This window comes from Nocardia sp. (genome assembly GCF_025465275.1).
GTDB lineage: Bacteria > Actinomycetota > Actinomycetes > Mycobacteriales > Mycobacteriaceae > Nocardia.
Window position 1 is genome coordinate 112,814 of sequence record NZ_JAODNK010000025.1, and the last position, 57,671, is coordinate 170,484.

At 67.1% G+C, this 57,671-nt stretch carries 50 protein-coding genes and 1 tRNA gene (2 of these 51 running past the window's edge); 17 read left to right on the forward strand and 34 right to left on the reverse strand.

Annotated elements, in window-relative coordinates; all coding sequences use genetic code 11:
• From JWN03_RS06180 to JWN03_RS06200, 5 genes are all read right to left on the reverse strand, one after another.
• Positions 1-41, reverse strand: partial view of a peptidoglycan D,D-transpeptidase FtsI family protein gene (locus tag JWN03_RS06180; protein WP_297610969.1) — the 5' portion only. 1,429 nt of this gene lie to the left of the window's left edge; the window shows 41 of its 1,470 coding nt (coding positions 1-41); its start codon is at positions 39-41; its stop codon lies off the left edge, out of view.
• Positions 38-1,507, reverse strand: coding sequence for an FtsW/RodA/SpoVE family cell cycle protein (locus tag JWN03_RS06185; protein ID WP_297610972.1), 1,470 nt, complete (start codon positions 1,505-1,507; stop codon positions 38-40). The genes JWN03_RS06180 and JWN03_RS06185 overlap by 4 nt, the downstream gene beginning before the upstream one ends.
• Positions 1,507-2,982 carry a PP2C family protein-serine/threonine phosphatase gene (locus JWN03_RS06190; RefSeq protein ID WP_297610975.1) on the reverse strand — a complete coding sequence of 492 codons (1,476 nt, stop codon included), beginning with the start codon at positions 2,980-2,982 and terminating at the stop codon, positions 1,507-1,509. The genes JWN03_RS06185 and JWN03_RS06190 overlap by 1 nt, the downstream gene beginning before the upstream one ends.
• A complete protein-coding gene (locus JWN03_RS06195; RefSeq protein ID WP_297610978.1) occupies positions 2,979-3,446 on the reverse strand; it encodes an FHA domain-containing protein FhaB/FipA in 468 nt (155 codons plus the stop codon). Before JWN03_RS06195 ends, JWN03_RS06190 begins: the two co-directional genes overlap by 4 nt.
• A 205-nt stretch (positions 3,447-3,651) precedes the next feature.
• Positions 3,652-5,121: a DUF3662 and FHA domain-containing protein gene (locus tag JWN03_RS06200; protein WP_297610982.1), complete on the reverse strand. Its 1,470-nt coding sequence runs from the start codon at positions 5,119-5,121 to the stop codon at positions 3,652-3,654.
• Positions 5,122-5,391: 270 nt separating this feature from the next.
• Between JWN03_RS06200 and JWN03_RS06205 the strand changes: the two genes are divergently transcribed.
• Positions 5,392-5,474, forward strand: a tRNA-Leu gene (locus JWN03_RS06205).
• Between the two features lie 746 nt (positions 5,475-6,220).
• Here JWN03_RS06205 and JWN03_RS06210 read toward each other — a convergent pair.
• On the reverse strand, positions 6,221-7,318 hold the full coding sequence (locus JWN03_RS06210) for a stage II sporulation protein M (protein ID WP_297610985.1): 1,098 nt from the start codon (positions 7,316-7,318) through the stop codon (positions 6,221-6,223).
• Positions 7,319-7,377: 59 nt separating this feature from the next.
• Between JWN03_RS06210 and JWN03_RS06215 the strand changes: the two genes are divergently transcribed.
• On the forward strand, positions 7,378-8,169 hold the full coding sequence (locus tag JWN03_RS06215) for an RDD family protein (RefSeq protein ID WP_297610988.1): 792 nt from the start codon (positions 7,378-7,380) through the stop codon (positions 8,167-8,169).
• A gap of 189 nt (positions 8,170-8,358) precedes the next feature.
• On the opposite strand, the gene JWN03_RS06220 is transcribed toward JWN03_RS06215, so the two are convergent.
• From JWN03_RS06220 to JWN03_RS06240, 5 genes are read right to left on the reverse strand one after another with little or no spacing between them, the layout of a single operon-like run.
• Positions 8,359-9,654, reverse strand: a complete 1,296-nt coding sequence (locus tag JWN03_RS06220) for a DUF58 domain-containing protein (protein ID WP_297610991.1) — start codon at positions 9,652-9,654, stop codon at positions 8,359-8,361.
• Between the two features lie 3 nt (positions 9,655-9,657).
• The gene (locus JWN03_RS06225) at positions 9,658-10,683 is read right to left on the reverse strand and encodes an AAA family ATPase (RefSeq protein ID WP_441342940.1); all 1,026 of its coding nucleotides are present in this window, start codon (positions 10,681-10,683) and stop codon (positions 9,658-9,660) included.
• Entirely contained in the window at positions 10,659-11,729 is a 1,071-nt protein-coding gene (locus tag JWN03_RS06230) for a DUF4129 domain-containing protein (RefSeq protein WP_297610995.1), read from the reverse strand. Before JWN03_RS06230 ends, JWN03_RS06225 begins: the two co-directional genes overlap by 25 nt.
• Positions 11,726-12,598 carry a hypothetical protein gene (locus tag JWN03_RS06235; RefSeq protein WP_297610998.1) on the reverse strand — a complete coding sequence of 291 codons (873 nt, stop codon included), beginning with the start codon at positions 12,596-12,598 and terminating at the stop codon, positions 11,726-11,728. Before JWN03_RS06235 ends, JWN03_RS06230 begins: the two co-directional genes overlap by 4 nt.
• A gap of 37 nt (positions 12,599-12,635) precedes the next feature.
• The gene (locus tag JWN03_RS06240; protein WP_297611000.1) at positions 12,636-13,220 is read right to left on the reverse strand and encodes a TetR/AcrR family transcriptional regulator; all 585 of its coding nucleotides are present in this window, start codon (positions 13,218-13,220) and stop codon (positions 12,636-12,638) included.
• A 61-nt stretch (positions 13,221-13,281) separates the two neighbouring features.
• On the opposite strand from JWN03_RS06240, the gene JWN03_RS06245 reads away from it, so the two are divergent.
• Positions 13,282-15,033, forward strand: a complete 1,752-nt coding sequence (locus tag JWN03_RS06245; protein WP_297611003.1) for an MFS transporter — start codon at positions 13,282-13,284, stop codon at positions 15,031-15,033.
• Between the two features lie 213 nt (positions 15,034-15,246).
• Here JWN03_RS06245 and JWN03_RS06250 read toward each other — a convergent pair whose 3' ends face one another.
• On the reverse strand, positions 15,247-17,046 hold the full coding sequence (locus tag JWN03_RS06250) for a DUF4407 domain-containing protein (protein ID WP_297611006.1): 1,800 nt from the start codon (positions 17,044-17,046) through the stop codon (positions 15,247-15,249).
• A gap of 902 nt (positions 17,047-17,948) precedes the next feature.
• Here JWN03_RS06250 and gltB point away from each other — a divergent pair.
• Both gltB and JWN03_RS06260 read left to right on the forward strand, forming a co-directional pair.
• Positions 17,949-22,622, forward strand: a complete 4,674-nt coding sequence (gltB, locus tag JWN03_RS06255) for a glutamate synthase large subunit (RefSeq protein ID WP_297611008.1) — start codon at positions 17,949-17,951, stop codon at positions 22,620-22,622.
• Between the two features lie 185 nt (positions 22,623-22,807).
• Positions 22,808-24,277 (forward strand): glutamate synthase subunit beta, encoded by a 1,470-nt coding sequence (locus JWN03_RS06260; protein WP_297611011.1) that lies wholly within the window; start codon positions 22,808-22,810, stop codon positions 24,275-24,277.
• Between the two features lie 172 nt (positions 24,278-24,449).
• Here JWN03_RS06260 and JWN03_RS06265 read toward each other — a convergent pair whose 3' ends face one another.
• Complete coding sequence (locus JWN03_RS06265; protein WP_297611013.1) at positions 24,450-26,030, reverse strand: glycoside hydrolase family 5 protein; 1,581 nt, start codon at positions 26,028-26,030, stop codon at positions 24,450-24,452.
• Positions 26,031-26,296: 266 nt separating this feature from the next.
• Here JWN03_RS06265 and JWN03_RS06270 point away from each other — a divergent pair, with 266 nt between their 5' ends.
• Entirely contained in the window at positions 26,297-27,193 is an 897-nt protein-coding gene (locus JWN03_RS06270; RefSeq protein WP_297611016.1) for a cutinase family protein, read from the forward strand.
• 143 nt (positions 27,194-27,336) lie between these two features.
• Here JWN03_RS06270 and JWN03_RS06275 read toward each other — a convergent pair whose 3' ends face one another.
• The 3 genes from JWN03_RS06275 to lysX all read right to left on the reverse strand — a co-directional run bounded on the left by JWN03_RS06275 (position 27,337) and on the right by lysX (position 31,844).
• Positions 27,337-27,657 (reverse strand): hypothetical protein, encoded by a 321-nt coding sequence (locus JWN03_RS06275; protein ID WP_297611019.1) that lies wholly within the window; start codon positions 27,655-27,657, stop codon positions 27,337-27,339.
• A gap of 112 nt (positions 27,658-27,769) precedes the next feature.
• Positions 27,770-28,387: a histidine phosphatase family protein gene (locus JWN03_RS06280; RefSeq protein ID WP_297611022.1), complete on the reverse strand. Its 618-nt coding sequence runs from the start codon at positions 28,385-28,387 to the stop codon at positions 27,770-27,772.
• 127 nt (positions 28,388-28,514) lie between these two features.
• Positions 28,515-31,844: a bifunctional lysylphosphatidylglycerol synthetase/lysine--tRNA ligase LysX gene (gene lysX, locus JWN03_RS06285; RefSeq protein WP_441342941.1), complete on the reverse strand. Its 3,330-nt coding sequence runs from the start codon at positions 31,842-31,844 to the stop codon at positions 28,515-28,517.
• 130 nt (positions 31,845-31,974) lie between these two features.
• Between lysX and JWN03_RS06290 the strand changes: the two genes are divergently transcribed.
• On the forward strand, positions 31,975-32,202 hold the full coding sequence (locus tag JWN03_RS06290; protein ID WP_297611025.1) for an RNA-binding S4 domain-containing protein: 228 nt from the start codon (positions 31,975-31,977) through the stop codon (positions 32,200-32,202).
• Positions 32,203-32,298: 96 nt separating this feature from the next.
• On the opposite strand, the gene rraA is transcribed toward JWN03_RS06290, so the two are convergent.
• Positions 32,299-32,805, reverse strand: a complete 507-nt coding sequence (rraA, locus tag JWN03_RS06295; protein WP_297611028.1) for a ribonuclease E activity regulator RraA — start codon at positions 32,803-32,805, stop codon at positions 32,299-32,301.
• A 4-nt stretch (positions 32,806-32,809) separates the two neighbouring features.
• A complete protein-coding gene (locus JWN03_RS06300) occupies positions 32,810-33,316 on the reverse strand; it encodes a nitroreductase/quinone reductase family protein (RefSeq protein WP_297611031.1) in 507 nt (168 codons plus the stop codon).
• 69 nt (positions 33,317-33,385) lie between these two features.
• Here JWN03_RS06300 and JWN03_RS06305 point away from each other — a divergent pair, with 69 nt between their 5' ends.
• On the forward strand, positions 33,386-35,644 hold the full coding sequence (locus JWN03_RS06305; protein WP_297611034.1) for a serine/threonine-protein kinase: 2,259 nt from the start codon (positions 33,386-33,388) through the stop codon (positions 35,642-35,644).
• 6 nt (positions 35,645-35,650) lie between these two features.
• Here JWN03_RS06305 and JWN03_RS06310 read toward each other — a convergent pair whose 3' ends face one another.
• From JWN03_RS06310 to JWN03_RS06345, 8 genes are all read right to left on the reverse strand, one after another.
• Positions 35,651-36,130, reverse strand: coding sequence for a DUF1707 SHOCT-like domain-containing protein (locus JWN03_RS06310; protein WP_297611037.1), 480 nt, complete (start codon positions 36,128-36,130; stop codon positions 35,651-35,653).
• Positions 36,131-36,232: 102 nt separating this feature from the next.
• A complete protein-coding gene (locus tag JWN03_RS06315) occupies positions 36,233-36,613 on the reverse strand; it encodes a DUF5313 family protein (protein WP_297611040.1) in 381 nt (126 codons plus the stop codon).
• A gap of 88 nt (positions 36,614-36,701) precedes the next feature.
• Positions 36,702-37,163, reverse strand: a complete 462-nt coding sequence (locus tag JWN03_RS06320; RefSeq protein WP_297611042.1) for an SRPBCC family protein — start codon at positions 37,161-37,163, stop codon at positions 36,702-36,704.
• 78 nt (positions 37,164-37,241) lie between these two features.
• A complete protein-coding gene (locus JWN03_RS06325; protein ID WP_297611045.1) occupies positions 37,242-38,210 on the reverse strand; it encodes a copper resistance D family protein in 969 nt (322 codons plus the stop codon).
• Positions 38,207-38,743 (reverse strand): copper resistance CopC family protein, encoded by a 537-nt coding sequence (locus tag JWN03_RS06330; protein WP_297611047.1) that lies wholly within the window; start codon positions 38,741-38,743, stop codon positions 38,207-38,209. Before JWN03_RS06330 ends, JWN03_RS06325 begins: the two co-directional genes overlap by 4 nt.
• On the reverse strand, positions 38,740-39,390 hold the full coding sequence (locus JWN03_RS06335; RefSeq protein ID WP_297611050.1) for a YcnI family copper-binding membrane protein: 651 nt from the start codon (positions 39,388-39,390) through the stop codon (positions 38,740-38,742). The genes JWN03_RS06330 and JWN03_RS06335 overlap by 4 nt, the downstream gene beginning before the upstream one ends.
• A gap of 48 nt (positions 39,391-39,438) precedes the next feature.
• The gene (locus tag JWN03_RS06340) at positions 39,439-39,957 is read right to left on the reverse strand and encodes a hypothetical protein (RefSeq protein ID WP_297611053.1); all 519 of its coding nucleotides are present in this window, start codon (positions 39,955-39,957) and stop codon (positions 39,439-39,441) included.
• Positions 39,958-39,967: 10 nt separating this feature from the next.
• Positions 39,968-40,609, reverse strand: a complete 642-nt coding sequence (locus JWN03_RS06345; RefSeq protein WP_297611056.1) for a DUF6474 family protein — start codon at positions 40,607-40,609, stop codon at positions 39,968-39,970.
• Between the two features lie 364 nt (positions 40,610-40,973).
• Here JWN03_RS06345 and JWN03_RS06350 point away from each other — a divergent pair, with 364 nt between their 5' ends.
• The 3 genes from JWN03_RS06350 to JWN03_RS06360 all read left to right on the forward strand — a co-directional run bounded on the left by JWN03_RS06350 (position 40,974) and on the right by JWN03_RS06360 (position 45,156).
• Positions 40,974-42,623 (forward strand): TM0106 family RecB-like putative nuclease, encoded by a 1,650-nt coding sequence (locus tag JWN03_RS06350; protein WP_297611059.1) that lies wholly within the window; start codon positions 40,974-40,976, stop codon positions 42,621-42,623.
• Positions 42,620-44,572: a molecular chaperone HtpG gene (gene htpG / locus JWN03_RS06355; RefSeq protein WP_297611062.1), complete on the forward strand. Its 1,953-nt coding sequence runs from the start codon at positions 42,620-42,622 to the stop codon at positions 44,570-44,572. The genes JWN03_RS06350 and htpG overlap by 4 nt, the downstream gene beginning before the upstream one ends.
• 383 nt (positions 44,573-44,955) lie before the next feature.
• Positions 44,956-45,156 carry a cold-shock protein gene (locus JWN03_RS06360; protein ID WP_033085228.1) on the forward strand — a complete coding sequence of 67 codons (201 nt, stop codon included), beginning with the start codon at positions 44,956-44,958 and terminating at the stop codon, positions 45,154-45,156.
• Positions 45,157-45,386: 230 nt separating this feature from the next.
• Here JWN03_RS06360 and JWN03_RS06365 read toward each other — a convergent pair whose 3' ends face one another.
• Positions 45,387-46,154, reverse strand: coding sequence for an SDR family NAD(P)-dependent oxidoreductase (locus tag JWN03_RS06365; protein WP_297611074.1), 768 nt, complete (start codon positions 46,152-46,154; stop codon positions 45,387-45,389).
• Between the two features lie 340 nt (positions 46,155-46,494).
• On the opposite strand from JWN03_RS06365, the gene JWN03_RS06370 reads away from it, so the two are divergent.
• Positions 46,495-47,406, forward strand: a complete 912-nt coding sequence (locus JWN03_RS06370; protein ID WP_297611078.1) for an SDR family NAD(P)-dependent oxidoreductase — start codon at positions 46,495-46,497, stop codon at positions 47,404-47,406.
• Positions 47,407-47,434: 28 nt separating this feature from the next.
• Positions 47,435-48,085, forward strand: coding sequence for a TetR/AcrR family transcriptional regulator (locus tag JWN03_RS06375; protein ID WP_297611081.1), 651 nt, complete (start codon positions 47,435-47,437; stop codon positions 48,083-48,085).
• A gap of 1 nt (position 48,086) precedes the next feature.
• Here the strand turns inward: JWN03_RS06375 and JWN03_RS06380 are convergent, their stop codons facing one another.
• The 4 genes from JWN03_RS06380 to JWN03_RS06395 form a co-directional block, all read right to left on the reverse strand.
• Complete coding sequence (locus JWN03_RS06380) at positions 48,087-48,827, reverse strand: TMEM165/GDT1 family protein (protein ID WP_297611085.1); 741 nt, start codon at positions 48,825-48,827, stop codon at positions 48,087-48,089.
• 329 nt (positions 48,828-49,156) lie between these two features.
• The gene (locus tag JWN03_RS06385) at positions 49,157-49,678 is read right to left on the reverse strand and encodes a peptidase (protein WP_297611088.1); all 522 of its coding nucleotides are present in this window, start codon (positions 49,676-49,678) and stop codon (positions 49,157-49,159) included.
• A gap of 331 nt (positions 49,679-50,009) precedes the next feature.
• Entirely contained in the window at positions 50,010-50,633 is a 624-nt protein-coding gene (locus JWN03_RS06390; RefSeq protein ID WP_297611090.1) for a superoxide dismutase, read from the reverse strand.
• A gap of 274 nt (positions 50,634-50,907) precedes the next feature.
• Entirely contained in the window at positions 50,908-51,519 is a 612-nt protein-coding gene (locus tag JWN03_RS06395; protein ID WP_297611093.1) for a hypothetical protein, read from the reverse strand.
• A 368-nt stretch (positions 51,520-51,887) separates the two neighbouring features.
• Between JWN03_RS06395 and JWN03_RS06400 the strand changes: the two genes are divergently transcribed.
• From JWN03_RS06400 to JWN03_RS06415, 4 genes are all read left to right on the forward strand, one after another.
• Positions 51,888-52,259, forward strand: coding sequence for a rhodanese-like domain-containing protein (locus tag JWN03_RS06400; RefSeq protein WP_297611095.1), 372 nt, complete (start codon positions 51,888-51,890; stop codon positions 52,257-52,259).
• 32 nt (positions 52,260-52,291) lie between these two features.
• Positions 52,292-53,410 carry a DUF4328 domain-containing protein gene (locus tag JWN03_RS06405; protein WP_297611097.1) on the forward strand — a complete coding sequence of 373 codons (1,119 nt, stop codon included), beginning with the start codon at positions 52,292-52,294 and terminating at the stop codon, positions 53,408-53,410.
• Positions 53,407-54,174 (forward strand): glycerophosphodiester phosphodiesterase, encoded by a 768-nt coding sequence (locus JWN03_RS06410; RefSeq protein WP_297611100.1) that lies wholly within the window; start codon positions 53,407-53,409, stop codon positions 54,172-54,174. Before JWN03_RS06405 ends, JWN03_RS06410 begins: the two co-directional genes overlap by 4 nt.
• A gap of 195 nt (positions 54,175-54,369) precedes the next feature.
• Complete coding sequence (locus tag JWN03_RS06415; protein ID WP_297611103.1) at positions 54,370-55,284, forward strand: DUF5926 family protein; 915 nt, start codon at positions 54,370-54,372, stop codon at positions 55,282-55,284.
• A gap of 144 nt (positions 55,285-55,428) precedes the next feature.
• On the opposite strand, the gene JWN03_RS06420 is transcribed toward JWN03_RS06415, so the two are convergent.
• The 3 genes from JWN03_RS06420 to JWN03_RS06430 all read right to left on the reverse strand — a co-directional run.
• On the reverse strand, positions 55,429-55,977 hold the full coding sequence (locus JWN03_RS06420; protein WP_297611106.1) for a ferritin: 549 nt from the start codon (positions 55,975-55,977) through the stop codon (positions 55,429-55,431).
• Positions 55,978-56,069: 92 nt separating this feature from the next.
• Entirely contained in the window at positions 56,070-57,431 is a 1,362-nt protein-coding gene (locus JWN03_RS06425; protein WP_297611109.1) for an LCP family protein, read from the reverse strand.
• 49 nt (positions 57,432-57,480) lie between these two features.
• Positions 57,481-57,671 carry the 3' end of a CPBP family intramembrane glutamic endopeptidase gene (locus JWN03_RS06430; RefSeq protein WP_297611112.1) on the reverse strand. The gene runs 604 nt beyond the window's last position, so the window shows 191 of its 795 coding nt (coding positions 605-795); the start codon falls outside the window, past its right edge; its stop codon occupies positions 57,481-57,483.

The following is a 57,671-nucleotide window of genomic DNA, read 5'->3' on the forward strand; positions in this document are numbered from 1 at the left end:
AGCATGACCGCCATGGCCACGCGGCGCAGAGGCGTGTTCACGCGACACCCCCCTTCGGTCGCCGCAGCAGTTCGGTGGGCGCGTCGGTGATCGATTCCTGCGGCTTCTTCCGGACCGGGGCGGGCGCCCGCGCCGCGTCGGACACCTTGATCAGCAGCGCCACCAGCGCGTAGTTGGCCAGCAGCGAAGAGCCACCGTAGGACATGAACGGTGTGGTGAGGCCGGTCAGCGGAATCAGTTTGGTGACGCCGCCGACCACCACGAAGACCTGGATGGCGATGGTGAAGGCCAGCCCCGCCGCGAGCAGCTTGCCGAAGCTGTCGCGCACGGCGAGCGCGGTGCGGATGCCGCGAATCACGAAGACGCAGAACAGCATCAGCACGGCGGAGAGCCCGATCAGGCCCAGCTCCTCGCCGATCGCGGAAATAATGAAGTCGGTCTTGGCGAACGGCACTTGCGAGGGTCGCCCGCTACCCAGCCCGGTCCCGGCGAGACCGCCGGTGGCCAGCCCGAACAGCGACTGCGAAATCTGGTAGCCGGTGTCGTTGTAGTCGGCGAAGGGGTGCAGCCAGGTCTCGACGCGCACCCGCACATGCCCGAAGGCGTTGTAGGCGAAGACGAATCCGATGGCGAGCAGCACCGTACCGACCGCCACCCAGCCGACCCGCTCGGTCGCGATGTAGAGCATGCACAGCACCGTGCAGAAGATGAGCAGCGACGTGCCGAGGTCCTTCTCCACCACCAGCACGCCGACGCAGACGATCCAGACCAGCAGGATCGGGCCCATGTCCCGGGCGCGCGGCAGTTCCAGCCGGAACACGTGCTTGCCCGCGGCGGTGAACAGGTCACGCTTGGCGACCAGCACCCCCGCGAAGAAAATGATGAGCAGGATCTTCGCGAACTCGCCGGGCTGAACACTGAAGCCGGGCAGCCGAATCCAGATCTTGGCGCCGTTCACCTGAGAGAACCGGTCCGGCAGCACAGCCGGGAGGGCGAGCGCCGCCAGCCCGACCAGACCGAGCGTGTAGGCGTAGCGGGCCAGCGTGCGGTAGTCGCGCAGCAGAATCAACAGGCCCGTGAAAACCACCATCCCCAACCCCGTCCACAGCACCTGCTGGTTGGCATCGGGGGAGGGGATGGGCTGCGAAGCGAGGAAGGCGTCCTGCTTCTCGGCCAGGTCGAGGCGATGGATCAGCACCAGCCCGAGCCCGTTCAGCAGGGCCACGATCGGTAGTAGGAGTGGGTCCGCGAAGGGCGCGTACCGCCGCACCGCCAAATGCGCCACCCCGAACAGGGCCAGGTAGGCGGCGCCGAGTTTGGCGATCTCCCACGTGATTTCCTGTTCCTGACTGGCCTCGACCAGCACCAGCGACACCGTCGTCACCACTGCCGCGAGACCGAGCAGCAGTAGTTCCACATTCCGCCGGGTGGACGGCGGAGGCGCGGGAGCGAATCCGCCCGGTGGACTGGGAAAGGCCCCAGCGGACGGTGGTGCCGGTGCGGACATCAGTCCGCCACCCTGCAGTTCTGCCCCGGCGTCTGCGGCGCGATCGTGGTGGACGGAACCGGTGAACGCGGTTCCAGCTGATGACCGTCACCGGTGCCGGCCGGAGCGCCCGCAGCGGTGGTGGTGGTCGGCGGGGCCGGAGTGGTGCTGCCCCCGTTGGCATTCGGATCGACCGGCGGGGTGACGACCGGCGGCACCACCGGCTGCTGCTTCTCGCACGGCGGCAGCAGATCGTTGCGGGTCAGGCTCTGCAACTGCTTGACGGCGTCGTCGCGGGACCCCGGCGGCAGACCCTTGTCGACCGAATCACGCCCGGTCGGCTTCAGATCGGTGAGCTGCAGACTGCGGCAGCCCGACGGGAAATCCGCACCGGGCGAAGTCAACTGGAGATCGCCGCTGCGAGTCACGCAGGCGGACTGATCCACATCGCGAATCGAATAGCCCAGCACCGAACCCGGCAGCCCGCGCAGCACCACGACCTTGTCGTGATCGGCGCCGACATAGTAGTTGCCGCGAATCATGTTGTAGCCCACCGTGAGCCCGGCGCCGATAGCGACGAGCAGGGCGAGCGACAGTGCGATCCAGCGGAGTTTGTGGCTTTTCTTGGGCGGTTCCGGCTCCGGCGCCTGCACGGCCCGGCGCGGTGCGGCCCGCGGCGGGCGCATGGCCGCGGCCCGACCGGCAGCGGTATTCGGCGGGGGTGTGTCTTCGTCCTCACCGGAGGCGGCGCCGGCCACGATGGGGTGGCTCTGGCCGTAATCCAGATCGATGACATCGGCGACGACGACGGTCACATTGTCGGGACCGCCACTGCGCAGCGCCAATTCGATGAGCCGGTCGGCGGATTCGTCGGTGGTGCCCTCGCGCATGGTGTTGGCGATGGTCTCGTCGCTGACCACATCCGACAGACCGTCGGAGCAGAGCAGATACCGATCGCCGGCGCGGGCTTCCCGCATCACCAGCGTGGGTTCGATCTCGTTGCCGGTGAGCGCCCGCATGATCAGCGACCGCTGCGGATGCGTATGCGCCTGCTCCGGGGTGATCCGGCCCTCGTCGACCAGCGACTGCACGAAGGTGTCGTCGCGGGTGATCTGGGTGAGTTCACCATTGCGGAGCATGTAGCCGCGGGAGTCACCGATATGGGCCAGACCGAGTTTGCGGCCGGCGAACAGGATGGCGGTGAGCGTGGTGCCCATGCCGTCGAGTTCCGGTTCCTCCTCGACCTGATCGGCGATGGAGGCATTGCCTTCGTGCACAGCACGATCGAGCTTGCCGAGCAGATCGTCGCCGGGCTCGTCGTCGTCGAGATGGGCCAGCGCCGCGATCATCAACTGGGAGGCGACTTCACCGGCGGCGTGGCCGCCCATACCGTCCGCGAGGGCGAGCAATCTCGCACCGGCGTAGACGGAATCCTCGTTATTGGCTCTGACGAGACCACGGTCGCTGCGCGCTGCATAGCGGAGAACAAGAGTCACGATCGCAGCTCGATCACAGTCTTCCCGACACGGACAGGGGTGCCGAGTGAAACTCGCACCGGGGTGGTGACCTTCGACCGGTCGAGGTAGGTCCCGTTGGTGGAACCGAGATCCTCGACATACCAGTCCTCCCCGCGCGGCGAGAGTCGCGCATGACGGGTGGAGGCGTAGTCGTCGGTGAGGACCAGTGTGGAATCGTCCGCGCGCCCGATCAGCACCGGCTGTGTGCCGAGTGTGATGCGAGTGCCGGCGAGTGAACCCTGAGTCACCACGAGATATTTGGCGCCCTTCTGGCCTCGGCGCAGGGATGGGAGCACCGCGGAACCACCTTGGGACCGAGGTGCGACCCGAATGCCGGAGGCCGCGTAGATATCACTGCGCAAGGTCCGGAGCACGGCCCATACGAACAGCCACAACAACAGCAGGAACCCCGCACGGGTGAGTTGCAGGATCAATCCCTGCACGGTGCTCCACCTCCTGTTCGACCATGTCGTACGTACGGGCTGTCGATACGGAAAAAGCTCCGCGGACCCGCAACCGGTTGCTGGTCAGCGCGGCCCTGCGCCACCGTGAGTATTGGCAGCATCATAGGGCCGTAGACCGGTTGCGATCACGATACGACCGAGGAATCTCGAGCCATATCGTGACCTGCTTCGCGAGCTTACGGGATCAGACGATCCGGATCAGGATCTCGGAATGCCCGGCGCGGATGACATCCCCGTCCGCGAGCTGCCAATCCTGTACGGGAGAGCCGTTGACCAGCGTCCCATTGGTGGAACCCAGATCCGAGAGCATCGCGGTCTGGCCGTCCCATCGAACTTCGATGTGGCGCCGCGAAACTCCGGTATCGGGCAGCCGGAAGTGCGCGTCCTGGCCGCGGCCGATGATGTTGCTGCCTTCGCGCAACTGGTACGTGCGGCCGGAGCCGTCGTCCAGCTGCAGGGTGGCGGAGTAGCCCGAGGCAGCGCGGGCGGCAGGAGCGGCATACCCGGCCTGCTGGCCGTAGCCCGGCTGCTGGGCATAGCCCTGCTCGTCGGCATAGCCCTGCTCGTACCCGGCCGGCTGCTGGCCGTACGCGGGGTCGGCATAGCCCGGCTGCTGGCCGTACGCCTGCTCGGGCTGCTGCCCGTAGGCCTGGTCGGCGTAGCCGGGCTGCTGGGCATAGCCCTGCTGCTGCCCGTAGCCCTGCTGCTCGTACGCCTGCTGGCCGTAGCCCGGCTCGGCATACCCCGGCTGGCCGGGCTCGGCGTAGCCCTGCTGGTAACCCTGCTCGGCGTAGCCCTGCTCGTATCCGGCGGGCTGCTGCTGCCCGTAGGCCTGGTCGGCGTACCCGGGCTGCTGCCCGTAGGCCTGATCGGCGTACCCGGGCTGCTGCCCGTAGCCCGGCTCGGCATAACCGCCCTGCGGAGCCGCGCCGTATCCGGCACCGCCCTGCTGCTGGTTGTAGTCGTAGCCGTTCTGGTACTCGCCGTAGCCCTGCTGATCGGGCGCGGCATAGCCGGGCTGATCGGGGTACTGCGACTGCGCCGGTGCACCGCCGCGGCCGTATTCGCCGTAGCCCTGCGGAGCCGGACGGCTCGCGGGCGGGGGCGCGTACCCGCGGGAACGTGGATCGGACTCCGCGGGCTCACGACTCGGGTCGTAGCCTGAGTTCTGCGTCATGGGGCCAGCTCCTGGTTGCGGGTTGGGTCGTGGTGTGCGTTCAGGTGCCGGCGCCGGACCCGCCCGGCGCTCGGCGGTTCCGCCGACGGCGTCCGGGTCCACACGGCCGCGTGTCCTGAACTGTCCGGTGTGCAGCGTAGGGGATGCCTCGAACTCCACGTGCACTTCGCCGTACGTCTGCCAGCCTTGCTCACGGATGTAGTCCTGTAAGTGTTTGCCGAAAGCCCGCACGGCGAGGTCGTGGTCGGCCTGTCCCTCGCCCTGGACGAGCTGCCCCAGGTCCGACTCGCTGATGGTGATGACGTAGCTGTTCGGAGCCAGCAGATGTCCGTTGCCGAGGTCCTGGATATGGTCCGCCGCCTCGCGCTGCAGCGCGGCTTCGACCTCCTGTGGAACCACGCTGCCGCCGAAGGCACGGGCGAAGGCGTCACCGACAGCACCCTGGAGGCGACGTTCGAATCGCGAAACGATCCCCATCGCCCCTCCTCTCGGGTCAGGACGCTCCCTCGAGTGCGGTTACATCGAAGGTGAGCGCGCGGCGTGTCTGGTCTCCTGGCAACGTAGGCGGCACGCGGACATGGCGTGTCGCCGCAGGGACACGGTGATTGCATGATATCCACCATCGTCCACCCCTGTAACTCCTGGAAACGGGTCAGGGTTCCCGTGCGGGCATCCGCCGCCCCCAGCGCCGGTTACCTCGTGATTTCGTTTTGGCACACGGGCCGTGATACGTTCTTCGGGTCGCTCGGGCGAGTGGCGGAATGGCAGACGCGCTGGCTTCAGGTGCCAGTATCCGAAAGGATGTGGGGGTTCAAGTCCCCCTTCGCCCACAAACAGTAGGCCCGATCCGGAATCCGGATCGGGCCTACTGCCGTCTTTGGGCTGGCACCGTCTAGGTCTAGCTGTGTCTTTGTCAGGTCTGACTGTGTCTTTGTCCTGGTCGCGGGCCGTGCCCGCCGCACCCGCTGGCGGCTTGCGTGTAGGTTGCCGAAGCCGCAGGTCAGACCAGGTGTGACGAAGATCGCAACCATGGTGTGAACTCCTCGGCCGAGGCGTTGCCGGATGGCCTCCGACGGTCCGCGGAGGGGTGGAAATCGATTGCCGGAAGGTGTCGCATCGGGTATGCGCCCGATTTTCTTCGACCATTGCCTGACGGGCATTAAGTCAAAACAGAGTTAAACAAACTTGCAGTCTGTTTCCCCCGAAGCGACTGCTCGGCAATGGTGCTGAGCAGGTGAGAAACACCAGCTTAACGTGGGTTGAACCGCTTGTGATGAGTAATGGCCGGACTAATCGGCAAACCATTCGACAGGGGTTCTCACGGTGCACGTGCAAGTGGTCGAAACGAGTGCGTGAACGGTACCGCGCGGGTGGTTTCATTAGCCTCCGCAGACTGCCGGCAACGTAGAAGCTGGACATTAGCGGACCGCTCGACTTGCCTTCGCGCAAAGGGTATTTCACCTGGTCGCGTTATACGCCCGGTGAGCAAGTCGGAGGTTGCGTAGCCATAACGTTTGTGTAGAGTCAACGGTAACGCTGGCCGCAGCTGAGCCGGACTCGCTGCGGCCAGTGGAAATCACTTCCGGGCCGTTGCCACCAGCGTCGAACGTGTCGCTCCCGCAACCGGATCCGGGTCGCCCCCGAGTGAATTGCTCGGGGTGCGCATTGGATTGCCCGACATGTGCTCGGGCCCATTCGGTGGGTGTCCCGCCGCTTCCGCAGTCTCCTGCTCCAGCACCGCGCGCCGCCCCAGCCCGAACACATAAGCCAGGAAACCGAGTTCGGCGAGCGCCCCGATTCCGATCCGGACCGCTGTCGGCAGGCCGCTCGGTGTGACAAAACCTTCGATGAATCCCGAGACCAGCAGCACCACGACCAGGCCCAGAGCGATAGCGGCGGTCGCGCGGCCCTGCCGGGCGAGGGCCTGCGGGCGGGACTCCCGGCCCGGATCGATCAGTGTCCAGCCCAGTTTCAGGCCCGCGCCGCCGGCCACGAAAATGGCGGTCAGCTCCAGCATTCCGTGCGGCAGGATGTAGCCGAAGAAGGCGTCCAGGCGCCCGGCGTCGGACATCAGACCGGCGCTGATGCCCACATTGAGGGCATTCATGGCCATCACGTACACCGCGGGCAGGATGAGTACCCCCGTGAACAGTGACATGGCGGCCACGGTCGCATTATTGGTCCACACCTGCGCCGCGAAAGCGTCGTGCGGGTGCTCGTAGTAATAGGTCTCGAATTCGCCACCGGGGCGGGTCAGTGTGTCCGTATCGGTATCGAGGCCCAGACTGCGGCGCGCGGATTCGGAGTTGGCGACCCAGGCGCCGACCGCGGTGGAGGCGACCAGGAACACCGTCGCCACCGTCACCCACCACGGCCATGCCCGGTAGACGGCCGCCGGGAAGCGGTGTGTGAAGAAGTGGCCGATTTCGCGCAGGGTATCGATGCGCGCGCCCAGGACTCGGCCGCGGGCCCGGGTGAGTACCGCGGAGAGGCCGGCCACCAGTTCCGCCTCGGCGGTTCCGGACTGCAGGCGGGCCAGCTGCTGGGAGGTCAGCCGGTACAGGCGTACCAGTTCGTCGGATTCGGCGCCGGTGAGTTTCTTGCGGCGGGTCGCCAAGTGGTCCAGGCGATCCCAGGAAGGTTTGTGCAGGAACGTATACGCGTCCAGGTCCATCGGTTGCCTTCCTGTGCCTTGGCTCGGAAGAATGCTAGTCGCCCCCCACCAGGAGTGACATGGCCCTTTTCACCACCGGCGAGGCAGTCGCCGTCGAACTGCCGATCGCACGCATCCCCACGCGGGCCGCGGCGTTCCTGCTCGACCTGTCCGTCCAGCTGCTCTGCGGGCTGGTGCTCGTCCCCGGTAGCCAGGTCCTGCTGGGCTGGTGGGGCGCGGATTCGGCCTGGCGCGCGACCGCCGTGATCGTGAGCGTTGTCACGGTACTGATCGGCTATCCGGTGCTGAGTGAAACCCTCACGCGCGGAAGGTCGCTCGGCAAGATGGCGCTGGGCCTGCGCGTGGTGCGCGGCGACGGCGGGCCGATCGATTTCCGGCACGCGGTCACCCGTGGCCTCGCCGGCATCGTGGACTTCTGGGCGCTGGGCACCGGTCTCATCGCCGTCGTGGTGTCGCTGTGCTCGCCCAACGCCCGCCGCGTCGGTGATGCCCTCGCCGGAACGGTGGTCGTGCACGATCGCAGCCGACTGCCCTTCGCGGCGCTGGCCGTTCCGCCGCCGTGGCTGCAGGGCTGGGCCCGCCAACTCGAACTCTCCGGCCTCTCCGACGAATTGGCGCTCGCCGTGCGCCGCTACCTGATCCGCTTCCGCACCCTGACCCCGATCGTCCAGGACCAGCTGGGCCGCACGCTGGTCCTCACGGTCTGCGCGCGCCTGCAAACGCCGCCCCCCAACGGCTATCCGCCCCTGATGATCCTGGGCGCCGTCCTGGCCGAACGCCAGCGCCGCGCCTTCCCGCCCCCGCCCCCGCCCCAACCCACCCGGCCTGCATACGCCCGCGCCGTGGCCTGAAGACCGCTCCTCGCGACGCCACCCCCGTCACCGCCTCGTCACCACTCCCGTCATCCCGGCATGCTTTCGGCCGGGATCCACTGCTACAGCACAAGTCTCGCCGGAGTGGATCCCGGCCGAAAGCGCGCAGGGATGACGAGGGGTTGCCGCGCCGGGATGACGAGGGATTGTTCCGGTACGGCGGGGTATTTACAGCAGGCCGGTCTGCTTGAGTTCCAGATATTCGTCGGCGAGGGCGGCAGGCAGTTTGTCCGGGGATTCGGTGATGACGCGGACGCCCATGCGGCGCAGGGTTTCCCGGGCTACCGCGTGCTCGGTGAGGATGTTTTCGGCGGCGGCCGCGGTGTAGAGGTCGTCGAGGGTGGAGCGGCGGGCGGCGGCGGCTGCCACGTCCGGATCGGTGACGGAGACGATCAGGACGCGGTGGCGGCGGGACAGGACGGGGAGGACGGGGAGCAGGCCCTCCTGCACGGTAGCGGCGTCCAGGTGCGTGAACCACACCACCAGGCTGCGGCGGCGGGCGCGCTGCAGGGTGGTGCGGAGCAGGCCCTGATAGTCGGTGTCGACCAGTTGCGGTGCTACCCCGGCGAGGGCGTGCATGAGCTTGAGCTGCAGGCGTTTTCCGCCGACGCCGCGTACTTCGGCGCGCAGCGTGCGGTCGTAGGCGAGCAGGTCCACCGAATCGCCGCCCGCGGCCGCGAGACCGCCGAGCAGCAGGGCGGCCTCGATGGTGGCGTCCAGGCGGGTGCCGTCACCGACGCGGCCCGCGCTCACGCGGCCGGTGTCGAGCAGCATGACCACGTGCCGATTGCGTTCCGGCCGCCAGGTGCGCACCAGCACATCATTGGCGCGGGCGGTGGCCCGCCAATCGATGGTGCGGACGTCGTCGCCGGCCACGTATTCGCGGAAGGAATCGAATTCGGTGCCCTGCCCGCGCCGGTTGGTGGTGTTGCGGCCCTCGAGGTGTTGCAGCTGTTTGACTTTGGAGGCGAGCACTTTCTCGCTGCGGAACGGCGGCAGGGCGCGCAGCCGGGCCGGGACCTCGCGCCGCCGTTGCCGTCCGGCCAGGCCGAGCGGGCCGAGCAGGCGCACGGTGACCGGCCCGGCGGCGCGGTCGCCCCGGTATTCGGGGGTCAGTTCGGTGTGCAGTCGAATCCTGGTGTTGGGCGGCAGATTCACGGTGTGCGCGTGATTGCGGGGCTGGGCACTGGCGGGCCAGTCGTCCCAGAGCGTGCCGCGCAGGGTGCGATCGCCGGTGTTCAGCGCGATCAGCTCCACCTCGATACCGCGCCCGGTGCGCACGGTGGTGAGCGCCGCCCGCGAAAGCTGCAGTGCACCGGGGGAACCCAGCAGCAGCAGATCCGCCAGCACCAGTGCCCCGAGCAGCGCCGTCGCCAGCAGCACGCCCGCCCAGGACGGCAGCACGAAGGTGACGAAGAGTGCGGCGACGCCCGCCGCGACGGCCAGCCGGCCGGTGACGACCACCGTCTACACCGGCACGGGGACGGACATCAGCAGGGACGCCATCACCCCTTCGGCGGTCACGCCCTCGATCTCGTGCTCGGGCAGCAGGTGCAGCCGATGCCGGAGCACTGCTGTCGCAACGGCTTTCACATCGTCGGGAGTGACATAACCGCGGCCGTTCAACCAGGCGAAGGCCCGGGCGGCGGCCATGAGCGCGGTCGCGCCACGGGTGGACGCACCGTGGGCGACGGCGGGGGAGGTGCGGGTCGCCCGGCACAGATCCACCGTGTAGGCCAGCACCTCCGGGCTGAGCGCTACCTGGGCGACGGCCCGGCGAGCGGCGGCGATGTGCTCGGGTCCGGCCACCGGACGCAGGCCCGCGGCTGCCAGATCGCGCGGATCGAAACCGGCGGCATGCCGTTGCAGAATGCGGAATTCGTCGTCGCGCCCGGGCAATTGGACGTCGACCTTGAACAGGAACCGGTCCAGCTGCGCCTCCGGCAGCGGATAGGTGCCCTCCTGCTCGATGGGGTTCTGGGTGGCGACCACCACGAACGGATCGGGTAGCGGGCGCGGCACCCCGTCCACCGAAACCTGGCGCTCCTCCATGGATTCCAGCAGCGCGGACTGGGTTTTCGGTGGGGTGCGGTTGATTTCGTCGGCGAGCAGCAGATTGGTGAAGACCGGTCCGCGCCGGAAGGTGAATTCCGCCGAGTGCGGGTCGTAGATCTGTGAGCCGGTGACATCACCGGGCATCAGGTCCGGGGTGAACTGGATGCGCGTGTGCTCCAGGTCCAGCGCGGTGGCCAGCGCCCGCACCAGCAGCGTCTTGGCCACGCCCGGAACACCTTCCAGCAGTACGTGGCCGCGGCACAGCAGCGCCAGGACCAGGTACATGACCGCCTGGTCGTTGCCGACCACGGCCTTGCCGATCTCGCCGCGCAGGGCCAGCAGCGCCTGCTGGGCCTGCTCGGCGGTCACCACATGGTTGGTGTCCACGACGACAGCCGTGGGCTCTGATCCGGTCACAAGACCTCCGCTTCGATCCATTCGAGTTGTGCGGCCACGACTTCCAGCGTGACCCGGCCGGGGACCGGGTCGTACAGTGCGGCGCGCACCATCACCGGGTCGGCGCCGGTGCGCGCGGACAGGGCCGCGGTCACCAGTTCGGGCGGGGTGTCGGCGGTGACGCCGAGCGCGGGCCGCAGCCGCCGCAGGGTGGCCGCGCGCAGTCCTGCCGCCACATGGTCGTGGTCGCGGGATTTCCGGTACAGCCCGGCCTGTCCCGCGAGCAGTTCATTGGCGGGCGCCTCCACCGGCAGCGGTTCGCGCACCACGGTGCCGCGCCGCCGGCCCCGCCACCAGAGCACGGTGACCCAGGCGATGAGGAATTGCAGTCCGCCGAAGGCCGCCCAATCGGGCAGGCGCTGGAAGATCGAATCGTCGCCGCCGCCGAAGTCCGGCGGCTTCACCTTGGGCGGGTGGTGCGGCGCGGTGGTCGGCGGCGTCGAGGGCGCGGGCTGCGTCTCGTGCGGTGGCGACGGCGGCACGCTGAGGTGGGTGACCAGGTAGATGAGGAAGAGCACGACGAGTATCCCGGCCAGCACCGCCCAGAATCGCCAATCCCGCAGTAGCGCGGGCAGTTCCAGCGGCTCGCGAGCCTTCTTCTTCCGGGCCGTCTTCGACTTGCGGGTCTTGCGGCGCTGCTCGGCGATCTCGGCCGGTGCGAGCTTGGGCGGCGGGGCCACGGAGTAGCGGTCGGCCTGTTCCAGCCGCCGGTATTCGGCCTCGGCCGCCGGGCGGCCGCCGTACACGATCTCGTCGAAACTGTGTGCGGCCGAAGGCAGTTCGGTGGCCTCGCCGGGCAGCACGACGGTCGCGGCCTGCGCGGTCTCCCGGGCGGTGCGGGCACGCTGCACCTCGAGGATGCCGCGCTGCTCCAGACCGCGGGTGACGGCACGGTACCGCTCCCGCAGGGCGGTACCGAAGTCGGCGCGCCGGGCTGCTTCCTCGGCGGCGGCCAGGTGGGTGGCGGCGGGTCCGAGCGCGGGTTCCGGTGGGGCCGGGCGGTATTCGTTCGTGCGCGGATCGGTCACCGCCGGACCTCCCCGGGAATACGGATGTCCCAGGCTTCGCGGCGGCAGCGCCGATCCACATAGGTGACGACCTGGGCCGCCGACTCCACCATTTCGCCGAAGGCAACCATGAGCAGCGCGGCGGTGACGATCAGCACCGTCACCGTCCAGCGGTGTGTGCCGGAGAAGCCGGAGATGAACTGCGGCAAGGCCAGCAGCGGAACCACCAGCACCAGCAGCAGCCCGCGCAGCGATATGAGCAGCCCGACGATCTGCCATTCCGAACCGGACATCAGCAGTTTCGTGCGCAGCGTCGCGATCCGGAAGGTGGCCGATTCATCGAAAATGGCCGGGACCGTGGTGAATCGGCGCGCCCGCAACCAGAGCAGCCAGATCACGGCGAACGGAAAGGTAATGAGCAGGGGAGCGCCCAGTGCCAGCACACCGATACCGATGAGCGTGTACATCACCTGATACCCGAGCAGCGCCCCGGCTTCCGAGGCCAGCTGATTCAGCGCACTCTGCCAGGACAGCTGCTGCCGGTGTACCACCGCGAGCCCGATCGGCACCGTCACACCGCGCACGAACATGCGCAGCGCCCAGGCCGCCAGCAATCCGGTCAGCAGTGCGCCCCAGAAGGTTCCGCCATCCGAATCATCGGTCGCGACGGAGACCAGCACGGTCACGGCGATGGTGACGGCGGCGGCCACCGCTACCGCCACACCGAGCAGGACGGCGAGAGTTTTGATGCGCGTCTGGATCAATGCGAAGGGCAGATCCAGGAGTTCCCGGAACTGCATGGGGCGAATCGGGACCGGCGCCGGTTCGGTGTGCGGTTCCCCCACCGAGCCGGCCGGCGGACCGACAGGGTCGGCGGCGGCTGGCAACACGGGGCCGAGTCTATAGGGACGGCCTCGTCCGGTCGCTCTATGTTTTTGCGAGCAGGCGGGCGACCAGTTGCCGATACAGCTCCGGGTCGACGGGCTCCATACCGAGCAGTGCGCGCAGGTAGACGCCGTCGCCGACGAGGCGGACGATCTCGGCGTGCACCGGATCGTGGATCTCGTTGTCCAGTGCGATCTTCCAGGAGCCCATCATTTCCGCGAGCGCCCGATCGGTCTCGTCCGCGGGGGCGTCGTCCGCGGTGCCGACCGCGCCGTGCGAGCCGTCGACCGTGCGCATGGTGGCCAGGATCGACCGATGCAGAGCGAGCTCCAGCGCGTCGGCGTCATTGTCGGGCTGCGGGGTCTGCAGATACCACTCGGCGACGGAATGGCCTTGCTCCACGGCATGGCGCAACTGCTGATCGGAGCGTTCGCCGAGCCGCCGCACCAGTCCGGCGAGCAGCGCGTCCTTGCTCTTGAAGTGGTAGAGCAGTCCGCCCTTGGAGACGCCGGCGGCCGCGGCGACGCTTTCCAGCGTCACCTGGGACATGCCTTTGTCGAGCAGCAGGGTTTCGAGGGCGTCGAGGATCCGGTTGCGAGTGCCGACGGGATCGCGAGTGGTTGTCACAGCGAATAACTGTACCGTCTGGACGGTAAATCTGTTACTGTACCGTCCAGACGGTTGACCAATGGAAGAGAAAGTTCCCATGCCCACCCACATCCCCGCCCGATCCGGACCCGGATCCGAGGCGGCCCCCGGCACCACGCCCAACCGCGGCGCGGCCCCCGGCAACCCCGCCGAGCGCTCCCCGAACCCGGCCGCGCAGGCCCCGAACTCCGTAGCAAGTGGCGCGGATTCAGCATCCCGCTCAGCCACGGGCGCCGGTTCGCCTGGCCGTCACCACAACTCACGTGGCCTCCAGGACGATGCAGTCTCCGGTCGCGCGACCCTGCGCGATTGGGCGGGGCTCGGTGTTCTGGCACTGGCATTGCTGCTGGTCTCGGTCGACGCCACTGTGCTGGATCTGGCTGTGCCCGCTATCAGCAGCGACCTCGCACCCACTACTCCACAGCTGCTGTGGATTATCGACGTCTACTCGTTCGTGCTCGCCGGTCTGCTCATCACCATGGGCACGCTCGGCGACCGCATCGGACGCCGGCGCCTGCTGCTCATCGGTGCGGCCGCCTTCGGGCTCGCCTCCGCATTCGCCGCCTTCGCGGTGAATCCCGAAATGCTCATTGCCGCACGCGTTCTGCAGGGCTTGGCCGGTGCGACCCTCATGCCGTCGACCCTCGGCCTGATCCGGTCCATGTTCACCGACGCCCGGCAGCGCACCATCGCCATCTCGGTCTGGGGCGCGATGGCGGGTTCCGGCGCAGCCATCGGCCCGCTGCTGGGCGGCTGGCTGCTCGAGCACTTCTGGTGGGGTTCGGTGTTCCTGGTGAACCTGCCGGTCATGGCGCTGCTCCTGGTGCTCGGCCCGTTCCTGGTGCCGGAATCGAAGGACCCGAATCCGGGCCGATTCGACCTGGCGAGTGCCGGGCTGTCCATGCTGGCGCTGATCCCGATCGTGTACGCGGTCAAGGAGTTCGCGGCACACGGACCGAGCCTGAATCAGCTCATCGCTGCGGGTATCGGCGTGCTGGCGGGTGTGCTGTTCATACGCAGGCAGCGGTCGCTGGAAGCACCGCTGATCGACCTGACGCTGTTCCGCATTCCGCCGTTCCGGGCGGCCGTGCTCGCCAATCTGCTGTCGATCTTCGCGCTGGCCGGTGTGCTGTTCTTCGGATCGCAGTATCTCCAACTGGTGCTGGGCCGCGCACCCCTGCAGGCGGGTCTGCTGCTGATCCCCGGCACCGTCGGCAGCATGGTCGGTTCGCTCGGCGCGGCCTGGCTGGTGCAGCGCTGGCGTCCGGTGAGTGTGCTCGCCGGTTCGCTGGTCACCGCCGCCGTCGGCGCCTCGCTGTTCTGGCTGCTGCGCGCCGATCCGTCGGCCTCGGTGCTGCCGTTCATCATGGGCTTCCTGCTGATCGGCCTGGGTGTCGGTGTGGCACTGACACTGTCGGCCGACATGATCGTGAGCACCGCACCCGCCGCACGCGCCGGCAATGCCGCCGCCATTTCGGAGACCGCACTGGAAACCGGTGTAGCCCTGGGTGTGGCGGTGCTCGGCAGTGGTGTCATGGCGGCCTTCCGCCACGGGCTGGACCTGTCCACAGTCCCGGCCGCACACACCGGTGCGGCACGCGAATCCCTGGGCGGCGCGGTCGAAACCGCACGCGGCCTCCCGGAAGCGGATGCCACGTCACTCCTGAACGCGGCACACACCGCCTTCGTCGACGGCATCCACCTGGCCGCCACCGGTACGACCCTGATTCTGCTGGTGACAGCCGTGATCACCTACCGCGCCGCGACAAGCAAGAAGCGCAAGACGCAGTAGCCCTCGTCATCCCGGCGCGCTTTTGGCCGGGATCCACACCCGAAGGTGCTCAGCCGATCTCGGTGGATCCCGGCAAAAGCATCCCGAGATGACGAGGTCGTCTGGTGAATGATGGCGGGGCGGTCTCGTGAATATGGCTGTGGCCCGGATGTTTCCGTGTTCTACGTGAAACATCCGGGCCACAGTTGTTTCGGCGACGATGCCGAAGGAGTCCTATTTCTTGTCGTTACCCGGCGGGAGTTCGCGCGGGCCGCGGTATTCGAGCTCGGGCGCACGGTGGCCCGGGAGCGTGTTCTGGTGCGGGACCGGCGGCAACTGGTAGTTCGGGTCGACGACCTGACCTTGCGGCAGCGCACCGTAGTTCGGGTAGGGCTGCTGGTACGGCTGATCCACCACATTCGAGGCGACGCGCTGGGCGTACTGCTGTTGCGCGCCCGGCGGCAGCTGGTAGCCGTACTGCGGCTGGGCGTACATCTGCTGCTGCTGTGCGGAATCCTCGGAGTTCATCGTCACCTTGCGGGTGCGCCGCAGCGTGAAGGTGATCTCCTCGGCCTCTTCGAACGCCTGCCGCACGGTGCGCAGCGGATGCGTGGCGGTATCGATGGCATTGGCCACGAACGACGGCACCAGCGGCCGGATCCAGCGAGCCGCGGTATCGGTGAACGGCACCGTGCCGATGATCGGAAGTTCCAGTCCGCCACCCTTGTTCGCGGGGGCGGGATGCGGGGCCGGTGCGAGTGCACCCGCGGCGCCCACCGGCGCCACCGTCCCCGATGCGAAGTGGGCGGGCAGGTTCGGTGTCACGATCCTCTCCTGGGACACGGAGCCGTCCTTTCGGTTCCCGGCCGGCAGTTCAAGCTGTGCGGCACGGTCGAATTCGTCGATGGCGCGTTGCTGCGCCGGTTCGGTGATGCCGATCTCGAAGCCGCCGATGGACGCGATGATGCGCTTGCGCTGTCGCTCCCGATCGATGGCGGTATCGGCGTGCAGGGCCAGTTTGGCCGCGGTGAGCTGTTGTTCGGCCCGCAGCGTCTCGGCCTCGACCCGGGTCTCGGCCTGCTTGAGCGCAATGGCGGTGGCGGCGGCGTGTTCCACTCGGTCGGTGGCGGTGCGGGTGGCGAGCTCGCGATCGAACGCGGTCTCCCCGCGCCACCAGCGCAACAGCAGAGGCAGCAGCGCGAGCACCACCAGGAGCAGCGCGGTGGCCAGGCGCAGAGCCAGCGGACCGGCGTGGTCGGTGGTGTAGTCGTTCATGGCGACCCACCGGGCGCCGAGACCGCGATCGCCGTCGGTGTAGGCGGCGGCGCGGGCGGCGCCGAGCGCCTTGTCCTTATCGGTGATGGTGGTGTCCAGCCCGCCGACCTTGGCCTGGGCGGCGGTGAGCTGGGCATGGGCGTCGTCGGCCACCTGATTGGCGGTGCGTTCCTCGGGTCCGCGCCCCGGGTCACCGGTGATCCGGGTCTGCGGGCAGTCCGGTGTCGGACGGTATTCGCAACGCGCGGTCACCAAGGCGACGTCGTATTCGTTCTGCGCCTTGGTTATCTGCTGATCGAGGGTGGCGCGGTCGGTGCGCGCCTGATCGAGATCGGTGCGGGCGGTGACCACGGCGGGCGCGGATTCGACTCCACGCCGGGCGGTTTCGTCGAGCAGCCGGTTCACGGTGCCGCCGAACAGCACGGTACCGGCCAATTCGGCGATGAACACGCCGACCACGGCGGCGACAGTTATCCGCGCGGCGAATTCGGCTCGTACCCGTGGGGTTTCGGCTCTCCCCGGAGTGGAGGCGGTGGCCAGGGCCCGGGAGACCGCACCCACCAGCAGGGTGGCGATCAGGGCGATGACGACGACCGCGGCCAGTGGCCATTCGGCGGCGCTGGTGGCCAGTGCTGTCACGATGCCCGAGGTAACGGCGAACACTGCCACCACGGCTCCGGTCACCGAGTATGCGGTGCGTTCGTGCCGTTCGGTGACCCCCGCGTGCGCGCCGCCGAGCCAGGTGAGCAGAACGGTCATGGGAGCTCACATCCTCTAAGTCCCAGGCTGATTCGGCTTCTCGAAACCGTCGCTTAATCGTTGTCTTGGACACAGTGCTGTCTCAGCGTGACAGGCTCACCGGCGTTCCACCGAGTGTGGCGGCGGGTATGTGGTCAGGCTCACATCGGCGTGTTTCCAGCGTGTGACGTGGTGTTGATCACGCAGCTCTCGGGCCACGAATCATCACTCAACAGTGACTTATCGCATATTCACAGTTAGCTAGCCGTGTGCTGAATCCCACAGTTTGTAAAGATTCCGTACGGTCGGAACGTTGCAATGGCTTGTCGCCCCGAGCGGCGCGACTTCTGCCACACGGCTCCGGGGAGTTAGCCGCCAAATGCCCGGTTTGCCGGATGCCCCTGCGGGGAAACCTCTTTCATTGCAGGTGGGAGGCTGTTCCGGAGCTGCGCCGGGACGGGTGGCCCTTTCCCTCGCGCGCGCGGAGATCAGTGGGCAAGTCAACTGAAACACCTGCGCATGCCTGCTTTACACTGGACAACGCGCAGGTAGTGGAGGATCGATGAAGAAGCCCAGCTAGAAGCTGGTATTAGCCCAACCTAAGTTGGTTGGGCTCGAGTCCTGACTTATCGTTTGCTCTTACGCCGGATGCGACAAGTTCGGCATATCGCCCTACACAGCCAGAGACCCGATCGGTGCTCAGCGTAGTGGGCGAGAACGGCGCGGCTGGTAGCTAACACGTAAGCGTTCGGTTACCGCCGAGCACCCGACTACGTCCTCGGAGCGGGTGAACAACTGGAGAGCTGACTGCACGGGACGACCATCAGCGCCGCTGGTCTCCGAAACGTCCGGGCGCAGTCCGACGGAGGCGTTCGACGAAGGCCGCAATTCTTCGAAGGCCTGTTTTTTGTGAAGGCAGAGGCATGACGCAACTTCCCGGCCACAGGTCCCCTACTGGCGGTGCCAGCTATGGATACGGACCCCGCGGGCTCTATGACCCGGCGAATGAACACGACTCCTGTGGAGTCGCATTCGTCGTCGATATGCACGGCCGTCGTAGCCGCGACATCGTCGACAAGGCTATTACCGCCCTGCTGAACCTGGAGCACCGAGGTGCAGCCGGCGCCGAACCCAATTCGGGTGACGGCGCGGGCATCCTGATCCAGCTTCCGGACAAGTTCTTCCGCGCTGTGGTCGACTTCGAGCTTCCCGCCGAGGGCGCCTACGCCACCGGTATCGCCTTCCTGCCGCAGGCTCGCCGCGAGGCCGCCCGTGCCGGATACCGCGTCGAGAAGGTCGTGCGCGAAGAGGGCCTCGAGGTCCTCGGCTGGCGCGAGGTCCCGATCGACGAGTCGTCGCTGGGCGCGCTGTCCCGCGACGCCATGCCGACCTTCCGGCAGATCTTCATCGCCTCGCCCAAGAACGGCAGCGAGCAGCTGGAGGGCATGGACCTGGAGCGTCGCGCCTACGTCGTCCGCAAGCGCATCGAGCACGAGCTCGGCAGCGCGGGCGCGGGCGAGGGCAGCGTCGGCAAGGAATCGGTGTACTTCCCGAGCCTGTCCGGCCAGACCTTCGTCTACAAGGGCATGTTCACCACCCCGCAGCTGCGGGCGTTCTACCTGGATCTGCAGGACGATCGGGTCGAGTCGGCACTCGGCATCGTGCACTCCCGCTTCTCCACCAACACCTTCCCGTCGTGGCCGCTGGCGCACCCCTTCCGGCGCGTCGCCCACAATGGCGAGATCAATACCGTCTCCGGTAACGAGAACTGGATGCGGGCCCGCGAGGCGCTGCTGAAGTCGAATTCCTTCGGCACCGACAGCGAGGGCAACAACCGCCTGGAGAAGATCTTCCCGGTCTGCACCCCCGGCGCCTCCGACACCGCGCGTTTCGACGAGGTGCTGGAACTGCTGCACCTGGGCGGCCGCAGCCTGCCGCACGCCATGCTCATGATGATCCCCGAGGCGTGGGAACGGCACGAGTCCATGGACCCGGCCCAGCGCGCCTTCTACCGCTACCACTCGTTCCTCATGGAGCCGTGGGACGGACCGGCCTCGGTGTGCTTCACCGACGGCAAGGTCGTCGGCGCGGTGCTGGACCGAAACGGTCTGCGCCCCGGCCGCATCTGGGTCACCGACGACGGTCTGGTCGTCATGGCCTCCGAGGTCGGCGTGCTCGATATCGACCCGGCCCGGGTGGTCCAGAAGACCCGCCTGCAGCCCGGCCGCATGTTCCTGGTGGACACCGAGCAGGGTCGCATCATCAGCGATGACGAGGTCAAGTCGACGCTCGCCGCCGAGGCGCCCTACCAGGAGTGGCTGGACAACGGCCCGACCAAGCTGTCGGACCTGCAGGACCGTCCGCACGAGCACATGTCGCACGACCGCGTGCTGATCCGCCAGCAGATCTTCGGATACTCCACCGAGGAACTGAACCTGCTGATCTCGCCGATGGCGCAGACCGGTGGCGAGGCGCTCGGCTCGATGGGCACCGACACCCCGATCGCGGTGCTGTCCTCGCGTCCGCGGGTGCTGTTCGACTACTTCTCGCAGCTGTTCGCGCAGGTCACCAACCCGCCGCTGGACGCGCTTCGCGAAGAGGTCGTCACCTCGCTGCGCAGCATGATCGGTCCCGAGGACGATCTGCTGAATCCGGGCCAGCAGTCCTGTCGTCAGATCACGCTGACCCAGCCGATTCTGGACAATGACGAGCTGTCCAAGCTTGTGCACATCAATGACGACGGCTCGCGTCCCGACCTGCGTTCGGTCGTGGTGCACGGCCTGTACCCGGTCGCCGAGGGTGGCCTGGGTCTGCGCAATGCCATTGCGGCCGTGCAGATGCAGGTGTCCGCGGCCATCGACGGTGGCGCGCGGATCATCATCCTGTCCGACCGCGAGTCCAACGAGAAGCTGGCGCCGATCCCGTCGCTGCTGCTCACCGCGGCCGTTCATCACCACCTGGTGAAGGAGCGCACCCGCACCCAGGTCGGCCTGGTCGTGGAGGCCGGTGACGCCCGCGAGGTGCACCACATGGCCCTGCTGGTCGGCTTCGGCGCGGCGGCGATCAACCCGTACATGGCCTTCGAGTCCATCGAGGACATGCTCGAGCGCGGTCAGCTGCTGATGCCCGGCAGCACCGGCGATCACTCGGCCGACTTCAAGAAGGCCGTCTACAACTACAACAAGGCCGCCGGCAAGGGTGTGCTGAAGGTGATGTCCAAGATGGGCATCTCCACCATCGCCTCCTACCGGGGCGCGCAGCTGTTCCAGGTGGTCGGACTGTCGCAGGAGCTGGTGGACGAATACTTCACCGGTCTGCGCTCGCCGCTGGACGGCATCGGCCTGGACGGCATCGCGGGCGAGGTCGCGGCGCGGCACCGAATCGCGTTCCTGGAGAACCGCAATGAGCGCGCGCACCGCGAGCTCGAGGTCGGCGGCGAATACCAGTGGCGTCGCGAGGGCGAGCTGCACCTGTTCAACCCGGACACGGTGTTCAAGCTGCAGCACGCGACCCGCTCGGGCCAGTACAAGGTCTTCAAGGAGTACACCAAGCTCGTCGACGATCAGTCGGAGCGCTTGGCCTCGCTGCGCGGCCTGTTCAAGTTCAAGTCCAAGTCGCGCAACCCGATCTCGATCGACGAGGTCGAGCCGGTGTCCGCGATCGTGAAGCGCTTCTCGACCGGTGCGATGAGTTACGGCTCCATCTCGTCGGAGGCGCACGAGACCCTCGCGGTCGCCATGAACCGCCTCGGCGGTCGCTCCAATTCCGGTGAGGGCGGCGAGCATCCGGCCCGCTTCGAGCCGGAGGAGAACGGCGACTGGCGTCGCAGTGCGATCAAGCAGGTGGCATCGGGTCGCTTCGGTGTGACCGCGCACTACCTGACCAATTGCACCGATATCCAGATCAAGATGGCGCAGGGCGCGAAGCCCGGCGAGGGCGGCCAGCTGCCCGCGCACAAGGTGTACCCGTGGGTCGCCGAGGTCCGGCACTCCACGCCCGGCGTGGGTTTGATCTCCCCGCCGCCGCACCACGACATCTACTCGATCGAGGATCTGGCGCAGCTGATCCACGACCTGAAGAACGCGAACCCGCAGGCGCGGATTCACGTGAAACTTGTCGCGGAGCCCGGCGTCGGCACCGTCGCCGCGGGTGTCTCCAAGGCGCATGCCGACGTGGTGCTCATCTCGGGCCACGACGGTGGCACCGGTGCCTCGCCGCTGACCTCGCTGAAGCACGCGGGCGGTCCCTGGGAGCTCGGCCTGGCCGAAACCCAGCAGACGCTGCTGCTCAACGGGCTGCGCGACCGCATCGTGGTGCAGGTGGACGGTCAGATGAAGACCGGCCGCGACGTCATGATCGCCGCGCTCCTCGGCGCCGAGGAGTATGGCTTCGCGACTGCGCCGCTGGTGGTTTCGGGCTGCATCATGATGCGCGTCTGCCACCTCGACACCTGTCCCGTCGGCGTCGCCACCCAGAACCCTGTTCTTCGTGAGCGTTTCACCGGCAAGCCGGAGTTCGTCGAGAACTTCATGAACTACATCGCCGAAGAGGTGCGCGAGCTGCTGGCGTCGCTGGGTCTGCGAACCCTCGATGAGGCCATCGGCCGGGTCGATCTGCTCGACACCACCCAGGCCAAGCAGCACTGGAAGGCCGCCAAGCTGGATCTGTCGCCCATCCTCGACGATGTCGAGACGGCGTTCATGCAGCAGGACCGCCGCAATACCAAGGGTCAGGACCACGGTCTGGACAAGGCCCTGGACAACCAGCTCATCGCGCAGGCCGCGGATGCGCTGGAGCGCGGCAAGCCGGTCAAGTTCGACACCAAGATCACCAATGTGAACCGGACCGTCGGCACCATGCTCGGCCACGAGGTGACCAAGCTCTACGGCGGAGTCGGCCTGCCCGACAACACCATCGACATCACGTTCACCGGTTCCGCCGGTAACTCGTTCGGTGCCTTCGTCCCCGCCGGTCTCACCCTGCGGGTCGTCGGCGACGCGAACGACTATGTCGGCAAGGGCCTTTCGGGTGGCCGCCTGACCGTGCGGCCGTCCCTGGACGTGCCCGCCGAGTTCGTGGCGGAGCGGAACATCATCGCGGGCAATGTGATCCTGTTCGGCGCCACCAGCGGCCAGGCCTTCATCCGCGGTGTCGTGGGTGAGCGGTTCGCCGTGCGCAACTCGGGCGCCACCGCGGTGGTCGAGGGTGTGGGCGACCATGCCTGCGAGTACATGACCGGTGGCCGCGTGGTCATCCTCGGCGAGACCGGCCGCAACTTCGGCGCCGGCATGTCGGGCGGTACCGCGTTCATCTACAACCCGAACAACACCTTCGAGAAGCACCTGAACACCGAAATGGTGGATCTGGAAGGACTCACGGCGGACGAGTCCGCGACGCTGCGCGACATCATCGCCCAGCACCGCGACGAGACCGGTTCGGCTGTCGCGGAACGCATCCTGATCGACTGGTCGCAGCAGGTGAATCACTTCGTGAAGGTGATGCCGCGCGACTACAAGAAGGTCCTGCTGGCCATCTCGGAAGCCGAAAAGGACGGCCGGGACGTCAGTGCCGCGATCATGGAGGCCGCACGTGGCTGACCATGTGGGACGCGTGGGGACGTCAGCGCGGCACAGTGACACTTCAAGGCCGCACGTGGCTGATCATGTGGGACGCGTGGGGACGTCAGCGCGGCACAGTGACACTTCAAGGCCGCACGTGGCTGACCTGATCCACGCTGGAGTTGTTGGATGCGCCGAACTCGGCGCGAAAATCGGAGTCGTAAATGGGTGACGCACAGGGATTCCTGAAGCACACGAGTCGGGAACTGCCGAAGCGCCGTCCGGTCGAGCTGCGCCTGATGGACTGGAAAGAGGTCTACGAGGAGAAGTTCTCCCACGAGACCCTCCAGAAGCAGGCCAGCCGCTGTATGGATTGCGGTATCCCCTTCTGCCACAATGGTTGTCCGCTCGGTAACCTGATTCCCGAATGGAACGACCTGGTCTACAAGGGCGCCTGGAAGGAATCGTTCGAGCGGCTGCACGCCACGAACAACTTCCCGGAGTTCACCGGCCGCCTGTGCCCCGCACCGTGCGAGTCGTCCTGCGTCCTGGGCATCAACCAGGATCCGGTGACGATCAAGCAGGTCGAGGTCGAGATCATCGAGAACGGTTTCGACGAGGGCTGGGTCACCCCGGTGTACCCGACTCGCCTGACCGGCAAGCGGATCGCCGTGGTCGGTTCCGGTCCCGCCGGGCTGGCCGCTGCCCAGCAGCTGACCCGGGCCGGCCACACCGTGACCGTGTTCGAGCGTGACGACCGCATCGGCGGCCTGATGCGCTACGGCATCCCGGAATTCAAGATGGAGAAGCGCTTCATCGATCGCCGGCTCGCGCAGATGGAAGCCGAAGGCACCATCTTCAAGACCGGTGTGAACGTGGGCGTGGACATCACCGCCGAGCAGCTGCGGGAGCGCTACGACGCGGTCGTGCTGGCCGGTGGCGCCACCATCGCCCGTGATCTGCCGGTTCCGGGTCGCGATCTGGACGGCATCCATCAGGCGATGGAGTTCCTGCCGCTGGCCAACCGCGTCCAGCTGGGCGATCCGGTCGCCGATGAGGAAGGCCTGCCGCGCATCAATGCCCGCGGCAAGAAGGTCATCATCATCGGTGGCGGTGACACCGGCGCCGACTGCCTCGGCACCTCGCACCGTCAGGGCGCCGAGTCGGTGCACCAGTTCGAGATCATGCCCCGACCGCCGGAGGAGCGCGCCGGCTCCACCCCGTGGCCGACCTACCCGCTCATGTACCGGGTGGCCTCGGCGCACGAGGAGGGCGGCGAGCGCGTGTTCTCCGTCAATACCGAGCGTTTTGTCGGGGCCGACGGCAAGCTGACCGGCCTGCAGGCGCACGAGGTCTCCATGGTGAACGGCCGCTTCGAGAAGGTCGAAGGCACCGACTTCACCCTCGAGGCCGATCTGGTGCTGCTGGCCATGGGCTTTGTCGGACCGCAGAAGAACGGCCTGCTCGAGGGTCTGGGCGTCGGTTACGACCAGCGCGGAAACGTCAAGCGCGACAACGGCTGGGCGACCACCGTGCCCGGCGTCTTCGCCGCCGGCGATATGGGCCGCGGCCAGTCGCTCATCGTGTGGGCCATTGCCGAGGGCCGCTCCTGCGCGTCCGCGGTGGACAAGTTCCTCGAGGGCGACACCGCACTGCCGTCCCCGATCCGCCCGACGGATGTGGCACAGCGCTGACCCGCTGAGCTGAAACTCGAAGCGCCCGCGGACCGTAAGGTCCACGGGCGCTTTGCCGTCCGTGGTGAAGCCCCCGTCATCCCAGTGCACTTTTGGCCGGGATCCATCCAGTCCGCTGCACTGCCGCAGGTGTGGATCCCGGCCAAAAGCATGCCGGGATGACGAGGGGTGGTCAGCTGCAGGTGATTTGGAGGCGGTAGTCGCCGGTTGCGGTGGTGGCGGCCGTGATTCGCCAGCCGCCCGTGACCTGCTGCCGCTCGGTCTCGGCGATATGGGTGCCGGTGAGCACCGGGTTCGCGCAGCGCTGCGGCACCCACAGGTCCGCGGGGCCACCGCTTCGATCCGTGGTTCCGGTGAGAGTCATTGCGCCGGAGGGGATATCGGAGGTCAGGGCGGTGAGTTGTCCCGGTGCGGCGCGCGGGTAGGAGCGGGCGATGACGGCGGCGGTGGCGGGGTCGTCGGCCAGGCCGGTGTCCGGAGCGGTGCATTGGGGGCGGGTGCCGCGGGTCAGGATGTTGTGCGGGTCGCCGCAGGCCTGACGCCACTGCCAGTAGGTGCCGCCGACCAGATGACTGTCCTCGAGCGCCGCGAAGCGGCGGGTCTTGTCGGCGATTACGGCCGGATCGCTGTCCCAGAATCCCCACTCACCGTTGAAGAAGGTGGTTCCGTAACCGTTTGCCGCGGTGGTGGTATCGGCGAAACCTGTTGCGAGAGTGCCGGGTAGCGGGCTGATGGATTCGTTGTACTGGTGCGGGGCGTAGACGATGTCGTCATCGCCCGCTGATCCCGAGGCCGACCCGGAGGCTGAGCCCGACGCTGATCCCGAAGCGCTGGTGAGCAGCGGCAGCGGCCCGGGGAACGGCAGTGAGCCGGTGATGACCGACGGTTCGAAGAAGACGATGTGGCGGAATCCGCCCGCGGCCTGCTCACCGGAACGGATGGCGGCCACGGCCCGGCGATAGAAATTGCCGAGCAGGACGTAGTCGTCGAAGCCGGGGATCAGACCCGGGTTGGGTTCATTGAGCAGGTCGTACCCGGCGACGGTGGGGTCCTGTGCGAATCGCGCCGCCACCGCCGCCCAGGTGTTCACCAGTTCCGTCTGGACGCCGTTGACGTCGAGATAGAAGTTCGCGAACGAGGATTGGACCGCCACGGAGAGTTCGCGTTTGCTCACCCGGCAGGTCGCCGCGGTGCCGACGAAGGCGGTCGCCCAGGCTGGAGCGCCGTCCCAGCCGACACCCGCCTGGGTGAAGGGCGGGCAGGACACGCCGTCGGGAGTATTCACCGCGACACCCCAGGCGTCCTGATGCATATCGAGCAGTACGTAGATGTCGTGTGCCCGCGCCCAGGAGACGGCCTGGGCGATGCGGTCGAGATAAGCCTGATCGATATGCCCGCGTGCAGGTTCCAGGGCAGACCAGCTGATTATGAGACGCACCACATTCGAGCCGAGTGCCGCGATGCGGGCGAAGTCGTCTTCGGTCAGTGTGGTGGTGGCGGGAAGGTCGGGCCACTCCTGGTAGTACTGCCCGAGTCCGTTCACATTGACGCCGCGCAATAGCACCGTGCGCCCGGCGTCGTCGACTATGCGGGCATCGGGTCCGGAGGTCGCGTGCAGGGTCCCGACCTGCTGGGTAGTGGTGTGCAGCAGTGGGTCGGCATGGGTGGCAGGAGCGCCGGTCGCGAGCGGAATCAGCACGGTGGCGAGAGTGAAAAGTACCCGGCGGCGCAATGTGAAATATGTTCTGGTCATTTGACCAGGTGACGCTAGCAGACGGCCGGAACGCAGGGAGCGAGATCAAAAATCGGACAACTTGTGATGGTCGCGTAGCGCTTCCGGAATCGTCCCTTTATTGTTGACGGCGTTGTGTCGCTGATCTCTGTCGAGCGGTCTGTTTTGCACATCTCATACGGGGCGGTTACTTCGGTTAACCCCCAGTGCACTCGATCGTCATCCGGCGCATACACCATGAACGGGAATCGGGACGGCCGTCTCGGGCAGGCGTGAACTGGAGCAGTATGCGGTTGAAAAGAATTGTCGCGGCTGCGGGCGCAGCAGCGAGTGTGCTCATGTCGGGAATCGTGCTCGGGAGCGGTCCCGTTACGGCGGATCCGGGCTGCCCGGTCATGTACACGGTAGCCATTCCGGGTACCTGGGAAACCGGCCACGATAAGACTCCCCAGCCCGGAATGCTCTCCGGAGTTACCAACGGGCTACCTGGCGACGTCGACTATGTGACCTATGCCGCGACCGCGTTCCCCTGGGAGGGCGATGTCTACGGCGCCTCCAAGAAGGAAGCGACCGACAATGCCCGCGGCCTGGTCCAGGCCATGGGTGCGCGCTGCCCGGGCACCAAGATCTCCATCGCCGGCTACAGCCAGGGTGCTGACGCCGCGGGTGATCTGGCCTCCGAGATCGGCTCCGGACTCGGCGTCGTGCCGCCGGACCGCATCGCGGCCGTCGCCCTGATCTCCGATCCGCGTCGTTCCGTCACCGACGCCCAGGTCGGTCCGATCGCGCCCGGTGCGGGTGCGGGCGGCGCCCGGGTCGGCGGTTTCGGTTTCATCTCCGATCGGGTGCGGACCGTCTGCGCCCTCGGTGATCTGTACTGCTCCACCGAGCAGGACGACTTCATCAGCCGTTTCGCCGGATTCCTGGCACAGACCTCCGACCCGAACCCCGCGAACATCTGGCGCTACCAGCTCGAGGTCGGTTCGATCATCAACGATCTGATGGCACAGGGCGGCATCCCCACCCTGCAGGCACAGCTCAGCGAGGGCGCCAACGAAGATCGTGCGGCGCAGTTCGAGCAGTTCTTCAAGACCGGGAAGCACACCAGCTACGGCTTCTACCAGGTGGGCGGCGGTCAGACCGCCATCACCTGGATGCACAACTGGCTCGCCAACGCCGCGTAACCGCTGATCTCAGCGAAGTAGAAAGGCCGCTCCCGAATGGGCGCGGCCTTTCGCCGCTGATACACAGTGGTATCCAAGTGAATTTGTTGTAGAACTGCGCAATTCAGGCCCCGGCGCTGAGCTCACGCATATCGCCGGGTGGGTTAGCCGAAGGAACCGGTGCTCGGCGGGGTCCAGACCGGCGGCTGGTTCTGATCGCCGCCACCCTGCCAGCCACCCTGGTCGCCACCCCGGTCGCCGCGGTGGTCGCGGTCGCCGCGGTGGTCGCGATCCCCACCGTGACCCTGCCAATCCTGATCGACCTGCTGGACGACGGCGGGAGAGTCCGGGGTCGCGGCAGAAGCGGTGGCGGGCAGCGCGAAGAGCGCGAGCGGGACCGCGGCGATGGCGCCGGCGGCGGCAAGGCGCGTGGCCAGGCGACGCGTGCGGGACTTCGGGGCATTCGAGTTCGTAAAGGAGGGCATCGGGAATTCCTTTCGCAGAAACCGAGCCGCTATCCGCGACCCGTGTCCCCTATACAAGTCCCCGGCTCTGGGAGCCCGATGCGACAACTCTGGGAGTCGCCTGTGCAAGGGTTCAGTCCTGGGCGGCGCGATTACGCGGCAGCAGATCCCACACGTGACTGTTCTCGTTCACCGTGGCGGCCGTGCGGCGGCCGGTGCGGGAGTACAGAATCCGGGTGACCGAGCAGTAGTCGATCGGGAAGGTCAGCGGGCGCTCGAGCCCCAAAACGTCCTGGAGCAGCACGTTTATCACGCCACCGTGGGCGAAGACGACAACGGTGTCGGCCGGGTCGGCGGTGGCCACAATGCTTCCGACACTGTCGAGGACGCGGGCGGTGAAGGCGGGCCCGTCGATCTGGTCGGGCAGGTAGCCGGCTTTGATGCGGTCGTAGACGTCCTTGAAATCGCGCTGGGCGTCCTCGATCGGGATATACGCGGGCAGATCACGGTCGTATTCGGCGAGGCCGTCCAGGACCGCGATCTCCAGGCCGAGCTTTTCCGCGGTGGGGCGGGCGGTTTCGCGGGCTCGTAGCTGGGGGCTGCTGACCACCCGGGCGATCCGATGCTGCGCGAGGGCGGCCGGAACCCGGGCCGCCTGCTCGAGACCGATCTCGGTGAGATCGGGGTCCGCCGGGCCCGAGAGCCCCTGGACGCGGGCGGGCTGGGCGTGGCGGACGAGGATCAACTGCACATGTCCCACTCTGCCGCACTGTCCGCCGGCACGGCGGGGTGGGGGCTGAACGCAGCGCGCCGCCGGTTCCCTGCGGCGGGGAGCCGGCGGCGCGTGTGGATCGTGCTGCCCGATACCGAGTTTCGTACTACCCGGTGCGGGGTTTCACCAGCGGGAACGGCAGCGTCTCGCGAATGCTGCGGCCGGTGAGGAGCATGATCACCCGATCCACGCCCACGCCGAGGCCACCGGTCGGCGGCATGGCGTGCTCGAGGGCCTGCAGGAAGTCCTCATCGAGTTCCATGGCTTCCGGATCGCCGCCCGCGGCCAGCATGGACTGATCGGTGAGGCGCTTGCGCTGCTCCACCGGATCGGTCAATTCGCTGTAGGCCGTGCCCAATTCGACGCCCCAGGCGACCAGGTCCCAGCGTTCGGTGACACCCGCGATGTGGCGGTGCGCCCGGGTGAGTGGGGAGACGGAGGTGGGGAAGTCGATATAGAAGGTCGGCTCCTGGGTTTCCGACTCGACCAGATGCTCGTACATCTCGAGCACGAGTTGCCCGGCGTCCCAGCCCAATTGCCAGGGCACTCCGGCCTTGTCGCAGAGCACCCGCAGGCGATCCTCGTCGGTTTCCGGGGTGATGGTCTCGCCGAGCTTGTCCGAGACCGCGCCGTGCACAGTCTTCACCGGCCAGTCGCCGGAGATGTCGATCTCGGCCAGCACGCCGTCCGCGCCCGGCCGCAGGGCCACCATCTTGCCGTTGGCGGCGACCGCCGCCTCCTGGATGAGCTGGCGGCAGGCGTGCATCATGCGTTCGTAATCGCTGTGCGCCTCATAGGCTTCCAGGATGGTGAACTCGGGATTGTGGCTGTAGTCCACACCCTCGTTGCGGAAGACGCGGCCGAGTTCGAACACCTTCTCCATACCGCCCACGCACAGTTTCTTGAGGTACAGCTCGGGTGCGATGCGCAGGTACAGATCGAGGTCGTACGCATTGATGTGGGTGCTGAACGGGGTGGCATTGGCGCCGCCGTGCACCTGCTGCAGCACCGGGGTCTCCACTTCCATGAAGCCCCACCCGTGCAGGGTGTCGCGCAGCGAGCGCACCACGGCGCTGCGTTTGGCCATCACCTCGCGGATATCGGTATTGATGGCCATATCGACGTAGCGCTGCCGGACCCGGGCCTCGGGGTCGGCGAGGCCCTTCCACTTGTCGGGCAGCGGGTGCAGGCATTTGCCGAGCATCCGCCAGTCGGCGGCGAGCAGGGATAGCTCGCCGCTGCGACTGCGCCCGATCTGACCGCTCATCTCCATGAGGTCGCCCAGATCGAAGAACCGGTCGAAGTCGGCGCTGCGATCGGCGCCGACCCGGCCGCGGTCGATGACCAGCTGGATCTCACCGGACCAGTCGCGCAGCAGCGCGAAGGTGACGCCGCCGTAATCGCGAATCCGCAAGAGCCGCCCGCAGACTCGCACCGTGGTGCCCATCGGCGAATTGCGCGCGGCGGTCACCGTGTGGGTGGGCGGGTACGCGACGGGGTAGGCGTCGACGCCGGAATCCTCGAGCCGCTTGAGCTTGTCCATGCGCACCCGCACCTGCTCGGGGCGGCGCGGCCTCGACTCCTCGAGATCTTCCGGCGGCAGATCGGGGAGGCTGCCGTCGGCGTGCAGGCCGGTCATGGTCGGCGGTACCGAGGACCGCAGACCGGTGTGCGCGGACACGTCGGGCTCCTTGCCGACGCGCGGCAGGAAGCCTTCGGCGAGCGCGCTGGCGATGGCGACGCGCGGCAGATGCCGTCGTTCCTCGAAGAGCGAGAAGCGCGGCACCCAATCCGGCTGGTACTTCACATTGGAGCGGTAGAGGGCTTCCAGCTGATACCAGCGCGAGAAGAACATGAGCACGCCGCGCCACAGCCGCAGCACGGGTCCCGCGCCGATCCGGCCGCCCTCTTCGAAGACCGCGCGGAAGACCGCGAAGTTCAACGAGATTCGGGTGATGCCGTACTGCTCGGAGCCGAGCGCCAGCTTGGAGATCATCAATTCCATGACGCCGTTGGGGCTTTGGCGATCACGGCGCATGACATCCAGGGAAACGCCGGTGCGGCCCCACGGCACCAGCGACAGCAGGCCGAGCACGCGGTCGTCGGCGTCGACGGCCTCGACCAGCAGGCAGTCGCCGTCGAGCGGATCGCCGAGGCGGTCCAGCGCCATGGAGAAGCCGCGTTCGGTCTCGGTGTCGCGCCAGGCGTCGGCGCGGCGCAGCACCTCTTTCATCTCCTCCGGCTCGAGCTCCTTGTGCCGTCGCACGCGCACGGTGATGCCCTGTTTGGCGAGCCGGTTCACGGCCTGCCGGACCTGCTTCATCTCCGGTCCGGCGAGCGAGAAGGTGCGAGTTTCCAGAATGGCTTCGTCACCGAGCCGCAGTGCCGACAGTCCGGCGCGGCGGTAGGCGGTGGCGCCCAATTCGCTCGCGCCCATGACGGCCGGGGCCCAGCCGTATTGGTCGGCCAGCCGCAGCCAGGCGTCGATGGCGTGCGGCCACGATTCCTTCTGGCCGATGGGATCGCCGGAGGCCAGGCAGACGCCCAATTCGACGCGATAGGTCAGGGCGGCCTGCCCATTGGGCGCGAACACCACGGCCTTGTCGCGGCGGGTGGCGAAGTAGCCGAGCGAGTCCTCGACGTCGGAGCGTTCGAGGAGTCCGCGCAGCGCGGATTCGTCGAGTCCGGTGAGGGCATTGGAGGCGCGCTGCGAGCGGAACAGCACCGCCACCGCCGCCAGCAGTGCGACCGCGCCGAAGAGGCCGAGCAGCAGGTTCACCAGATGCGGTGGATGTCCGTCGAAGTCGTCATTGCTGACCAGGATGGCGCCGGTCACCCGGGAGACCGCCCACAGCGGGCGCTGTTCGTCGGCAGGCAGGCTGCCGGGGAACAGCTGCACCAGACCCCAGCCGGCCACACAGCCGAGCGCCAGCCCACCGGCCAGCACCCCGACCGCCCGCACGATCGCGCCGCTGCGGACCCGGGTGTAGAACTCGGACCAGGCCGCGATCAGCATGGCGATCACCGACAGGTGGACGACCAGGGCGACCAGTGCGTTGAGATCGCCCTCAGACGCGAAGTCCAGTGCGTTGGCGATCGAGAACACCGCCATATAGCCGCACAGCAGCCACCAGGCGATGCGTTTGCGGCTTGCGGTGGCGCCGGCCAGCAGGCCCACTACCAGCGCCCACACCAGCGAGGTGTCGGGTGAGTCGAAGTAGTAGGTGTCGAGATAGTGCCGTAGCGACGAGGTCAGGAAGCGCAGACCGGGCGAAATGCTCCACAGTGCGCAAAGGAGGGCGTAGACGCCCAGAATCGTCCCAGCGACATGTGGAACCTCACGGAGACGGCCGTGTCCGCGGTGGGGCACCTCAGGCGACCGCGTCTCCGGTCTGTATGCGATGTCCTGGTGTTGCCGGTCCTGCGTCGAAGTCACCGCACCAGTGTGTATGTTGCCGTCGCCCATGTGCACTCGGAACCCGGTTCGTGTCTTGTTGTCACCGTGTGCCGCTAGGTAACGAGGGCGGCGTTTGGCGTCCTGGAGGCCGCGGGTGAGGATGTACCTCATGTCGGATCCAGTCAATGTGCCGATCGATGACGATGTCATTCGGCTCGGCCAATTCTTGAAACTGGCGAACCTCATCGATTCCGGAGCGGAAGCGAAGACCGTGATCGCCGAGGGGCTGGTGCGGGTAAATGACGAGGTAGAGCTACGTCGTGGGCGCCAATTGTTCGCCGGCGACGTGGTGGTGCTCGCCGGGCGCAAGGTCCGGGTGTCGAACAGCCGGAGGTAAAGGTGCCGCGGGCCCGGTCCCCGCCACCCACCGCGAGCGGTGCATCGGGGACCGGAGCCGCTGAGAATCTCCCTAGAGTCTCTCGAGAGGCACTGCTCAGTCCTGCGCGCGGACCACGATTCCGTCGTGGTCGCTGTAGAGCACCTCGCCCGGCACGAAGGTCACGCCGCCGAATTCGACGGGCACATCCAGCTCGCCCGATCCGGTCTGGGTGCTCTTGCGCGGGTTGGTGCCGAGCGCCTTGATGCCGATCTCGAGGGTTCGCAGGATCGCCGAATCCCGTACCGCGCCATTGACGATGACGCCGGCCCAGCCGTTGTCCACGCCGCGGCCCGCGATGATGTCGCCGACCAGCGCGGTGTGAATGCTCGCGCCGCCGTCCACGACCAGCACGCGGCCATTGCCCGGCTCGCCGAGAGTCTGCTTGACCAGGAGATTGTCCTGGAAACAGCGGATGGTCACGATGCGTCCGGAGAAGGCGGGCTGCCCGCCGAACTGGAGGAACTGGGTGTCGCAGCTGCGGATCCCGGGCCCGATCTCATCGGCCAGGTCTGCGGTCGCGACCACCTCTGCTTGGTTCTGAACACTGCCTGATTCGGTCACTCGCCTATCTTGTCAGGGCGAAAATGCGCAAATCACGCGCGGTGCGATTGCGGTAGGCGGTGTACGCCTGCGTGGTCTCCTGGAAGCGCGCGAAGATCTCCCGTTGTTTCGCCTCGTCCTGGACCCGGGCGGCCTGCACCGGAATGCGCTCGCCCGCGAGGATGATCTCGGCGGCCGGATTCGCCAGCAGATTTCCGGTCCACGCCGGGTGGTGTTCCTGCCCGAAATTACTGCCTATCACGTACAGCGTGTCGCCGTCGTGCACGTACAGCAGCGGTGTGGTGCGCGGCTGCCCGGACTTGCGCCCGATGGTGGTGAGCAGGACGACGGGTGCGCCGATCGGACCGAGCACGGTGTATTTGCCGCCGGTGCGCTGCAGCACTTTCCGATCCAGTGGCGTCAGCTTGCGGATGACCAGCGAGCCGAGCTTCGTCGCGGCGAACGGGCTGGCGATGCGGGACAGAAGATTGGTGCGCGAACCCCAGATACGGTCCGGAAACTGCTCACTCATGGCGCGAACTTTATCCGGGTACGCGCGCATACTGAACTGCAATGGCCCACCGGAGGAGGACCGGTAGTCATGGTTCGTGCGGAGGGCATGGGGTTGGAACCGGCGATCGAGTCGGACATAGTCGGCGCGGTGCGCTCGGTGCTGACGGCTGCCTCGGCGCGCTTCGCGGCGGCCTGGGAGACGGCCGGGGAGCCGCCCACGCTGGCCGAATACCTCCCGGACACACCGGAATTGCGCCGGTTGTGCCTGATCGAGCTCATCAAGGTCGATCTGGAGTACCGGTGGATCCGCTACGACTTCCCGAAGCGGCTGGCCGACTATCGCGCCGAATACGACGAATTACGTTCCGGGCCTTTGCCACCCGATCTGGCCTACGAGGAGTTCCACGCGCTGCGCCGGTCCGGGAGATTCCCCGGCGCCGATATCGCCGACAGCGGCTATCCGACGGAAGCCGGTCTCACCCAGGCCGCCTGGGGTGAACGCGACTATCGCAGCACGCTGATCGCCCGGCCGCGGGCCCGGGCCGCCTTGGACGGCATCGAAGTCGGTGATCGGGTGGACGATTTCGATCTGCTGGTCGAATTGGGCAGCGGCGCTTTCGCTCGCGTCTTTTTGGCCCGCCAGCGCTCCATGCAACGTCTGGTGGCGGTGAAGGTTTCGCAGAACCACGGCACCGAATCGGAGACGCTGGCCCAGCTCGATCACGAGAACATCGTGCGCGTCTTCGATCAGCGGCTGATGGACGAGCGCGAACTCAAATTGATGTACATGCAGTACCTGCCCGGTGGCACGCTGTCGAAGGTGCTGAGCCTGGTGCGGCAGCGCCCGTCCGTGGAGCGTTCCGGCGGTCTGCTGCTGGAGGCGGTCGATACGGCCATGCGGGACAAGGGCGGATTGGTGCCGAGCGAATCGGCCATCCGCTCGGGTATCGCCGCGCAGAGCTGGCCGGAGACCGTGGCGTGGCTGGGCAGCCGGCTGGCCCGGGCGCTCGACTATGCCGCGGACAACGGTGTGCTGCACCGGGATATCAAGCCCGCCAACGTTCTGCTGACCGCCGACGGCATTCCGAAGCTGGCCGACTTCAATATCAGTTTCAGCCTGCATGTCGCGGGCACCAGTCCGCTCGCGTATTTCGGTGGCTCGCTCGCCTATATGTCGCCGGAGCAGCTGGCCGCTTGCCATCCGCAATTGCCCGATACCGCCGAGGAACTCGACGGCCGCAGCGATATCTTCGCGCTGGGCGTGGTGCTGTGGGAGCTGCTCACCGGGCACCGTCCCTTCGACGACGAATCCCACGCGGGCGATTCCGAATCCTCGCTCGAGCGCATGCTGCGGTTGCGGCGGCACGATATCGACCCGCGCTATCTGTCCGAGCTGCCAGCCGACTGCCCGCCGACACTGTGCCGGGTATTACTGAAATGTCTTGCCCCGCAGCGTGCCGATCGCTGGCCCACCGGTGCGGCGCTGGCACAGCAGCTCGACCTGTGCCTGGATCAGCGCGCCCGCGATCTGGTGGATCCGCCGCGAAACAGTCTGCGCGCCAAGGTCGGGCCGTGGTCGCTGGTGCTGCTCATCACCGCGGCCAGTTTCCTGGGTGACTTCCTCGGCATGCTCTACGCGAACCTGCACAACGGCCCGCTGTGGGAGGTGTGGTTCACGCCGGACCAGCGGGTGAAATTGCAGGCGGTCGGGGCGGGGCTCGCGCTGTTCACCACTCCCGCAGCGATTGTCGTGACCAACTATCTGTGCCGCCGGGCGTTCATCGTCTGGCGCGGACTCCGCAAGGGGCGCACCTACGATCCGGAAACGCTGGCGCGCGCCCGCCGCGACACCCTGGTGGACGGGGATCGAGTCGCCCTGCTGGCGTTCCTGTGGTGGGTGGTGTCGGCGGTGGTGGCCGCTGTCGCACTGGAGGCGTACACCGATCTGTCGCCGGGGCAGTTGCTGAATCTGACCGCGACACTGCTGGTTTCGGGCGCCGTCGCGGTCGCCTACCCATTCTTCCTGGTGACGTTCTTCGTGGTCCGCTGCTTCTATCCGCGGCTGCTCACGCACGGTGAGATCGCCAAGGATCACGAGGCGCTGCGCGCGCTCGGCCGGCGGTGCACGCGGTATCTGGCGGTGGCAGTGGCGATTCCGCTGATCGGCGTGATCACCAGCCTGCTGTTCCTGACGCCGGACGAGGTGCCGCTGGCCATCGGCCCGATCAAATGGTTGTGCCTGGCCGGGGTGCTCGGATTCCTCGGCGACTATTGGCTTTTCCGGCAATTGGAGGCGGATCTGCGGGCTTTCGAGCGCGCGGTCTCCAGCCGCCTGGATTTCCGCTGAGCGATATCAGCGCAGCAGTAGCAACCAGGCGAACAACAGCAGCCAGGTGCCGCCGGTCGCGATCCCGCCGATGGCGAACGCCTTGTCCTCGCGTTTCGCGTCGATGGCGAGAGCCGCCGCACCGAGTGCGACCGCCGGAATAGCGGTGATGCCGCAGATGAATCCGAATATGCCGAGCACGAATGCGGTGACGCCCATACCGTTCCACTGCCGCTGCACCCGCTGCCCGTAGAACACCGGCATATTCGCGGAGACCGGCATGGGTGCGAGCGGTCGCAGGGGTGGCATCGGCCGCAGCACGGGTAACCCTGTCAGCACGAGATCCAGATCACCGAAGGTGCGGGCATTCAAGGCCTGCCCGATGCGCTCGGAGAGTTCGTCGGCGGTGATTCTGCCTTCTTGAAAACTCTGTTTGAGGCCCTCGATCGCACATTCCCGATCGGCATCGCTCGCTCGCAGATATGCGGCATTCCAGTGCGGTTCCATGTGGTTCTCCGTCGAACCCGAAGCGGTGTAACTCTTCTCATCGAGAGTATTCCTCCGGCCGGGCGCGGCGCCGCAATCGAGACGGGGACCACAGGGCGGGATTCAGCCCCGGCCGTGCCGCTCCTCGTAGGCCTGCCGAGCGCCGGATTCGCGGGCGCGCTTGGCCGTCTCGGCCAGCGCCGGATCGAAGCCGTGCTTGATGAGTTTGTTGCGCCGGAACACGTAGGTGAGCGCCACGGTGAAGTAGATGAGCGGTATGTAGAGCAGCGCCATCATGGCCGCGCGCATCCACAGCGGCCCCGGGACGAGCAGGAACAGGCAGAGCACCGGAATCATCGGAACGAGCATGCGGAGCAGATAGCGGCGGGTGGCGCCGGGGCCGATCAGATCATTGCGCACCCAGTCCGACATGGCCGGCGGGAGCGTGCGGCCGCAGATGTAGCCGATCCGCTGCAACAGGGACGGCGTGGTGCTTTCGGGCATGCGCCCAGCATCCCCGCAGGGAATGGACCGGACAACTTCGGGGGGTCGGCGGCTTTGACGACCCCGGGCGGTCAGGCCACGGTGTGGATCAGGCCTCGGTGCGCGCGAGGTGGAAGGCGGTGACCTGGGTGACCAGGTTGTGTGTGGAACCCTTCACGGCGAGTTTCACGAACGGCTCGATGGTCTTGCCGAGCAGTTTTCCGGCCAGGCCGCCGGGCACGCGGTATTCGACGATGGCGTCGATGGTGCAGGATTCCTCGCCCTTGTCGTGGAAGAGGAAGGTGGATTCGATTTCGAAGCCCTTGACGGACTTCACGGCAATGGCGAGGCCGGGTTCGTGCCGCACGATCTTGATGGTCGAATGCAGCGATACCGGACCCAGGCCGATGGTGCCGTCGAAAGTGGCATCGACGCCCTCGGTTTGCTCGGTGAGCGGCTCGAAGGCTTTGATCTCACTGATGAATCGGGGCAGATTCCGGTAATCGTTGACGTAGGCGAAGGCCGATTCGGCCGACGCGGCGCATTCCGCGACGATCTTGACTTCGGTCATGCGCACGACAGTAACTCGTTCCAATTCAATGCGCAGACCATGAGGTGAGGGCCACATTCGGACCCCACCGGCCGATTCCTACGCGGTGACCGCCAGCGTGGCCGCCAGACCGAACACCACCGCCATCAACAGCACTTCGAAAATCGCACGGCGCAAAGAGGATTCCGCGTCCATACGGTGCTCGGTGGCCAGCGGCACCCAGGTGCGCCGCCACCACCAGCCCATGGCCAGCAACGCGACCAGGATCACGGTCTTCGCCAGCAGGATCCGGCCGTACCCGGTGGTGACGAACGGGGTCAGCCCGCCGAGGCGGACCAGTCCGTTCACCACACCGGTGCCGGTCACGATCGCCGCCAGCGGCGCCGCCCAGCGCGAATAGCGGGGGAGCAGCACCGCCCATTCGCCGCGGGTGCGGACGGTCAGCGCCAGGGCCAGCAGCACCCCGAACCACGCCGACGCGGCCAGCGCGTGCACCGCCCCCAGCACCGAACCGAATGTCTGCTGCGACATATGCCCGGTGATCGGGCGCAGCGCCAGCGTGACCGCCGTGAACACCAGCACCAGATCCGCCGTCACCCGATCCGCGTTGCGAAAACCGAAGGCGCTGTACACCGCCACCGCGCCACTGCCGATGAGCAGCGCGATACCGATCTGGCCGCCGCTCACGGTGGTGAGGTAGTCGCCGAACTGCCCGGCGCCCAGCCGGGCCACCGGAATGCCCTGCACCTCACCGGCTTCCAGCACCAGCATGGTGAATTCCATGGCGGTCCAGAGGCCGGCGACCACGGTGAGCGTCTGCCACGGCGGCGCCAATCGCTCGGACAGTCGCGGCAGTGCGGCCAGTCCGAGCACGGTGGCGCCCGCGCAGTCGGCGAGCACCCGCACGGAGGCCTCCGCCTGGACGGGATCGCTCGCCGCCAGTATCCAGGCCAGCAGCGCACCGCCCAGGCCGAGCGGAACGATCAGCAGCAGTAGCCATCTCAGTGAGCTGCTGCCGCCGGTCGTCCCGCGCTCCCGGCGACGATCGGTGCGGTCCGATCGATTCACTTGCGCTGCTTGCCCCGCCCGCCCAGCAGTGCGAACGCCAGGCCGCCGCCGAACAGCACCACCGCACCGACGATGAACACCCACAGCGGGACCCCGCCGTCGGAACCGCCGCCGGATTTGGCGGCGGAGTCCGCCTTCGGGCCCGGGGTTCCGGTGCCCGCCTTGGTGAGCGTGAAGGTGCGGGTGCCGCTGACCGGATGCCCGTCGGCGGAGGTGACCCGGTAGGCGATCTTGTAATCGCCGACCGGACCCAGCTCACCGACCTCGATGCTGATCGTCTGACCGTCCACCTTGGGCTGGCCCTTGGACCACAGATTGCCGTCCGGGCCGGTGACCGTCATGGACGGATAGCTGGTCTGCAGCGCCTCGTTGAAGGTGACGCTGGCGGTCGCCGGCGAGGTGTCGATGTGCGCACCGTTCTCCGGGCTGGAACCGATGGGCACCGAATGCGCGCTTGCCACACCGCTGCCCAGCAGGGCGAAACCGGTGACGAGCAGGCCGGCGACCAGACCGGCGAGCAGCTTGCGGGTCATGACTTGCGACCGCGGATCACGCTGCCCAGCCCCAGTGCCGCACCCAGTGCGCCGAGCGCCAGGCCGACGCCGCCGAGCCAGCGCGCGGTGGTGTCGGTGTTGTCGGCGGCCGCGGTGACGGCGACAGCACCGTCGCCGTCATCGTCGCCGCCCTTGCCCACCGCCAGGGTCAGGGTCGGGGCGGGGTGCTCCGGCTCGCTGCCGTCCGCATTGTTCTTCTGATCCCAGACCACGACATTGCCGTCGCTGTAGGTCTGGGTGGCCGGGAAGCTGACCGTCTCTTGCTTGGGCAGGGCCACCGACAGCACGAAACGCTGGAACTGGCCCGGCGCCACGCCCGGATTGCCCGGGTTGGCTGTCCAGGTGGCGGTGACGGCCTCGCCCTTGTCGTTCTTGTCGATCTTCTCGGTCCAGCCCACCAGCGGTTCGGTGCTGGCGCTCTTCAGATTCGGCAGGGCGACACTGAGTTTCGTGGTGGAGGCGGTGACCGATTCGGTCGGCACCTTGAAGGTGGCGACCGAATAGCCGCCCTGCGTCGCGCCCGGGGCATCGACGGTGACATGTGCGGAGGCGACGCCCGCACCCAGCAGCGTGAGGGAGGCGGCGGCGACGGTGGTGCCCAGGGCACGCGAAGGAGAGATGTGCATGAGTGAATGGCCTCTTCTGGCAAAAGGATTACGGGTGAGGGGGAGTTGTCACACCGCAACCGGTGGGGCGCGCGAACCGTTCGCGCCCAGGGCGAGCAGCCCCTTCGCCTCCGCCGCGACCGTAGCCCAGCGCCCGGCCAGGGATGGTACGGGCAGACCGGCCGGTCGAGTGAGGACCGCCCGGACCGTCTGCGAGACAAGCACATACAGCCGCTCGGCCACCAGAATCATGACGGCGAAGACGAGCGCGGCCACGGTGTGCGCCGCTGCCATGACGCCGGTACCCATGAAATCCATTGCCCCCGCGGCATGCCCGTGCTGCGTCAGGCCGCCCAGTGCCACATGGCAGACGGGCTGACCCAGCACCATGAGCACGGGCAGGGTGACGGGGGAGTGCACCGCCGCGGCCACCGCACCGATGACCGCGGCGGCCAGCAGCAGCAGCGTCAGCCCCGTCGAACCCGGATGGCCGCCACCCGCCGTACCGTGGGCCGCCACCGCCAGCACCGCCATGGTCACGCCCGCGAGACAACCACGGACAGTGCTGGATTCGGCGCGGCGGTGCATCGGATACGGCTCAGTTCACGCCGAGACGCGCGAGCACATCGGCTTCGAGGCCGGAGAGCTCGTTGGAGATCGACGCGTGCACGGCACGACGCCGCTGCACCGGCATCTGCGCGGTCGTGCGAATCGCGGCCGACAGGCTGTCGAGGCGATCGCGCGAGGCGGCCACGAACTTCTTGGTGTCGACGTCCTGCGGATTCTTGCGCTCGACATCGGCGAGCGTGGTCTCCACATTCACCAGTCGCGCCTGCAATTTCGCACCGGGCCCGGCGAATTCACCGAGCTGGCTCACGCCGACGCCCAGCTGCTGCGCCCGCCGGGTATCGAGCTGCCCGCGCACGAACGTCGCACCGCGGTAGGCGAGCGGCGCCAGCACCGGCAGCAGAATCCGCGCCACACCCAGATACTTGCGCACCTGTGCGGCACTGAACAGATCCCGCTCGGCCTTGGCGGCCACCTTCAGCGCGGCCTTCTCCTCGGCCTGGAACTTGGAGATCTCCGCCTTCGCGACCTTCCGCTGCGTCCGCGCCTCGCCACGATGCCGCTTGCGCTCGTTGCGCGCCCCGAGCTTGGCCTCCATACCGGCCTTGTGCTTCAGCGCCTTGGCCTCGGCCCGCCGCCCGACCTTCTTCTTGCGCTTGGTGAACAACCCCATAGATGGCCTCCGTCATGCTGGTTCGCCATGGCAGCACAGGGCCGGGGGAAGTGCCTGTCCGCCCATGAAACACAGTTTGCGCTCACCCTAACGGGTGTCAAACGCGAACCGCGACCGCCGTGCCTGTTTCTGTCCCGCCTCCCCGGAACTTTTGCCGCACGCCAGCGACGGGGAGACCGCCGTCGCGGACCGGCGGTTGCAAGGTGGCCAAAGTTCGAGGTGGCTGGGGAGTTACCCGCATCTCGCGAAATCAGTTGGTCGCTCTCCTCTTTTGCGGGGGTTCGGGGGCGGAGCCCCCGTAATGAATCCGCGCTGTGACGGGGCGACGGGTTCTGCTGTCACAGGGTGAGTTCATACTTCAACGGTGTATTCGGGCATCGGTGACCATGGCGAGCGGGCCGCGTTTCTGGACGCGCGGGCCCTGATCGGCTGCCGGCACCGGCTGCTGCTGGACTCCAGCCATCCGCAGGTGCTGACCGGAGTGATCGAGGACGCCGGCGTACAGCAGCGGCGGGAGGCGGCGGCCGCGCATCGGATCCAGGTGCGGGACACGCTGGTCGGAGCCAATCCGGAACTCTGGACGGTGATCGAGCCGGGCCAGTCCGCGGGCCGCCGCGCCGAGGCGACCATGCGCGCCATGGAGGCCGGGGCGGAACGCATCTGGGGCGGATTGCTACCGCAGGAGGCCGATACCGGCCGCCGCGGTGGCTGCGAAATCCTCTGGCGCGACGCCGATCGCGGCGGGTACATCCCCATCGTGGTGGTCAATCACAAGGTGACCGATCCGCGTCAGCCCGACCCGGCCGACTTCCACCCGATGACGAGCAGCCTCTACGACTGGCGCCCGAAGTCCGACCGCAATGTGCGGACCCGTCCGCAGCCGCGTGATCAGCAGCGCCTCGCGCACCTGTATCGCATGCTGCAGCGGCACGGCCTGGCCAGCCCGTCGCTGGCGGGCGGCGCCATCGGTTACGCCTTCGACCGCATTCTGATTCACGATCTGGGCCCGATTCTCGACGATTACGACCGCCGCTACGCCGACCGCATCGCGGTGGTGCGCGGTGAACTGCCGACCGTCCCGTCCAAGGTCCCCGAGTGCCGCCAGTGCCCCTGGTACACCCGCGCTCCCGAGGAGGGCGGTCAGAGCTGTGAGAAGTGGCTGGTCGCGCATCGCGATGTGAGCCTGGTGGCCCCGGGCGCCCGGTCCGAGGTACTACGCCGCCACGGCGTCGACACCATCGACGATCTGGCCGCCTGGACCGGCGACGCACCGGACGACTGGCATTTCGAGCTGTTCACCGAAACCGTTGTCACCGCCCGCGCCTGGGCCACCGGCGCACCCCTGGTCCGCCGGGTGGAGCGGGTGCAGGTGCAGCGCGCCGACGTCGAGGTGGACGTGGACCTGGAGAGCTATCAGGAGCACGGCGCCTACCTGTGGGGCACCCTGCTGGACGGCGTCTACCGCCCCTTCGTCACCTGGGATCCACTACCCACCCAGGACGAGGGCCGCTCCTTCGCCGAGTTCTGGACCTGGCTCATGGAGATCCGCGCCGACGCCGCCGCGACGGGCAGAACGTTTGCCGCGTACTGCTATTCGCGCACCGCCGAGGACAAGTGGCTGTACGAGTCGGCGCGCCGCTTTGCCGGCATGCCCGGTATCCCGACCGAGCGGGAGATTCAGAAGTTCGTCGACGGCCCGCAGTGGGTGGACATGTTCCAGGCCGTCTCCGAGCAGTTCATCTGCCCGAACGGCAAGGGCCTCAAGAAGATCGCCCCGGTCGCGGGCTTCTCCTGGCGCGACCCGGAAGCCGGCGGCGAAGCGTCCATGAGCTGGTACCGGCTGGGCGTCGGCTACGACGGCGGCGAACCGGTCATGTCGCAGCGCACCCGCATCCTCGAGTACAACGAGGACGACGTGCAGGCCACAAAGGTATTGCGAGACTGGATGACGGACCGGGCAGATGCCGAGGTTCCCGGCATCGCCGATTTCGCGGGACGTAATATCGCGTCGTGACCGATCACGTCGAACAACTCGAATTCCAGGCCGAAACTCATCAGCTGCTCGAGTTGATGATCCACTCGGTTTATTCGAACAAAGACACCTTCCTGCGAGAACTGATCTCGAACGCCTCCGATGCGCTGGACAAGCTGCGCATGGAGTCCTACCGCGACAAGGACCTGGTCGCCGACACCTCCGACCTGCACATCGAGCTGGCGGTCGACAGCGACGAGCGCGTGCTCACCATCCGCGACAACGGCATCGGCATGTCCCGTGCCGAGGTAGTGGATCTGATCGGCACGCTGGCCAAGTCCGGCACCGCCGCCATGCGTAAGCAGCTGCTGGAGAACAAGTCCGATACCGCCGCCGAGGAGCTCATCGGCCAGTTCGGCATCGGCTTCTACTCGACCTTCATGGTGGCCGACAAGGTCGCGCTGACCACCCGCAAGGCGGGCGAGACCACCGGCACCCGCTGGGAGTCCGCCGCGGGCAGCTCCACGTACACGATCGAGGAATTGGCCGACGCCCCCCAGGGCACCACCGTCACGCTGCACCTGAAGCCGGTCGACGACGACGACCACATGTTCGACTACACGATGGAGTGGAAGCTCCGCGAAATCGTGAAGAAGTACTCCGACTTCATCGCCTGGCCCATCCGCATGGATGTGGAGCGCTCGGTGACCGAAGGCGAGGGTGAGGACAAGACCGAGAAGACCCTCGTCGAAACCCAGACCCTGAACTCCCAGAAGGCCCTGTGGACCCGCCCCAAGAGCGAGGTGTCCGAGGAGGAGTACAAGGAGTTCTACAAGCACGTCTCGCACGCCTGGGACGACCCGCTGGAAACCATCGCGCTGAAGGCAGAGGGCACCTTCGAATACCAGGCGCTGCTGTTCCTGCCCTCGACCGCGCCGTTCGATCTGTTCACCCGGGAGCACAAGCGCGGCGTGCAGCTGTATGTGCGGCGGGTGTTCATCATGGACAACTGCGAAGAGCTGATGCCGGAGTACCTGCGCTTCGTCAAGGGCGTGGTGGACGCACAGGACCTGTCGCTCAATGTCTCTCGCGAGATCCTGCAGCAGGACCGGCAGCTCAAGATGATCCGCAAGCGCCTGGTGAAGCGGGTGCTGTCCACGATCAAGGAGCTGCAGGGCGCCGAGGACAAGGCCAAGTACCAGACCTTCTGGCGCGAATTCGGCCGAGTTCTCAAGGAGGGCATGCTCTCCGATCAGGACAATCGCGAATCCATCCTGGCCGTCTCGTCTTTCGTGTCCACCCATGCGACGGACGAGCTCACCACGCTGGCCGAGTACGTGTCGCGGATGCCGGAGACCCAGACCGGGATCTACTACATGACCGGCGAATCCCGCGAGCAGATCGAGAACTCACCGCATATCGAGGCATTCCGGGCCAAGGGCCTGGAGGTGCTGGTGCTGACCGATCCGGTCGACGAGATGTGGGTCGGTTCGGTGCCGGACTTCGACGGGAAACCGTTGCAGTCCATCGCCAAGGGCGAGATCGATCTGGAATCGGAGGACGAGAAGAAGGCCTCCGAGCAGCTGCGCGAACAGCAGGACAAGGATTTCGCCGATCTGCTCGGCTGGCTGCAGCAGACCCTGGACGACACCGTGAAGGAGGTCCGCCTGACCTCCCGCCTGACCACCTCCCCGGCCTGCATCGTCGGAGATGTGTTCGATTTCACTCCGCTGCTGGAGCGCATGTACCGCGCCTCCGGGCAGCAGTTGCCGGACTCCAAGCGCATCCTCGAGCTGAATCCGGCACATCCGCTGGTCACCGGGTTGCGCGAGGCGTTCGCCAAGGTCAAGGACGAGGCCGACAAGCCTGCCGAACTCGCCCAGACCGCTGAACTCCTCTACGGCACAGCGGTTCTCGCCGAGGGCGGCGTACTCGCGGATCCGGCCCACTTCGCCCGCATCCTCGCCGAACGGCTGACCCAAACCCTCTGACCTGCAAGATATCTCGTACCTGTCGCACCCCCGGTGGCTCGATCGCCGGGGGTGCGGCTGTGCGGCGGCGGTTTTCGGTCATGCCCGATCTCGCATGGATGTGACGCCGGTAATTTTTTCGGTAGTTCCGGGAACTCCCCCCGGTCAGGTGTGCGTTGTACGTCTTGGTCGTAAGTTTTTCGTGTTCGTGTCTCACATGCTCGCGCCGAACATCGTGCGGGCGCTTCTCTTGCCAGGCAAGTTGCAAGTCGCCTGCCGATACTTTCGAGCGACCTGCAAGCAGTCGCTACGACACTTTCGAGCGACCTGCCAAGCAGTCGCTACGACTTCGACCCGGTCACCGTGACCGCGGCGGCCGATGCAACATTCAGCAGGAGAAAGTTATGGTTCAGGGCACCGTCAAGTGGTTCAACGCGGAGAAGGGCTACGGCTTCATCGCCCGCGAGGACGGCCCCGATGTGTTCGTTCACTACTCTGAAATCGAAGGCAACGGCTACCGCCAGCTCGAAGAGGGCCAGGCCGTGAGCTTCGAAATCACCGAGGGCAAGAAGGGTCCGCAGGCTGCAGCTGTGCGCCCGCACTGAGGCTCCCGGATATGCGCTGATTAACCCGCGCACTCCGAACTCGTGAAACAGCAAGACCCGCACTGGAATCCGGTGCGGGTCTTGTTCTCTAGTCGTGACAACTGATCTCGGAAGGTCCGGGTAACTCCCCGGGTACCCCCGAAATCGGTTGCGCGCCTAGCCGTTCCTACGCGTAACCGGCTGGCGACGGCACTCGGCCGTGCGCTGAAGTTCCGGGGAGGCGGGGGAGCCTAGCGCGGCGCCATGCGGAGGGCGCCGTCCATGCGGATGGTCTCACCGTTCAGGTAGTCGTGCTCGGTGATGTACTGCGCGAGCTGCGCGTACTCGTCCGGGCGTCCCAGGCGGGACGGGAACGGCACACCGGACTCGAGGCCCTTGCGGTACTCCTCGGTGACACCGGCGAGCATCGGGGTGTCGATGATGCCGGGGGCGATGGTGTTGACGCGAATGCCGAACTGCGCCAGGTCACGTGCGGCCGGGATGGTCATGCCGGCGACGCCGCCCTTGGAGGCGGAGTAGGCGATCTGCCCGATCTGGCCCTCGAACGCCGCGACCGACGCGGTATTGATGACCACGCCGCGCTGGCCGTACTCGTCGACCGGCTCGGTCTTGGAGATGGCGTCGGCGGCCAGGCGCATGACATTGAAGCTGCCGAGCAGGTTCACGGTGATGACCGTGCGGAACAGCTCGAGGTCGTGCGGGCCGTTCTTGGACAGGATGCGTCCCGCCCAGCCGACACCGGCGCAGTTGACGACAATGCGCAGCGGCACACCGGATTCGACGACCGTGGCGACCGCGGCGGCCACCTCGTCACCGCTGGTGACATCGGTCGGGATCAGGGTGACACCGGCGGGGACGCTGTCGCCCGCGCGCTCGATCGACTGTGCCAGGTCGAACCCGAACACGGTGGCACCGGCGTCGGCGAAGCGCTTGGCGGTGGCCGCGCCCAGGCCGGACGCACCTCCGGTGACGATGGCGGCGGAGCCGGAAATCTCCACGTGATTGGTCCTCTCGACTGTGGAGCGCCCTCTCACTGGCCCTCCGTCAACAAGCACTGTATATATCTGCCTCCGCTTCGTTCCGGCGGGGTTCGTGGCCCTGTTACCCGGTTCTTCCCTCCTTCCGCTCCTCCGCTTCGCTCCCCCGCTCCACGCAGTCCAGAACCGGGCGGGCCACGAACTTGGGGCGGATGTATTTCGGGCGCTTGACCTTGGTCCACTCAGTCCAGAGTGGGGACGAACGCGAAGCTCGGGGTGTTTGCGAAGAGGGCGGGGGCCTTTGTGGGTCAGACTTTGCGGTTTGCGAACACGGGTGTTCGTTGAGTGCTAATCTCGTTCTATGAACGCCAGCACGGCCCGACGTCCGCGCCGTGGTCTCCTAGGCCCGGCCCAGTCGGTGGCCGGCAAACGCATCCTGATCACCGGTGCCGCCCGCGGTATCGGCGCGGCCCTCGCCCGGCAACTGCATGCCCGCGGCGCCCGGGTGGCACTGCTCGGCATCGAAGAGGGGCTGCTGGCCGAGGTCGCCGCGGACTGCGGCGACGCGCCCTGGCGCTACTGCGATATCGGTGATCAGGCCCAGGTGGAGCGAGTGGTCAACTCGCTCACCGCCGAACTGGGCGGTCTCGACGCCGTGGTCGCGAATGCCGGTATCGCCCGGCAGCTTTCACTGCTGGGCGGCGAGCCGGACGTGCTCGAGGAAACCCTCACCGTCAATGTGCTCGGCGTCTACTACACGCTGCGCGCCGCCGGCCCGCACATCGCGCACCCCGGCGGTTACGTACTGCTGGTGTCCTCGCTGGCCGCCGCCATCCACCTACCTCTGGCGGGCGCCTACAGCGCCTCCAAGGCAGCCGTGGAGGCGCTCGGCGACACCCTCCGAATAGAACTGCGGCACACCGGAGCGAAGGTCGGTATGGCCTATTTCGCCGAACTCGATACCGATATGACCAGCCGTGGCTTCGGCACCGATGCCGCCCGCGACATACTCGGCCGCAATACCGTTTCCGGCACCGCGCCCCTCGGTCCGGCCATCGACGCCATGGAACGCGCCCTGGCCCGTCGCTCCCGGCGGGTGTTCTCGCCGTACTGGGTAGGCCTGATCCTGAGTTTCCGCGGCGTCGGACAGCGGGTTGTCGACTACGCTCTGCGCCACGGGGTCGAGACCGGACTGGAAGTTGCCCGGACCGAGCGAGTGGCTTTCACCACCGAGCAGCCGGCGCGCCCCCGCAGAATGGGAAAGCTCGCCTGAACCGCTACGGCCCAACGGAGTTCACCGCATGACCGATTCGGCAGTAACCGCTCGTCAGTTGCCCCGCGGCCGGCACGGTCTACCCCGCGAGATCGTGGTCGCCGCGCAGCGCGACCGCATTCTGCTGGCCATGGCCGAGGCCATGACCGAGAACGGTTATGTCGGAACACCGGTCGCGGCGGTCATCAAGCGCGCCGGTGTTTCGCGTGAAACCTTCTACGAGCAATTCCGTTCGAAGGAAGACTGTTTCGAGGCCGCGTTCGAGCGCGCCGTGGAACTCATGCTGACCGGCATCTTCGCCGCGACCGGCGCCGAATTCGACGGGGAAACCCAGACCGAGCGCATCGAACGCGTGCTCGGCTCCTACCTCGACGCCCTCGCCGCCGAACCCGCGTTCGCGCGCGTGTTCCTCGTCGAGGTCTACGCAGTAGGCCCCGAAGCCATCGCCCGCCGCACCCAACTGCAGGAAACCTTCGTCGCGGTGGTCGCCGATATTTTGGACGCCGACACGGAAGAGCAGCGGTTCGCCTGTCAGACCCTGGTGGCCGCGCTGAGCGCCATGGTCACCAATCGCATTGCCGTCGGTGACGTGGAGGGCCTGCGCGCCCTGCGTGACCCGCTGCTGAACCTGGTGCGCCGCAGCGGCGGCCTGTTCGGCGCCGTGCCCCTCACCGACTGAACTACGCGGTTCGCTCCTCGATAGTGCGGTCCGGGCGATCCTCGCTGTCCGGTCGCGCCGGAATCGGCGTGCCGGCCCGTTGGCGCAGCAGCAGCACCACTCCGGCGATCGCGGGCAGGACCAGTGCCACTGCCGCCGCGCCCAGCGTTCCCAGCCCCGGGGCCAGTGCGTCGAGCAGTGTCGCCGCGCCGAAGTACAGGAACAGCAGACCCGAGCACAGCGCGATCAGCCGTTCCGGCACATGCTTGCCGACCGTCACGCCGATCAGAATCGCGAGTCCGCCGGCGGCGACCATGCCGAGCACCGAGCCGATCCACACCGCGACCCAGCCGTTCTTGGTGGCCAGGGCCATGGTGGCGAACATGGTGCGGTCGCCGAGTTCGGCGAGCAGGAAGGCGGACAGCACCACCAGGAAGGCCGACCGCGATTTGGTCTGCGGTGCAGCGGTTTCGGTTTCGGCCTCGTCGTCTGCGCCGGAGAGGATTTCGCGGAGTGTCCACAGGCCGACACCGATCAGGGTGGCCGCGGCGAACAGTGAGATGACGGTGGTGGGCAGCGCCGCACCGAGGAAGTGGCCGACACCGACGGCGATCAGGTTCACCAGCACGCTGGCCACACTGATCGCGCTCAACACCACCCACCAGCGGTAGCGCAGCGCGAATGTCAGGGCCATGAGTTGCGATTTATCGCCCAGCTCGGCGAGGAACAGCGCGCCGAAGCTCAGCAAAATCGTGGTGATCACAGTGTCAGCTCCCAGGTCTCCGGCCTGTCGGCATGAATGCGGGGCGCTGCGCTCCGCTGCCGACAAACACCCGAACCAAAAATCGGTTTGGTTTGTCTTGGCCGAAGGTCTCGCCCACCGGAAACTTCCACCGGTTCACGCAGCCGGACCCGAGAAGGATCAGTATGTCGACTACGCAATTGGGGGCTACTCCCCTTCGCTGCCGACCATACTACCCCGGCAAATCCGGCAGCGGCAAACCGGCATCACCGAAATCGCAATGCGCGCAATAAGTTTGGAGACGCTGCCGCGAGGTTTCGGGTGCCCTTACGCACCTGGGAAGTGTTCCCTCACGCAGCCAGCAGCATGGCGAGAACCGCGGTATCGGGATCGCTGATGGGATCCACTCCCACCCGGCTGACCATGGATGTCACGGATCCGTCGGGATCGGTTTCGACCCAGGCGGCGCGATGTTCCAGCCCCAGATGCGGCAGCCCCGGCAGCAGCAGGGTGCCCGAAGCCGCGCCCGAGCACTCGGGTAGCGACGGCCGCGTTTCGCGCGGCGGATGTAAAAGAATCAATGCCGGTGGCACATGTCCGGCAAACCTTCCGGGCAGCAGTGCGGACGCACCCAGCACGGTGCCTTCGGCAATAACCAATCCGACCATCCCGGGCTCAGGATCTTCCGGCAGTTCTTCCCTCGCCCCGAACACCGTCGTGGTCGCCAGCAGCCCGGGCAGACTCGCCACCCGCACGGCCAGGACCAGTAGCTGTGCCCATTCCTTCGTGGAGTCCGGCCAGCGGCCGGAAATCACGAACCCACACAGTGAGCCGCCTGATTGAAACGGCAATACACCGATCTGCTCGCTCATCGCGTGCCTCCCGATATGACGATCCGGGGCGGCTCTGCCCGTCCTAGTACTCGAGTTTGTACCTATTCAGGACTGGCACACAAGTACCAAAGAGTGCTAGCACCCGGCGTGTCGGTCGGACACCCGACCTGGGGAAACGCAAAAGGCCCGCGAATCACAAAGATTCGCGGGCCTTTCGACAACCTGCCGGGCTTCAGGGGCTGCGTCCCCGAATCCCGTCGGCGGTCAGGAGCGGTGCTCCCAAATCCCGGTCGAGGGTCCAGGGGCTGCGTCCCCGGCCCCTCGCTCAGGGGGTGTGGGGGCGTCAGCCCCCACGTCGGTCCTACGGCAATCAGCCGAAGATCAGACCCTTGCCCTGCTGGGTCGCACGGGCGAAGCGGTCCTGCACGTCGGCCCAGTTGACGACGTTCCAGAACGCGGTCACGTAGTCGGCCTTGACGTTTTTGTACTGCAGGTAGAAGGCGTGCTCCCACATATCGACCTGCAGCAGCGGGATGATGCCCAGCGGCACATTGGCCTGCTGGTCGTACAGCTGGAAGGTGAGCAGCTTCTGGCCCAGGGTGTCGTACCCGAGGACGGCCCAGCCGGAGCCCTGCAGACCGTTGGCGGCAGCGGTGAACTGCGCGCGGAACTTGTCGAACGACCCGAACTGGTCGTCGATGGCGGCTTCGAGCTCGCCGACCGGCTTGTCGCCACCGTTGGGGGAAAGGTTCTTCCACCAGATGGAGTGGTTGGCATGGCCACCCAGGTGGAACGCCAGGTTCTTCTCGTTCAGGAAGATGGCGGCGTGGTCGCCCGACTCACGGGCGGCTTCCAGCTTGCCCAGTGCGGCGTTTGCGCCCGCGACGTAGGCGGCGTGGTGCTTGGAGTGGTGGATCTCGTTGATCTGCCCGGAGATGTGGGGCTCCAGGGCGCTGTAGTCGTAATCCAGTTCTGGCAGCGTGTACTCAGCCACGATGTCCCTTCCTCAGTGTGTCGGGGCTGTGTGCCCGGGGCCTTTGCCTAGGCGCACCCAACCATCATTCGTACACCCGCTCCCGTGCAACCGGGCTGCGTGCCCCCACATTCCGGTGCTCACGACAGTTTCCCAACCTTTGGAACAGTCGGGATCGCAACTGGAAACGGGGACGGGGACAGGCATACCTCGACGAGGATCGCTGAAACTGAAGGGCGGACGGCCGTGGGGGCTGGAGCCCCCACGAATTCATGCTGATTTCACCATGCCGAATTCACAACGGCGGCACGATATTCGGTCGCATGGTGCGCGGGTCGCCGGCGTCGTGTGCCTGCCACCACCGCACACCGCCCGCGATGAAGTCGGGCAACGGAATCTCCGCACCCTTCTTGTCCTGCACGGTGATGCCCTCGAACCACACCCGAACGTCGAGTTCGCGTGGGTCCACGCCCTCTTCCTGCGAGATTTCCAGCATGTGTGCCGCGGGCCGATCGTTCAGCACGGTGTCGAAGCTGAGCAGTTTTCGCCACTGCGTCCAGGCATTGTCGTCCAGGTCGAAAAATTCCCAGCCGTGCAAACCGCCGCCGCCGAAGCTGTTGACAGCGTCGTGCAGCCCGTCCAGTTCGAGCGGCAGTACCACCGGGTCGAGGTCGTCCCAGCGTTGGCGGCGCAGCGAGGCGGCGACGCGACTGATCCCGGTGAGGGACAGGTATACGTCACAGTCTCCCGGCGGTGGCCCGTCCGCAGGAAGTGTCAGGACGTCGAGTTCCAGCCGAAACTTTCCGGCCGCCGCGTCGACGTCGATCCCGAGGCATGTCGCCTCGGACAGTGCGGTGTTGAGTCCGGTGATGTCCAGTCCGTCGAGTAGCCCCCTGCTCACAGTCATAGCGCCAGGCTACCGATCTTGCCTGGCTGGGCCTAGGAATTCCGTTTTTATGTATGTATGTCGTTTTTTTCGGATGCGAACGGAACCGATCCCCGACCGGGGCCGTCCTACTAGATGTCGGGTCGGCCGCTCCGAGGCGTGGAGGGGACATTTCGGATCGGTTGACCGGACTTTTCGGGTCTTTCCGTCACTTCTCAACCTGTGGATCAGGTTGTGGATTATGTGGATAACTACATCGAGCCCCGGCGTAGGACCCCTGCTTCGGGGAGCTTGACCGGGTACCTTCCGGCAGAACGAACCGCCCGTTCCGGACGCTTCGCCGGGACAGAACTCCACGGCCTTTCGGCGCCCGTGGCAGGATCGAAACCGTGAGCAGTTCCGATGTCCCCTCGGTCCCCATCGACGCCGTGCCTGCGGAATTCGATGCTGCCGAGCCGTGGGCGCCCGGCACACCCGCTCCCGCCCTGCTCCTGGACGTCCGCGAGGACGACGAGTGGGTGCTCGGGCACGCGCCCGGCGCCCTGCACATCCCCATGGTCGATGTGCCCGCCCGCATCGACGAATTGGATTACGACGCCGAGATATACGTGGTCTGCCGGCAGGGCGGCCGCTCGCTCCCGGTGGTGCAGTACCTGACGCATGTCGGTTTCGACGCTTTCAGTGTCACCGGTGGCATGGTGGCGTGGCAGCTTGCCGGACGACCGCTCACCGGCGACGGTGACGAAGCGAAGATCTACTAGCGACGATCGACCAGCGCAGAAGGATGGAGCGAATGAACGGGGGACACGTGGCAGATCCGCGATCCGCGGTCGTACAGCCGTGCGCCCGCTGCGGCGCCCGCTGGGCCGTGCAGGGCAAACCGCTGCACTGGTGCCCGCGCTGCCACGGCGTACTGCTCTCACCCGCGGCGGTGGACGCGCCCGCCACTCGCCGCAACTACCGCTGGGTGGCGCGCCCGCCAGGCCGCACCGCCCATCCGGCGCAGCCGTCCCGGCGGCCGGTCGCGCCGGAGACGCCGCGCTACACGCAGATGCCGCGCTGGGGCCTGCGGGATCTGCCGCCGCAGGAAGCGGTGGTGCCGCGCACTCGCTTCGAGGCCCTGATCGCCCGCTTGCCGCTGCTGCTCGCCATCACCGCCATCCTCTACGGGGTGGCCGTGCTCGCCGAGCTCGGCCGCTACGGGATTCTGCTGCGCAATCGCACCCGCCTGATCCAGCCCGCCCTGCTGTGGATATCCGATGGGGCGGTGACGGTTTCCTCGATCGCGGCCGGGCTGGCCGCACTGGTGACGGCGGTCGCCCTGGTCGGCTGGCTGGCACAGACCCGGCGCACCGCGTATGCCGGTGTGGGACGCCAGGATCCGCGTCCGCGCTTTGAACTGTTCCTCGGCTGCCTGGTCCCCGTCGTGAATCTGGTGTGGCCCGGGGTGTTCCTCACCGAGGCCGTGCGCGAGGGTGACAACGATCCGCGACTGCTGCGCGCCGTCCGCTTCTGGTGGGCCGCCTGGGTTTTCAACGGTGTGCTGGTGACCGTTGCCGTGTTGTACCGGTTGACGAGTTCGCTGCAGGCCCGCGCCGACGGCGTGATGGTCACCGTGTGGGCCGATCTGGTCGCGGTCGGCGTCGCGGTGCTGACGCTGTGGCTGGTGCGCGCCTTCGCCGGTGTGGACTTGCGCGGGCGTCCCGCGACCCTCAAGCGCTGGCTGCCCGCCACCACCCCGGCCACGCCGGTCATCGAACCGGTGCACCCGGTCGGGGCCGAGGGCGCCGGGCGGCGCGCGCCGAACGACGCAGTCGGGAATGATGAGGCGACCGTTCAGAATCCGGAGACCGCGACCGCGGCCGCCGACGGGGCGCCGGAACCCGAGCACGAGGAGGTATTGGCGAAGTGAGCCCGGCCAATCGCGCACCGTTCGTGGTAGCGCACCGGGGGGCGTCGGCAGCGCGACCCGAACACACCCTCGCCGCATACGAACTCGCGTTGCAGGAGGGTGCCGACGGCGTCGAATGCGATGTGCGCCTGACCAAGGACGGGCAGCTGGTCTGCGTGCACGACCGCACCGTGGACCGCACCTCGAACGGTGTGGGCGCGGTCAGCGAGATGACCCTCGAGGAACTGAAGGCCCTGGATTTCGGCACGGACGGGGAACCGGCCTCGGTGCTCACCCTGGCCGAACTGATCGAACTGGTGCTGGACTGGAAGAGCCGTCCCACCAAGCTTTTCATCGAGACCAAGCATCCGGTCCGCTTCGGCGCCCTCGTGGAGACCACCCTCCTGAGTGAGCTGCAGCGCTACGGCATCGCCGCTCCGGCCTCCGCCGATCACTCACGCGCCGTGGTGATCTCCTTCGCTGCGACCGCGGTCTGGCGCATTCGCCGCGCCGCGCCGCTGCTCCCCACCGTCCTGCTGGGCGAGTCCTCCCTCTACCTCTCCGGTGGCGCGGCAACCACCGTGGGCGCCACCGCAATCGGCCCCTCCGTGCGTACCCTGCGCGAACACCCGGACCTGGTCGACAAGGCCGCCGCCGCGGGCCGCGCCACCTACGTCTGGACCGTCGACGATCCCGAGGACGTCCGCCTTTGCGCCGACCTCGGCGTCAGCTGGGTCGCCACCAACCACCCGGGCCGCACGAAGGACCTGCTCCCGGCCGCGTAGGTCCCGCCGCTCAGCCACCTGATTCCGACCCTGTGACACACAGCGATTCGCCCCAAGTTCGGGGCCCGCCCGGTTCTGGACTGAGTGGAGCGGGGGAGCGAAGCGGAGGAGCGGAGGGAGGGAAGAACCGGGTAACAGGGCCCCGAACCCGCCGGAGCGAAGCGGAGGCAAATAGATACAGTAGTTTTGCCAGCTATGGGTAAGAGCAAGCGCAACAGTCCCAAGCCGGACAGCAACCGGGCGGAGAAGCTGGCCGCGCGCCGGGCCGAGCAGGAGCAGGCGTCGCAGACGATTACGCGGCCGTTCGAGGGTCTGGCTGCCGAATGTGATCTAGTCGCGCTACGGGAGTTCGTGCCGTCGGCGACTGCCACGCTGAAGTTGTCGCCGAGCATCGCCGCCGAGCGCGAGGTCGTCCTCTCGACGGTGCTGCCGGGTGCGGTGGCCGCGCTGGTGCGGGCCGGCGAGGAGCCGATCGGTTTCGTCGGCACGCAGGTGCAGTTCCAGTCGGGCAATCCGGCCGCCGATCTCGCGACCGCGATTCTCTGGACGCAGTCGGCGGAGCCGGGCGAATCCCTCGCCGCCGCGAGTGTCGAAGGCGCGCCGAGCCTTTCGGACGTGCTCGACAATGCGGCCCTGGATCTGACCGTGCATCAGGACTTCAACTGGTGGGTGCCCGAGGGCGTCACCCCCGACAAGCAGGTGGCAGCGACCATCGAGCAGGCCAATCTGGCCATCATGCCGTCGGCCCGCCTGAATCTGGGCGCGGATGCCATCGGCGCGGCTTGGTGGGTGGATGCCGGCGAGAAGGCGCATCTGCGCTGGGTGCGCCCGGAGGACGAGGACCAGCTCATGCTGGCGCTGGCGCGGTTGCACGCGGCCGGTGAACTGCACCTGGGTGAGGGTTCGCGGTTCGCGGGCTCGTTCCGCACCCACGGCCTGCTGGTGCCGGTCTTCGACCTCGATCCCGAGCAGCACGCGGTCGAATGGGAGCCGGCGGCAAAGGAATTCGGCGCTCGTCTGGCGGCCGCCCTGAAGAACGACGAGCCGATGAGCTCGGAGGAGCGGCGTTCGCGCGACGGCCTGCGTTCGCGTCAGGTCACGCTGCGCTGATCTCGCGGTGAACGGGTCGTTTGCTGCGGGTTTCTCCTCCGGCGAACGGCCCGAAGTCTTTTCGCGGTAGCGCAGAGCCTTTTCGGTAGCTCAGCAAAAAGGCCCGGTCCTGCGTATGGACCGGGCCTTGTCGTCAAGCCGGAATTACAGCGCGCCACCGGCGGTGTGCGGCGAGCCCGAAGCATCCTTCGGAGAACTCATTTCGCGGGAAACGAAATTCTCCAGATCGAACATATTGGCGCTGGCCCGCTCGGCGACGGTGAGGAGGGTCTTCATGGTCGCGACCTCCTCGACCTGCTCCTTGAGGAACCACTGCATGAACTGCTCGCCCTGGTAGTCGCTCTCTTCGCGGGCGGTCTTGGCGAGCGCCACGATCTGCTCGGTGACCGCCTGCTCCTGCGTCAGGGCCAGGCCGATGGGCTCACGGGCATTCTCGAATTGCGATTTGGCGGGATCGACGTTCGCCACCTCGACGATGAAGTCCTGGTCGAGCAGGTACTGCGCGATCATCAGCGCGTGATTGCGCTCTTCGACGGCCTGCTTGTAGAAATACTTGGCCAGGACCGGCAGATCAGCGTGATCGAACCACAATGCAATGGCCACATACTGGTGCTCGGCATTGAATTCGTTGCGAATCTGATCCTGCAGCAGGGCGTGGAACTTGCTGCTCTTGGTTTGGGTTCGGCTGGACATGGGCAAGACATTAGCCCTGGTCAGAACGCGTGTCATCCAAGTGCAACCTTATTGAGTGCAGCCTTATTGAGGCAAGTATTGCCTAATTTCCATTAATTGCCGACGGTCGTGACCAGGTCCGCCGGGATCGGTTTGTCGCTGGCCAATGCCTCGAAGAACTGGCTAGCCCGAGTCTTGTCCCAGAGCAATACATTGCCGCTGCCGTCCACATCCTCGAACCCGCCGACCGGCACCGTGGTTGCTATCGGATTGCCCGCCAGGGCCTTGCCGAGCAGCGCCAGATCCCAGACATGCGTGCCCTTGTCCACCTGCAATGCCTTCGTGGTGCCCTGCAGCAGTGGCCACACCCGGAACGGATTGAGCAGCGTGGCCGGACTCGACGCCTTCTTCAGCAGCGCACTGAGGAATTTCCGCTGGTTGAGCATGCGATTGAGATCGGAAAGGGCGGTAGCGCGGCTGCGCACGAAACCGAGGGCCTGGGTGCCGTTGAGTTTCTGGCAGCCCGCGGGCAGGTCAACCCCGGCGAGCGGATCCTTCATGGGCTGGTCCAGGCACATATCGATACCGCCGACTGCATCGACGATGCTCGCGAATCCGCCGAAACCGACTTCCGCGTAATGGTCGATGTGCACACCGGTCGCGCCCTCCACGGTCTGCACCAGCAGCGGTGCGCCGCCGAAGGCGAAGGAAGCGTTGAGCTTGTCCTTGCCGTGGCCGGGAATGCTCACATAGGAGTCACGCGGCAGGCTGACCAGGGTCGGCTGACCGGACTTCGGCAGGTGCGCCAGCAGGATGGTGTCGGTGCGCGCGCTCCCGACCTCACCGCCGGTGGCCAACGACTGCTCCTGCTCCGGTGTGAGTCCGGTGCGACTGTCGGAGCCCACCAAAAGCCAATTCGTCCCGGGCGTGTCGCCGATCCGGCCGGAGTAGCCGGCGAGCGCGTCGACACGGTTCAGATTCTGCTCCACGTAGACCGCCGCGGCGATCGGCAGGAGCAGCAGAATCAGCAGCAGCGAGAGAATCCAGCGGAACCAGTGCCGTTTGCGTTTCGGCTTGGGCCCGCGCGGTGGGGGGTCGCCGCCGCCACGTTTGGTGGGCAGTGCGGGCGGCGGAGGTGGTGGTTGCTTCTCCCGGAAGGGCACCGGCTGCTGGGTAGGCGCATGGGACATGGGCGCGGCCTCGCGGTACCGATCGTATTGCGGCGGAGCGGGATTGCGCGGTGGTGGCGCCGGATTGCGCGGGGACGCTCCCTGATTCCGTTGCGGCGGAGGCTGATTGCGCGGCGGCGGCCCGCCAGGGTTTCGTGGCGGCGGATTGCGTGGATTGTTCACGATCGGTGGCGCCTCCGACCACGCCAGTGGCGGGGCGGGTTCATTGCGCCGAATGACCCGGGTGGGGTCCACACCGGGCCGTGGTGGCCCCTGGTGGGGGCGTTTGGGGTCATCGCCGTTCATCATCGAAAGACTACTGATTCAACCCGTCGCAGGGTTCATCTCGATCGCATTACGGCAGCCAGGAGACGTGTCCACGCAGCAGTGAGTACCCGAGATACGCGATCGTATCGATGAGCGCGTGCGCCAGCAGCAGTGGCGAGAGCCGGTTGGTGCGCTGCCAATAGCGCCCGAAAATCAATCCCATCACCAGGTTTCCGATCCCGCCACCGATGCCCTGGTAAAGGTGATAGCTGCCGCGCA

Bases quoted from the DNA above. Each gene is read 5' to 3' on its own strand.
- JWN03_RS06275 (WP_297611019.1), bottom strand. From the start codon at position 27,657: ATGCCCTCCTTTACGAACTCGAATGCCCCGAAGTCCCGCACGCGTCGC.
- JWN03_RS06425 (WP_297611109.1), bottom strand. From the start codon at position 57,431: ATGAACGGCGATGACCCCAAACGCCCCCACCAGGGGCCACCACGGCCC.
- JWN03_RS06250 (WP_297611006.1), bottom strand. From the start codon at position 17,046: ATGACCGTTCTGCTCACCTGGCTCGGCGGCGCGCACGCGGGGGTCACC.
- JWN03_RS06245 (WP_297611003.1), top strand. From the start codon at position 13,282: ATGGAAGAGAAAGTTCCCATGCCCACCCACATCCCCGCCCGATCCGGA.
- JWN03_RS06405 (WP_297611097.1), top strand. From the start codon at position 52,292: ATGAACGGGGGACACGTGGCAGATCCGCGATCCGCGGTCGTACAGCCG.
- JWN03_RS06260 (WP_297611011.1), top strand. From the start codon at position 22,808: ATGGGTGACGCACAGGGATTCCTGAAGCACACGAGTCGGGAACTGCCG.
- gltB (WP_297611008.1), top strand. From the start codon at position 17,949: ATGACGCAACTTCCCGGCCACAGGTCCCCTACTGGCGGTGCCAGCTAT.
- JWN03_RS06345 (WP_297611056.1), bottom strand. From the start codon at position 40,609: ATGGGGTTGTTCACCAAGCGCAAGAAGAAGGTCGGGCGGCGGGCCGAG.
- JWN03_RS06335 (WP_297611050.1), bottom strand. From the start codon at position 39,390: ATGCACATCTCTCCTTCGCGTGCCCTGGGCACCACCGTCGCCGCCGCC.
- JWN03_RS06225 (WP_441342940.1), bottom strand. From the start codon at position 10,683: ATGGATCGAAGCGGAGGTCTTGTGACCGGATCAGAGCCCACGGCTGTC.
- JWN03_RS06300 (WP_297611031.1), bottom strand. From the start codon at position 33,316: ATGAGTGAGCAGTTTCCGGACCGTATCTGGGGTTCGCGCACCAATCTT.
- JWN03_RS06270 (WP_297611016.1), top strand. From the start codon at position 26,297: ATGCGGTTGAAAAGAATTGTCGCGGCTGCGGGCGCAGCAGCGAGTGTG.
- JWN03_RS06320 (WP_297611042.1), bottom strand. From the start codon at position 37,163: ATGACCGAAGTCAAGATCGTCGCGGAATGCGCCGCGTCGGCCGAATCG.
- JWN03_RS06330 (WP_297611047.1), bottom strand. From the start codon at position 38,743: ATGACCCGCAAGCTGCTCGCCGGTCTGGTCGCCGGCCTGCTCGTCACC.
- JWN03_RS06200 (WP_297610982.1), bottom strand. From the start codon at position 5,121: ATGGGGATCGTTTCGCGATTCGAACGTCGCCTCCAGGGTGCTGTCGGT.
- JWN03_RS06375 (WP_297611081.1), top strand. From the start codon at position 47,435: ATGACCGATTCGGCAGTAACCGCTCGTCAGTTGCCCCGCGGCCGGCAC.
- JWN03_RS06370 (WP_297611078.1), top strand. From the start codon at position 46,495: ATGAACGCCAGCACGGCCCGACGTCCGCGCCGTGGTCTCCTAGGCCCG.
- JWN03_RS06360 (WP_033085228.1), top strand. From the start codon at position 44,956: ATGGTTCAGGGCACCGTCAAGTGGTTCAACGCGGAGAAGGGCTACGGC.
- JWN03_RS06420 (WP_297611106.1), bottom strand. From the start codon at position 55,977: ATGTCCAGCCGAACCCAAACCAAGAGCAGCAAGTTCCACGCCCTGCTG.
- JWN03_RS06265 (WP_297611013.1), bottom strand. From the start codon at position 26,030: ATGACCAGAACATATTTCACATTGCGCCGCCGGGTACTTTTCACTCTC.
- JWN03_RS06415 (WP_297611103.1), top strand. From the start codon at position 54,370: ATGGGTAAGAGCAAGCGCAACAGTCCCAAGCCGGACAGCAACCGGGCG.
- JWN03_RS06215 (WP_297610988.1), top strand. From the start codon at position 7,378: ATGGCCCTTTTCACCACCGGCGAGGCAGTCGCCGTCGAACTGCCGATC.
- JWN03_RS06210 (WP_297610985.1), bottom strand. From the start codon at position 7,318: ATGGACCTGGACGCGTATACGTTCCTGCACAAACCTTCCTGGGATCGC.
- JWN03_RS06305 (WP_297611034.1), top strand. From the start codon at position 33,386: ATGGTTCGTGCGGAGGGCATGGGGTTGGAACCGGCGATCGAGTCGGAC.
- JWN03_RS06385 (WP_297611088.1), bottom strand. From the start codon at position 49,678: ATGAGCGAGCAGATCGGTGTATTGCCGTTTCAATCAGGCGGCTCACTG.
- JWN03_RS06310 (WP_297611037.1), bottom strand. From the start codon at position 36,130: ATGGAACCGCACTGGAATGCCGCATATCTGCGAGCGAGCGATGCCGAT.
- JWN03_RS06315 (WP_297611040.1), bottom strand. From the start codon at position 36,613: ATGCCCGAAAGCACCACGCCGTCCCTGTTGCAGCGGATCGGCTACATC.
- JWN03_RS06395 (WP_297611093.1), bottom strand. From the start codon at position 51,519: ATGACTGTGAGCAGGGGGCTACTCGACGGACTGGACATCACCGGACTC.
- JWN03_RS06340 (WP_297611053.1), bottom strand. From the start codon at position 39,957: ATGCACCGCCGCGCCGAATCCAGCACTGTCCGTGGTTGTCTCGCGGGC.
- JWN03_RS06290 (WP_297611025.1), top strand. From the start codon at position 31,975: ATGTCGGATCCAGTCAATGTGCCGATCGATGACGATGTCATTCGGCTC.
- JWN03_RS06185 (WP_297610972.1), bottom strand. From the start codon at position 1,507: ATGTCCGCACCGGCACCACCGTCCGCTGGGGCCTTTCCCAGTCCACCG.